This is a genomic window from Streptomyces sp. NPDC006435 (assembly GCF_040612315.1).
In the GTDB taxonomy this organism is placed as follows: domain Bacteria; phylum Actinomycetota; class Actinomycetes; order Streptomycetales; family Streptomycetaceae; genus Streptomyces.
In genome coordinates this window covers 398,686-456,356 of the sequence record NZ_JBEXPY010000001.1, presented here as the reverse complement: position 1 = coordinate 456,356, position 57,671 = coordinate 398,686, and the positions used below count along the sequence as shown (strand labels likewise).

The window sequence follows — 57,671 nt, the reverse complement described above, 5'->3', positions numbered from 1 at the left end:
GGCGACGCCGATCCGTCCTGGCTGGGCTTCTACTCGTACGACCGGTTCGCGGCCGACGCCGCGGAGTGCCACCTCGACCTGAAGGCGCCCCGGCAGGTGCGGCGCTTCACCGAGCAGGCGCTGTCCCGGCCCACCGAGGAGTTCGTCCGCTCGCACGGGCTGCGGCTCGTGGTGTCGGCGGTGGCCGAGCTGGAGTCGGGGAACCTGGACGCGGCCTGCGCGGCGGGCACCCGGGCGGTGGAGGTGGCGGGCCGGATCTCCTCGGCGCGGACCACCGAGTACGTGCGGGACCTGCTGCACCGGCTCGAACCGTACGGGCACGAGCCGCGCGTCGCCGAGCTGCGCGAGCGGGCCCGGCCGCTCCTGGTGGCACCCGCGTAACCCGCACAACCTGTACGGGAGGGGCGGACCGTCCTGTCGGCCCACCCCTCCCGCGCGCCCGGCCGACCCCTTTCGCACGCCCGGCCCGCCCCTCTCATACGCCTCTCGTACGCCCGGTCGGCACGGTGGCGGCCTCCATCGGGTTTGAGCACGTTGTCAGTGGGTCAGTGCACTATCGGGGTGGGAGGTGGCGTGATGATGACGCACGCGGCGTACGACTGCGACGTGCTGGTGATCGGCGGCGGGATCGTCGGCCTGTCGACGGCGTACGCGATCACGCGCGCCGCTCCGGGCACCCGGGTGACGGTGCTGGAGAAGGAGTGGGGCCCCGCCCGTCACCAGACCGGGCGCAACAGCGGGGTGATCCACAGCGGCATCTACTACCGCCCCGGCTCGCTCAAGGCCCGCTACGCGGTGCGGGGCGCCGCCGAGATGGTCGACTTCTGCGCCGAGCACGGCATCGCGCACTCGGTGACCGGCAAGCTCATCGTCGCCACCGACCGGTCCGAGCTGCCCCGGCTGCACGCCCTGGTCCAGCGCGGCAGACAGCACGGACTGCCGGTGCGCGAGCTGGGCCCCGTCCAGATCGCCGAGCACGAACCCCATGTGAGCGGCCTCGCCGCGATTCGGGTCGGGACGACCGGGGTGTGCGACTTCGGCGCGGTCGCCGCCCGGTTCGCCGCCGAGGTGAGCGGGGCCGGCGGAGTCATCCGGTACGGGGCGGAGGTCACCGCGATCGACCGGCGTCCCTGGGGCGCGGCGGTGCGCACGGCGGACGGCGTGGTGGTGCGGGCCCGGGTGCTGGTGAACTGCGCGGGGCTGCACTGCGACCGGGTGGCCCGGCTCGCGGGCGACGACCCGGGGGTGCGGATCGTGCCCTTCCGGGGGGAGTACTACGAGCTGGCGCGGCCCGAGCTGGTGCGCGGCCTGGTCTATCCGGTGCCCGATCCGGCGTTCCCGTTCCTCGGGGTCCACCTGACCCGGGGCCACGACGGCGGCGTCCACGTCGGGCCGAACGCGGTCCCGGCGCTGGCCCGCGAGGGGTACGGCTGGCCCGTCGTGCGCCCGCGCGAGCTGGCGGACACCCTGGCCTGGCCCGGCACCTGGCAGATCGCCCGCAGGCACTGGCGGTACGGGGCGGGCGAGGTGCGGCGTTCACTGTCGAAGCACGCGTTCGCCGAGGCCGTGCGGCGGCTGCTGCCCGAGGTGACGGAGGACGATCTGCGTCCCTCCCCGGCCGGGGTCAGGGCCCAGGCCGTGCTGCGCGACGGCACCCTGGTGGACGACTTCCTGATCCGCGAGGCCCCGCACACCGTCCACGTGCTGAACGCCCCGTCCCCCGCCGCGACCGCCTCGCTGCCCATCGGGCGGGAAGTGGCGCGCAGGGCGCTGCTCCGGGCACGGGAAACGGGATGGAGGCCGCCCGCCGTAGAATCAGGGCATTGTGTCTGAGCCCATGAACCCCTCCGAGAGCCCGGCCGGAAGCACCGCCGCGGACCTTCCCGCGAGCCCTTCCGCGAGCCGTGCCGCGAGTCCCGACGCCGGTTCCGCCGTGCCCGACGCAGGTTCCCCGGAGCCCGGCCCCGCCGGGATCCCGGACGAGCTGCGTGCCGCCGCCTTCGAGCGGCAGCGCAGGCTGCGCCAGGAGCCGCGCTTCCCCGGCGGGCCCGCCGTCGATCCGGCCGGTTCGCACCACGAGCGCCGGATCCGCAGCTTCCAGCCCCGCCGCAGCCGGGTCACGCCCGGCCAGGAGGACGCCCTGCTGAGGCTCTGGCCCAAGTGGGGCCTGGACATCGACGGGCAGCGCGTCCTGGACCTGCCCGAGCTGTTCGACGGGCTCCCGGTGGTGCTGGAGATCGGTTTCGGGATGGGTGAGGCCACCGCGCAGATGGCCGCCGACGACCCGGGCACGGGCATTCTCGCCGTCGACGTGCACACCCCGGGCCAGGGCAACCTCCTCGGCCTCGCGGACCGCAACGGCCTGTCCAACATCCGGGTGGCCAACGGCGACGCGATCATCCTGCTGCGCGAGATGCTCGAACCGGAGTCGCTGGACGGGCTGCGGGTGTACTTCCCCGACCCGTGGCCCAAGAAGCGCCACCACAAGCGACGGCTGATCCAGCCCGAGTTCCTGGACCTGGCGGCGCAGCGGCTGAAGCCGGGGGCCGTGATCCACTGCGCGACCGACTGGGAGCCGTACGCCGAGCAGATGCTGGACGTGCTGACCGCGCACCCCCGGTACGAGAACACCCGGGCGGACGGCGGCTACGCGCCCCGGCCCGCGCACCGGCCGCTGACCCGGTTCGAGGGGCAGGGGCTGGACAAGGGCCACGTCGTGCACGACCTGCTCTTCGCCCGCAGCTGAGTCCTGCCCACCGGGCTCCTGCCCGGTGAGTCCCGCCGCCGGGCCCTGTCCACTGACGTCCTGTCCGCCGGGCTCCTGCCCGTCGGTGGACCGGTGGGCCCGGGGGACGGCCGCTTCCTCGCCCCATGGCCAGTTGTCGGTGCTGCTCGTTAGGGTCGTCGGGTGGTGTTCGACGGGTCTGTCCAGCAGCAGTCGCAACCGGCCGTACCGCTCCTTGAGGAGAAGCGGGTCGGTGAGATCCTCGCTGCCGTTCCCGGGCGCGGGCACTGGCGCTACCGGCCGCGCCGCGTCGGCATGGTGTGGCGCAGCCGGGCGTTCCGCGTCACGGCCGTGTTCACCGTGCTCGCGCTCTGCGGGCTGGCGATCCTGGCCCTGGTCCGCGACCAGACGGGCACCGAGGGGTTCCTCGTCGGGCTGGGGCTCGCCGTGCTGCCCGTGCCGCTGCTGATGACGGCGTTCCGCTGGCTGGACCGGGTCGAACCGGCCCCCTGGCGGAATCTGTTGTTCGCCTTCGCCTGGGGCGCGTTCGCCGCCGCCCTGGTCGCGATCCTCGCGAACTCGTTCGCGACCCGCTGGATAGCCACGGCCACCGCCGACCCGGCGGACGCGGACACCCTGGGTGCCACGGTCATAGCACCGGTCGTCGAGGAGAGCGCCAAGGCCGCCGCGATACTGCTGGTCTTCCTGTTCCGGAGACGCGACTTCAACGGGATCGTCGACGGTGTCGTGACCGCCGGGTTCACCGCGAGCGGCTTCGCCTTCACCGAGAACATCCTCTACCTCGGCAACGCCTTCGGCGAGGACCAGCAGACGGGCATCGCCGGTGCCGTGTCGGTGACGGCCGCGACGTTCTTCGTACGGGTGGTGATGTCGCCGTTCGCGCACCCGCTCTTCACGGTGCTGACCGGCATCGGCTTCGGGATCGCCGCGACGGTCGCCCGGCGCCGGCGCGTCCTGCGGATCGTGCTGCCGCTGCTGGGCCTCGTCCTCGCCATGGGCATGCACGCGCTGTGGAACGGGTCGGCGACCTTCGGCCCGTACGGCTTCTACGCCGTGTACGGGCTGTTCATGGTCCCGGCCTTCGGGCTGGTGACCTGGCTGGCGATCTGGTCGCGCCAACGCGAGCTGCGCACGCTCTGCGCCGAGCTACCCGCCTACGCTGCGGCCGGCTGGCTGACCCCGGCGGAACCGCTCGCCCTCGCCTCGATGCGGGCCCGCGGCCTGGCCCGTGACGAGGCCCGCCGCCGACACGTCATCGCGGCGCGGGGGCCGGTCCCGTACGGGGCGGGGTGGCCGGGCCACGGGCCGGTCGCCGCTCCCGTCCCGACGGCCGGGGACCTGGCGCGGGCCACGGCCCACGGCAAGGCGGCCGCCCGGACCGTCGCCGAGTACGAGTCGTTCGCCACGTCGCTGGCCTCGCTGCGGCTGCGGGCCCGGCGCGGGGCGGCCGAACCGGACTTCGCGGCACGGGAGCTGGAGCTGCTGCACCACCTCTGGCAGCGCAGGGAGGTGGCCGTGCCCGCCCTCACGTACGCGGCGCAGGCCACGGGCCGGCTGCGCCCCCACCACCCGGCGCCGCCCCCGTACGCCGGACCGTTCCCCGCGCACACCTGGTACGGCGGTCACCACAACGGCCCCGGGCCCGGACCGAACCACAACCCCTACCTGCCCCCGCGGTAGGACCGCGACAGACCGCCCGCCCCGCCCACGGCTCGGGCGAACGGCCGTGGACGGAACGGGCGGGAGTCCTGCGTCGGACGACGTCCGCGTCAGACGTCCGCGTCGGGCGTCCGTGTCAGACGTCCGCGTCGGGCGTCCGCGTCAGACGTCCGTGTCGGGCGTCCTCGTCAGGCGGACGCCTCGGTGAGCTCGGCCAGGTCCTGCTCGGTCAGCGTGAGGTCCGCGACGGCCACCAGCGCGGGCAGCTGCTCGACCGTACGGGCCGAGGCGATCGGCGCGGCGACGGTCGGCCGGGAAGCGAGCCAGGCCAGCGCGACGGTCGCGATCTGCGCGTCGTGCTCCTGGGCGACCTTGTCCAGCGCGGCCAGGACCTTCTGCCCCCGCTCCGACTCCAGGTACTGACCGGCGCTCTGCGCCCGCGCGCTGTCCACCACGGCGCCCGGACGGTACTTGCCGGTGAGGAAGCCGGAGGCCAGGGCGTAGTACGGCACGGCGGCGAGCCCGGCGCGGGCGGCCGTGTCCTGGAGCTCGCCCTCGTAGGTGTCGCGGGAGACCAGGTTGTAGTGCGGCTGGAGGGCGACGTAGCGCGCCAGCCCCTCGCGCTCCGAGAAGTCCAGGGACGCCCGGAGCCGCTCGGCGCTGATGTTGGAGGCGGCGATCTCCCGGACCTTGCCCTCCTTCACCAGCTGGTCCAGGGCGGTGATGATCTCCTCGACCGGCACGGTCTCGTCGTCGAAGTGCGTGTAGTAGAGGTCGATGTGGTCGGTGCCGAGCCGGCGCAGCGACTCCTCGGCGGCGGCCTTGACGGTGGCGGAGGAGAGCCCCTTGTACTCGGGGTGGGCGCCGCCCTTCGTGGCGACGACGACGTCGGAACGGTTGCCGCGCGCGGCGAGCCACTTGCCGATGACGGTCTCGGACTCACCGCCCTCGTTGCCCGGGACCCAGGCCGAGTACACGTCGGCGGTGTCGATGAAGTTGCCCCCGGCCTCGACGTAGGCGTCCAGCACGGCGAACGACTGCGCCTCGTCGGCGGTCCAGCCGAAGACGTTGCCACCGAGTGCGAGCGGGAAGACCTGGAGGTCGGAGGAGCCCAGCTTACGAAGAGAAGTCATAAGTGGATCAACGAATTCCAACGGGCCCGCTATTCCGACGGGCTCGTTGTTTCCTGCGGGTTCGTCGTTCCCGACGGGTTCGTTCGGGTTCGCTGTCCCCGACAGCCCGTCGGCCCGTCGGCCCGTCGGCCCGGTCGGGACTGCCGTTCCGGGTTCCGGGTCCTGTGCCGCTCAAGACGAACCGGCAGCCCTGACGTCGGGGGGTGAGCGTCAGGACTGCCGGGGTTCATGGGCCGGTGGACCGGGTCGGGCCGGGTCGCCTCAGATGTTGAGGCCCTTGCCGCGGAGCCAGGCCATCGGGTCGACGCCCGTGCCGTCGGGGGTGTGGATCTCCAGGTGGAGGTGCGGTCCGGTCACGTTGCCGGTCGCACCGACCCGGCCGATGGTCTCGCCGGTGGTGACCTTCTGGCCGACGCCGACGCCGATCGAGGACTGGTGGCAGTACCAGATCTCCGTACCGTCCTCCAGCTCCAGCACCGTGCGGTAGCCGTACGAACCGGCCAGACCGGCCGACTTGATCGTGCCGCTGTGCACGGCCTTGATCGGGGTTCCGGTCGGGGCGGCGAAGTCGAGGCCGGTGTGGTGGCCGGAGGACCACATCGAACCGGCCTGCCCGAAGGTCGAGGTGATCGTGTACGAGAAGGTCGGAACGGCGTAGCTGGCGGCGAGCTTGGCGAGCCGCGCGGCCTCCGCCTTCTTCTTGGCCTCCTCCTCCGCCTTCTTCTTCTCGGCGGCGGCCTTGGCCTCGGCCTCGTCCTGCTGCTTCTTCGCCTCGGCGGCGGCCTTCTCGGCGGCCACCTTCTCCTCGGCGGCCTTGGCCTCGGCGACGGCCGCGTCCTGCTGCTGCTCGGCCTGCTGGAGGATGCGGACACGGAGCGCCTCGCCCGCGTCCGTCCTGCCCTGCTCGGCCTCGGCGACGGTGATGCCGGCGGAGGTCAGCGGGGCGGTGGCGGTGACGTCCTCGGACGCGTCCTTGTCCGAGTCGTCGGAGAACAGTGCGCCCACGCCGGGAAGTGACGCGGCGTCGGGGAGGTTCTCCGTGATGGAGTCGGGGACGGAGATGGAGACCGGCGGCTTGCTCTGCGCGGTGGCCATGCCGCCCGCACCGACCGCCGCGATGACGCCGACGCCCAGCACCGTCGAACTGCGGGCGAGTCCGCTGCGCTGCTTGGCGACGCGGTGCCGGCCGCGCACGGGGCGGACGGACTCCTCGGTGGGGTTCCACTCCTCCAGGCTGCGCGCGGGCTCGCCGCCGTTGCCCTCGGCGCGGAAGTCGCCGCCGAAGCCGTCGTTGAAGTCACCGCTGAACTCGGTGGTGAAGTCGCCGCCATGGCCGGTGCCGTAGTCGCTGCCGTACGCCGTCGTCACCGTCCCGGTGGCCGCCGCGTCGGAACCGAAGTCGGAGCCGCGCTGCGCGGGGAAGTCGGAGCCGAAGCCGTAGTCGGGGGTGAACCGGGACGGGACCTCGGGGGCAGGCTTGTTGGACGCCACGGGGGCGCACTCCTTTCCTTCCTTCTCGCCTACCGGGTTAGCTGACGGGTTCGGAGCAGGAAGGTCTCCTACGGGCTCCTCTGCCTCTCACGAGACACAGGCGTCCGATTCACCCCATATAGGTGGTTCCCCGGTTCCCTTGCGGAATTCGGCGCTCGCGCACGGTGCCGCCACTGGCGACGGCTGGGACGACCGCGCTGCGTTATCGAACGTTAATAGACACCGGGGCCGCATTCCAAGCTGTTCCCACTGATCGTTCACGTCTTTGGCCTGGACTTTACGGGACATAACTCAATGAAAACGTATGAGTTGACCGCACCTCAGTCATTATCCCGTTTCTGACGTTGCGTCAAACGTTATGCGGAGCGGCGCCTTTCGATTACGTACGGTGGCATCGCGAACGGAAGGAACGGAACCGGCCCCGCGCCCACCCCGCAACCATTCCCGCATCCTCCTCCCGCGCCTCCCCTCACGCCTCCCCTCACGCCTCCTCCAGGCCGACGATCCGCACGGTCCTGCGCCGGTCCGGCTGACCCTCCGCCGGACACATGACCGCGAGCAGCGCCATGTCGTCGGTCGTCTCGCCGCCCGTGTGCAGGCGCACGTCGTCGGTCAGCGCGGACAGCAGCTCCTCGGGCCCCGGGAAGATCCGCCCGCGCAGCCGGTCCGCCGGATCGTAGAAGACCCCTTCGACGTTCCGCGCCTCGGAGAGGCCGTCCGTGTACAGGAGCAGGGTCGTCCCGGCCGGCAGGTCCCACTCGTCCGTCCGCTGCGACCACGCGCCCAGGCCCATCCCGAGCGGCAGCGCGGGCTCGGTGGGCCTCAGCACCTCCAGCGCCCCGTCGGGATGCAGCAGGATCGGTTCGGGGTGGCCGCGGTTGACGACGCGCACCCGGGACAGCCCGGACGGGATCTCCGCCAGCACGGCGGTGATGAACCCCTCCAGCGCGTCGAGCCCGCCCCTCCTCGTCTCCTCCCGCGCCAGCGCCCGCTCCAGCCGCCACGCCACGCCCTCCAGCGAGCGCTCCTGCTCCGCCGCCTCGCGGAACGCCCCGATGACCACCGCCACCGTCCCCACGGCTTCGAGGCCCTTGCCCCGCACGTCCCCGACCACCAGGCGCACCCCGTACGGGGTGTCCGTCACGGCGAACAGGTCGCCGCCGACGAACTCGTCCGCCTGCGCCGCCACGTAACGCGCCGCCACGTGCAGTCCGCCGATCCGCTCGGACGGCTTCGGCAGCACCGCGCGCATGGCGGTCTCCGCGATGGCCCGCGCGGAGGCCAGCTGCTCGTTGCCGCGCCGCACCACCGTGTTGATCACGACCGCGAGGACCGAGACGGTGGCCAGGGTCAGCAGCTCGATCAGCGGCACCACTTCGGGCAGCGTGCTGCTGGACAGCCGCAGCGCGATGACGGCCAGCATCGAGGCGATACCGGTGCGGACGGTGCTGGACAGCGAGAAGAACGGGGCGGCGATCAGCGGCGCCGCGACGAACAGCGGGATGGCGGTGAAGGTCGGCGGCGTGAAGGCGTCGAAGACCAGCCCGCCGATGATCATCAGGGCGGGCATCGCCCGCACGAACCGCCGGGTGCCGACGCCGCCCTCGGCGTGCCCGCCGCGCCGCTGTTCCCGCTTCCACACCACCCGTTGGTCTCCTGCCCGGTACGTCCGCGGCTGCGGACGGAACCGCGCCCCGCCCCCAGACTCCCCGGAACGGAACGACGCGGCGACCGCTCATCGGCCAATGGAGGGATCTGGGCGGGAGAACGAAACGAGTCAGGCCCGGCACGCTGCATGCGTGCCGGGCCTGACTCTTCAGTAGCGGGGACAGGATTTGAACCTGCGACCTCTGGGTTATGAGCCCAGCGAGCTACCGAGCTGCTCCACCCCGCGTCGGTGAACACCACTCTACGCCATTCCCGGCGCTCCCATGACCACTCGGGTTCCCCGGGGCTTCACCCGGGCCGCATCCGGCACACGGACCGCACCGACGGGCGAGGGGTCGGACCCCTGCCCGGACCTGGCCCCGGACGGCGCGCGCTTGTCGATATGCGGTGATATGACTGTTTCATCGACCGGCTGACCGACGCGGCGGCATCGCACTGATCGGGAGCGAACCGTGGACGACTACTCGTTGCTCGACCTCTTCTGGACCATGCTCTGGTTCTTCCTCTGGGTCATGTGGCTGTTCCTGCTCTTCAAGGTCATCACGGACATCTTCCGCAGCCACGACCTCGGCGGCTGGGGCAAGGCGGGCTGGCTGGTCCTGACGCTGCTGCTGCCGTACATCGGGGTGCTGGTGTACGTGATCGTGCGCGGCAAGTCCATGAGCAGGCGGGACATCAAGGAGGCCCAGGACCGGGACGCGGCCTTCAAGGCGTACGTACGGGAGGCGGCGGGCACCCCGGGCGGGGACGGCCCGGGACGCAGCGGCCACGTCGACGACCTGGCGAAGCTCGCCGATCTCAGGGACCGGGGCGCCATCACGGACGAGGAGTACCAGCGCGCGAAGACGAAGCTCCTCGTCTGAGCCTGGACCCGTCCGAAGGGCCGGGGCTCCCCGGGCGCGCATGTCTCCCTCCGCCCGGCCCGGCGGGCTGGCGGGGTCGCGGGGCCGGGCGGAGGCTTGAGGCATCAGCCCACGGCGGCCTTCCCGTCCGCGGCCCCGGACACCGGGCCCCGGCCTCCCCCGCCGGGTGCCGGGCGGGGCGCGACCGCCATCCCGACCTCGACGCACGAGGGGTGGCCAGGCCATGAACGGCACCGCACCCGTACCCGTACCCCTGGACGCGATGCGGACCGCGTTGCGCGGCCCCGTCATCGGCCCGCAGGACCCGGAGTACCGCCCGGCCGGCACGATCTACAACGCCATGATCGACAGACGTCCCGCGGCGGTGGTCCGGTGTGCCGACACGGCGGACGTCATGGCCGCGGTCGACTTCGTCCGCGACGAGGGACTCGTGGCCGCCGTCCGCGGCGGCGGCCACAGCGGGGCGGGCCTCTGCCTGGTGGACGACGGCATCACCATCGACCTCTCGCCCATGCGCTGGGCGCACATCGACCCCGCGGCGCGCACGGCCACGGTCGGCGGCGGCAGCACCCTCGGCGACCTCGACCACGCGGCCCACGCCTTCGGGCTGGCCACCCCGTCCGGCATCCTCTCGACCACCGGCGTCGGCGGCCTCACCCTGGGCGGCGGCCACGGCCACCTCACCCGCAGGTACGGCCTGACGATCGACAACCTGCTGGCCGCGGAGGTCGTCCTGGCCGACGGGACCCCGGTGACGGCGAGCGGGACCTCCCACCCCGACCTGTTCTGGGCGCTGCGCGGCGGCGGCGGGAACTTCGGCGTCGTCACCTCCTTCACCTTCCGGATGCACCCGGTGGACACCGTGGGCGTCGCCGTCACGCTCTGGCCCGCCGACCGGATCCGCGACGTGCTGCGCTGGTACCGCGACTTCCTGCCCCGGGCCACCGAGGACCTCAACGGCTTCTTCGCCTCGCTCACCGTGCCGCCGGGGCCGCCGTTCCCGGAGGAGATCCACGGCCTGCGGATGTGCGCCGTCGTGTGGTGCTGGACGGGTGACCCCGAACTGCTGGAAACCACCCTCAAGCCCGTCGAGGACCCCGCGACGCCCGCCTTCCACTTCACGGCGCCGATGCCCTACCCCGCCCTGCAGTCCATGTTCGACGCGCTGCTTCCCCCCGGCCTGCAGTGGTACTGGCGCGGCAACTTCTTCGACCGGATCACCGACGAGGCCGTCGACGTGCACGCCGAGTACGCCGAGCGCCTCCCCACCGACCTGTCGACCATGCACCTGTACCCGGTCGACGGCGCCGCCCACCGGCCCGGCCCCGACGACACGGCCTGGGCCTACCGGGACGCGGTCTGGTCCGGCGTCATCGCGGGCATCGACCCCGATCCGGACAACGCCGGAAGGCTCCGGCAGTGGTGCGTGGACTACTGGGAGGCGCTGCACCCGCACTCCATGGGCGGCACGTACGTGAACTTCATCGGTGCGGGCGAGACCCCGGACCGGGTACGGGCCACCTACCGCGACCACTACGACCGCCTCGCGGCCGTCAAGCGGACCTATGATCCGCACAACTTCTTCCGCTCCAACCAGAACATCGAGCCGGCGGCCTGACCCGAGATCCGCAGAAGGCCCCGAGCCTCCCCGGGCCCGAGGCCCCAGCCTCCCCAGGCGTCCCAGGGCTCCCCGTGCCCCGAGCCCCCGCGCCTCGCGCCCGTCCGGGCCGCTCGGTGTCCCGCCCGGCTTCCTGTCCGGCTTCCTGTCCGGCACGGACACGGGATGACCTGCGGAAACGGCGTCGGCATCGTCCGATCGGCTGACCCGGACGTCGTCCGTCGGGGGCCGCGATGGAAGCCCGTAGGGCGACCGGTACGGGGCGGGTCCGGCTCGAGGATGGACATCGAAGCGGGAACGCAGAGATTCCCGAGCCCCTGGCCGAACCCGAGGAGTCGTTGACCATGAAGAAGCTGTCGCTGCGCACCCGCGTCCTGACCGGTACCGTCGCCGCCGCCGCCATCGCGGGCACGTTCGGAGTCGTCTCCGCCAACGCCGCGGCCCCGGCCGCCGCGCCCGCCGCCGCCGTCAAGGCCGACGCCGCCAACAAGAACCTCACGCGGTCCACGCACCTGACGATCGAGGCGGCGACGAAGGCCGCGCAGGCGACGCTGGACGCCGCGGAGAAGGAGAACCAGCGGGTCTCGGTCGCCGTCGTCGACCGCAACGGCAACACCGTCGTCACCCTGCGCGGCGACGGCGCCGGCCCGCAGTCCTACGAGTCGGCCGTGAAGAAGGCCTACACCGCCGTCTCCTGGAACGCCCCGACCTCCGAGCTGGTCAAGCGCCTGCAGAACGCCCCGACACTGAAGGACATCCCCGGCACCCTCTTCCTCGCCGGCGGCGCCCCCGTCACCGCGAAGGGCGCCCCGATCGCGGGCATCGGCGTCGCCGGCGCCCCGTCCGGCGACCTGGACGAGAAGTTCGCCCGGGCCGGCGTGGCCGCCCTCGGCCGATAACGGCTCCCCGAACTCCGGCGGCACCCGATCCCCCCGTACGGGTGCCGCCGGCCCCTCCGCGCACGTCGCCAGGGTCCACCGCCCGCCGTGCGGACCAGGCCGGGTCGGTCCCCGGCCTGGTCCGCACGGCGGGCACAGGCATGTCCGGACCCTTCGGCGGGGCTGCTTCGGGCACGCCCGAAACACCTTTCCGCCCCTGTTCCCCGCTCCCTAACGTCCTTCCCACGCCGCGACGTCGCGGCGTCGGAACGCGCCCACCGCTCACCGGGCGCAACCACGGGGGACAGTTCACATGATCAACCGCACACGCGTATCCATCGGCGTCGTCGCCCTCGCCCTGGCGGGGGGAACCCTGGGTGCCAACGCCGCCATGGCCGAGAGCGGCACGTCCACCGCCCCGGACACCCGGATCGCCGCGCAGAGCGCCGGGACCACCCGGGTCGGCGCGTCCGCCGCGCCCCGGCTCTTCCTGCCGTTCCCCTGCGGAACGAAGTGGCGGGTGTCCTCGGGCTCCTCCGCCCACGCCCCGGCCCTCGACATCGACAAGGGCAACGCGAAGGCGGAGGGCAAGACGGTGCAGGCCGCGGCCGACGGCGTGGTCGTCTTCTCCACCCGCTTCTCCAAGGGCTCGGGCAACACCATCCAGATCAAGCACAAGGGCGGCTACTACACCACCTACCTGCACCTGAAGTCGCGCAGCGTCAAGAAGGGCGACAAGGTCAAGCGCACCACGAAGATCGGCACCCTCGGCAAGGACGGCCCCACCGCCAACGGCCACCCGCACCTGCACTTCGAGGTCGCCAAGGGCAAGAAGAACGCGGACCGGTGGGGCGGGACGGACGGCGGGAAGCACCGGAGCACCGCCAAGCTCTACCCGAAGACGTACAAGGGCACCGGCAAGATCTGGAAGGACCAGGTCTCCCACTCCTGCTCGGCCCCGAAGCCGACCAAGTGGGCCCCGTTCAAGGTGGTCGAGCCGGTCTCCAAGCGCGCCTGGGCCGGCACCAAGTACAAGTCCTACGGCAAGCTGGAGAAGGGCAAGGTCGTCATGCTGGCCTGCAACCACACCCGCAGCCCGGGCGGAAAGCTCTACCGGCGCCTGGACAACGGCAGCGGTGCGGACGGCAGGGGCGCATGGGTGCGCTCGTCGAGCACGTACGTGAAGCAGCTCAAGGGCTGCACGAGGTAGGGCGGTACGGGGCGGGGCGGCCGACCGCCCCGCCCCTCCTTCCCCCTCTCCCTCTTCTTCCTCTCCCGGCCGGAGCGCCCGCGCAGGTGCCCCGGCCGGGAGATCCGTGCGTTCCGGCCCCGGTCTCAGCCCTCGCGGTACTCGACCAGCACCGGTTCCTCGCCGAAGCCGATCCGGTCCCCGGCCCGGAGGCGGACGCTCCGGCCGTCCATCCGGCGCAGCAGGTGCTCGCCCTCGGCCGCGGGCACCTCGACGCGCCCCTTCGTCGTCCAGCGGACGACGAAGGGTCTGCCGTCCCGTTCGAAGCGGCAGGTGTACGCGCCCTCGGGCAGGCCCAGTTGCCCGCCCTGCCCGCACGCGGCGATCCGGGCGCCGTCCAGCCACTGCAGCAGCCGCCCCATGCGCAGCCCGGCCGGTGTGGGCCGCCCGCCGACGGGCTGCACCACGAGCGGCACACCGGTGCTCCCCCAGGAGTAGAAGTACATCCGCTCCACCCCGTAGTGCCGGCTGTAGAGACCCGCCAGGTAGAAGCGCACCGCGTAGTCGCGGGCCCGGCGGGCGTCCAGCGGCGGGGTGACCGCGACGTTCCGGTCCGGCCCGGTGTTCCACACCGGGATCTGCCCCACCCCCTCCTCGTACAGGACGTCGTGCACGTTCCGGGCGAGGTCGATGATCTCCTCCGGCGGCGAATCGGCCCTGCGCGGCGGCAGTTTCAGCGCCGCCGCGTGGCAGTTCCCGTACGCGCCGGTGCGTGCGAACCGGCGCAGCAGTTCGCGGCCCCGCTCCTCCCGCAGCTCCCCGAAGGACGGGCAGGCCACCAGCGCCCCGGGATCGACGCGTTTGATGATCCGGGCCGCCCGCTCGACCATCCCCGCGAGGGTGGCGACGCTTCCGGAGTAGTGCAGCGGATGGCTGGGGTAGTCCCAGAGCTCGTATGCCTCGATGCGGCCCCGGTAGCGCGTGGCGACCTTCTCCACGAAGCGGTCCCAGTCCGCCGGATCGGCCGGGGGCGAGGCACTCGAATCGGCGTAGGCACCCCTGCGTCCGCCCGCCGCCGCCCACAGGGGCGTGCCGGAGAGGGTGAGCAGGACCGGCAGCCCGCGCCGTTCGGCGGAGTCGACCGACCGTTCCAGGACCGACCAGTCGTACCGGCCGCGCCGGGGCTCGATGGCGCCCCAGCGGGTTCCGCTCTCCCACAGCCGCACGGCCCCGGTGCGGAACCCGGGCATCTCCCCCGTGTCGGTGTTCATCGTCAGCCCGAAGAACTCCGGCGGCACCCGGCGCGGTGCGACCGACCAGAGCGGCCCGTCGAACCGCTGGGCGACGGAGGTGGTGCCCTCCTGTCCGGTGCCCGGGGTGGCGGGCGGTCTGCCGCCGCCGGGCCCGTCGCCGCCCGGCAGCTGCGTACTGGCGGCCGGGACGAGGAGGAGGACGAGGACCAGGGCCACCACCTGGAGCGGGAGGAGCACGCGGCGCAGCGGCGGCCGAGCCTCCCGGGGCCCCTCGCCGCCGCCGTCCCCGCTCCGTCCCGCCACCGCCGCCACCGCCGCCGCGGGTTCCCGGCCCGCCCCGGCGTCCGGGCGTCCGCCCGCCCCGTCCGGGTGCTCGCCGTGTTCACCCTGCTCGCCGTGCTCGCCGTGCTCGTCCGGGCGCCCTCCCGTGCCGTCCGGACCTGCCACGCCGTCACCCGGAACCGTCAGGTCACCGGCCGGAACCGCCATGCCGTCGGCCGGGTCCTGCGCGGTGGTCGTCCGCGACCAGACCCGGTACAGCCGGTCCAGCTCCGCCGGGCCCGCCCCGCAGACCCGCGCCACCCGTTCCACCGCCCCGAAGCTGCCGGGGACGGTCGTGCCCCGGCAGTAGCGGTGGAGCGTGGACCGGCTGAGGCCGGTGCGGTGGGCCAGCGCCGTGTAGCTGCGTCCGCTGCGCCGCTTCAGTTCCTCCAGCAACTCGGCCAGTTCGGCCGGTCCCTGCGCTTTCCCGTCGAACGTCATCGTCCTCCCGTTGTTCCGCTCTCCCCCGGGGAGACGGGACGCGTCCCACGCCGTCCCACTCGGCCCGAAAACGGCAGCCGAGACCCCCTCGGGCATCCCGTTGTCCCACCTTCCCCGTTCCTTCTTGCCTCAGCACACGCCGCTGTCACAAGGTCACAACACCGACGTCACCAGAACGTGGCGACGCCGGCGCCGCTCGGGGGGAGCGGTGAACGCGTCTCGCACCTGGGAACCACATGCTGCGCATCCATTTCTCGGCCGGGGACATGGCCCGTACCCGTGTCGCCGACCATCCCGACCCGCTCTGGGAATCCGTACTGAGCCTGCACCAGTTGCAGGAACGGCAGTCGGACCCCGCCATGCTTCATTGGCAGAAGCACGTCATCAGGAACGGCCGGGCCCCGCTGCGCCTGCTGCTGCCCCTGGTCCCGGCCCGGGGCTACTTCCCGGACTTCCTCACCCCGGTCGAGAGCGCCGAGGGGTTCGAGGCGGGACTCGACGCCCTGCTGTCGACACCACGGCCCCAACTGCACCTCCAACTCACCCGGTTGGCGAAGGACAGGCCGCCCGACCCCTGGCTCCGGGCGGTCGCGGAGGGCGGATCGCCGGTGCTCCACCGCCTCGGCGAGGCACTGCGCGCCTACCGGCACCACGCCCTGGGCGGGATGTGGCAGCGCATCCGCGACCGGATCGAGGCCGACCGCGCCTGGCGGTCGCGCACCCAGTGCCTCGGGGGCACCGACGCGATGCTGCGCACGTTCGGCCCCGCCCTGCGCTGGCGTCCGCCCGTCCTGGAGGCCGACTACCCGGTCGAGGCGGACATCTGCCTGGACGGCCGGGGGCTGCTCCTGATCCCGTCGTACTTCTGCCACCGGGCACCGGTCGCCCTGGCCGACCCGGCCCTGCCGCCGACCCTCGTCTATCCCGCGCGGGCCGTGGTCCCGGCCGCGACGCCCCCGCCCGAACCGGCGGGTCCGCATCTCGCCCGGCTCCTGGGCCACACCAGGGCCGCGGTCCTGGAATCCCTCGACGGCGAGTGCACCACGAGCGAACTGGCCCGGCGCGTCGGGATCTCCCTCTCCTCCGCCAGCGAGCACGCCGCCGTGCTGCGGAACGCCGGCCTGGTCTCCAGCAACCGGCTGCGCAACTCCGTGCGCCACAGCCTCACCCCGGTGGGCCTGGCCCTGCTCGGCACCGGTCCGCGGTGAGGGAGCCGTACACGACGAACGCCCCGACCGGACGGAACCGGTCGGGGCGTCGGAGCACGGGTGGGAGGGACGAACCGCTCCCCCGCCATCGGTAGGCCGTGTGGGACTCGAACCCACAACCAACGGATTAAAAGTCCGCTGCTCTGCCAATTGAGCTAACGGCCCTCGGCGAATCACCCCTGAGCATAGCCCGCCGGAACCCGGCCGCCGATCGGGTATCGGTTACCGGGCCCCGTCATGGCGGAAACCTGATGCTCCGAAGGGGCTCCCGGCACCCGGGGGCACGGCCGCCGGACGCCGGGAACCCCTCGCGTCAGAAGATCCCCTTGTAGCCCTGCCATCCGGTGGCGATCTTCGTGCGCGAGCCGAACGATCCCTTGCCGTTGCCGTTGTTGCGGAAGAGGTTGCCCGAGCTGTCCCGCTCGACGATGTCGGCCCTCCCGTCGCCGGTGATGTCCCCGACCCCGACGATGACGTCGTACGACCTTCCCCACGCGGCGAAGACCTTCACCCGCTCCTTCAGCCGGCCGCTCGCGGTGCCGTCGTAGCGGTAGAGCGTGCCGTCCTTCCTGTCGTGGGCGAGCACGTCTCCGTACCCGTCGCCGTCGAGGTCTCCGGCGCCCACGACCTTCGAGTAGCCGTTCCAGGCCGAGCGGATCTTCACGCCGGGCTTCAGCCTGCCGTTCCCGTCGTCGGCGAAGAGGTGGATGTCGCCGGTCGACGCCTTGCGCGCGAGCAGGTCGGGGCGTCCGTCACCGGTCAGGTCGCCGGGCACGGTCAGGACGTTGTACGCGTTCCAGCCGGTGCCCAGCGAGGTGTGGCCGCTGCCCGGCGTGTACGAGTCGCCGCACTTGCCGTTGTACCGGCGCAGTTCCCCGTTCGGCATCCGTACGAGCATCTCGGCGCACCGGTCGCTGCCCATGTCCCCGAACGGGACCGCGACCGTGCCCTTGGGCCAGCCGGCGCCGGAGCGCTTCCAGTCGAACTTCCCCTTGCCCTCGGTGTAGTGCAGGGTCAGTCCGCCGACGGAGTTGAGCGTGACCAGTTCGCCGAAGTCCCAGCCGCCCTGGTCGTGGTGGCCCTGGAGACCGCCGCCGACCGAGATCTTCCCGCTGGTGGTGTACGTGCCGCCGCCCTTGACGGCCCTGGCGGTCAGCGTCCAGGTGTGGAGCTCGTTGAAGGCGTGGGTGCCCTTGTCCGTCCGGCCGTCCCAGTCGACCTCGATCCCGGCGCCGGGGCCGCCGGAGATGGTGCGGACGGTACGTCCGCGCAGGTCCTTCACCACGAAGGTCCAGGTCGCGGGCGCGTTGAGCTGCCAGCTGCTCTCCCAGCGCCGGCCGCCCGAGGTGTTCTTGAGGTCGATGTACCCGGCGTTGACGTCCGACTCGATCTTCGCGAGCGGCTGCGTGGGCACCCCGCTCGGCACGATCCGGATCGCCTTGTCCGGGCCGACGTACGCGATGTCGCCGCCGAACTTGTCCACGGCCCAGGTCAGCCGTCGCTGGTCGGCGGTGCCGCCCGCGGGCAGGTCCGCAATCTCCCTGGGCGGTGCGACCGTCCCGGTGTGGAAGTCGGTGAGCAGCAGCTTCCCGGCGGTGCGGTCGTGCCGGACGAGGTAGCCGTCGCCGACGAGCGCGGCGCCGGACGGCACGGTGACGCTCTTCTTCGCCGTGCGGTCGTACACCCCGGCGGCGCCGTCCGGGCCGCAGTTCCAGTAGATCCAGCGGCCGACGGTCCGGAGTTCCTCGATCACGCACGGGGCGCCGGTGGCGACGGTCTGGACGACCTTCTTCTGTTCGAGGTCGGTCGCGGTGACCACCCCGGCGGTGGAGGCGGCCGTCCACAGCGCCGAACCCCAGATCGAGGCGGCGGTGATGGGCCGCGTCGTCCGCACGTCCGACCAGCGGACCCCGACGGCGTCGATGTACTGCTTGCCGGTCGACGCCGCCTCGTGGACGAAGTAGCGCCCGGTCGCGTCCACGAACCGGCCACCGGTCACCGCGGGTTCCTCGGAGCTGTGGAACGTGTTCGCCGTCGTCCAGACCTGGGCGCGTTCCTTGCCGCCGTCGACGAAGAAGCGGCCCAGGTGGCCGTTGCCGGTGGCGTACAGGGGCACGCAGGAACCGGCGTCGCACGGCACGCGCTTCGTGTGCGCGCCGGTCGCGTAGGCGTCCACGTACCCCATCGAGGTGGGGGCACCCACCGACGTCCCGCCCGGGGAGACCTGGCGGGCGAACGCGAACTGCGGTCCGCTCGGGGCGATTTCCACCGTGTTCAGTACTCCGCCGGCGAAGTCGATGCCCCAGACACCGCTCGTCGCGATGGGCGCCGGCGCGTCCGCGGCAACGGCGTTCGGCACCGTGCCGAGACCGGCCGCGGCCACGGTGAGGGCGGCCAGCGTCGCGATACGGCGCCGGGCGCCATGGCCGCGTGGAGAAGCAAGGCGAGCCAAAAGGGTCAGTCCTCCCCGAAATACCCGAGGGCATGAAGACACGAAGAAACGAAGGGCACAGGTGATCAACGGCGGCCCGCCGCAAAGGAGTCACACAGAGCTCGCAAAGCCCCCCGGCCCCGCCCCTGTGCAAGTCGCCGGATGCTAGCAGCGGTTACTTGTGTGAGGGAAGTGAAAAGAAAAGCGGGCCCGCTCGTGAAGAGCGGGCCCGCTTTCCGCAGACCGTTCAGCGGACCCTCAGCGGGTCCTCACGGTGTTCAGCCGTTGCGCTTCCAGCGCGGCTTGTCGTCGCGGCGGCCGAAGGAGCCGGTGCCGCCGCCGCGGTGGTCGTCACGGCGACCGGTCGGACGGTCGCTGCCGCCGGAGCGGAAGCCGCCGGAGGGACGGTCGTCGCGACGGTCGCGGTTGAACGGACGGTCGCTGCCGCCGGAGCGGAAGCCGCCCGACGGACGGTCGTCACGGCGGTCGCGGTTGAACGACGGACGGTCGTTGTCACGACGCTCGAAGGAGCGGCCACCGCGGTCGTCACGACGGTCGTAGGAGCGGAAGCCGCCCGACGGACGGTCGTCGCGACGGTCCCGGTTGAACGAGGGACGGTCGTTGTCGCGACGGTCGCGGTTGAACGACGGGCGGTCGTTGTCACGACGCTGGAAACCACGGTCGCCACCGCGGTCGTCACGACGGTCCCGGTTGAACGAAGGACGGTCGTTGTCGCGACGGTCGCGGTTGAACGACGGACGGTCGTTGTCACGACGCTCGAAGGAACGGCCACCACGGTCGTTGTCGCGACGGTCCCGGTTGAACGACGGACGGTCGTCGCGGCGGTCGTGCCCGCGGTTGTCCCGGCGCTCGAAGTTGCCGCGCTCGTCGCGACGGTCGTCGCGGGCGGGCTGCTCCGGCACGGAGACGGCGGCCTCGACAGCGGCCTCCGCCTCGGCGGTGGCCTCGGCCACCGCGGCCTCGGGGTCCTCGCCCCGCTCGCGCGCGGCACGGGCGACGAGGCGGTCGGCCTCCTCGCGCAGCTCACCGGCGCGGCGCTGGACGCGCTCAAGCTGCTTGGTCAGCTCGGCGACCTCGCGCTCGGCCTGCTTGGCGGCGTTGCTCGCGGAGTCGGCCTGCACCTCGGTCAGCGAACGGGCGCCGGTGATCTCGGCGACCTCCGGGTCGAAGGCGCCCGCGCCGCCGACGATGTGACGCGAGGCGTCGACGCCCGCGTCCTCCATCAGGCGGAAGATCTGACGGCGCTGGTGCGGCAGCGCCAGCGACACGACGACACCGGACTTGCCGGCCCGCGCGGTACGGCCCGAGCGGTGCAGGTAGTCCTTGTGGTCACCGGCCGGGTCCACGTTCAGGACCAGGTCGATGCCGTCGACGTGGATGCCGCGGGCGGCGACGTCGGTCGCGACGAGCGCGTTGACGTAGCCGTCCTTGAAGTCGGCGAGCACCCGGGTGCGGGCGCCCTGCGTCATGCCGCCGTGCAGCGCGTCCGCCTTGACGCCCGCCTCGACGAGCTGCTCGGCGATGCGGTCGGCGCCCAGCTGGGTGCGGACGAAGATGATGGTGCGGCCCTTGCGGGCGGCGATGGCGGAGGTGACCGGCGCCTTGTCCTTCGGCTTCACGACGAGGACGTGGTGCGTCATGGTCGTGACGTTGCCCTGGGCGCTGTCGACCTCGTGGCTCACCGGGTTGTCCAGGTAGCGCTTGACCAGCGTGCCGATCTCGTTCTCCATCGTGGCGGAGAAGAGCATGCGCTGGCCGCCGGCCGGGATCTGGTCGAGCAGCTCGGTGACCTCGGGCAGGAAGCCCAGGTCGGACATCTGGTCGGCCTCGTCGAGGACGGCGACCTGGATGTTCTCCAGGGAGCAGGCGCCCCGGTTGATGATGTCGCGCAGCCGGCCCGGGGTGGCGACGAGGATGTCGACGCCGCGCTCCAGGGCGTAGATCTGGTTGCCCATCGACGTACCGCCGCAGACGACCTTCATCTTCAGGCCGAGCACGTCGCCGTACGGCTGGAGGGCGTCCGCGACCTGCATCGCGAGCTCGCGGGTCGGGGTCAGGATGACCGCGCGGGGCTTCTTCTTCTCGGTGTGACCGCCGGCCAGCGCGGCCAGGGTCGGCAGACCGAAGGAGAGGGTCTTGCCGGAGCCGGTGCGGCCGCGGCCCAGGATGTCCTTGCCGGCCAGGGCGTCCGGGATGGTCGCGGCCTGGATCGGGAAGGGCTCCGTCACACCGTTCTGCGCGAGCTTGCGGACGATGCCCTCGGGCAGGCCCAGGTCGGCGAAGGTGATGGTCGGCTCGGCGTCCGCGTCGGCGGCGTCGGTGTCGGCCTGCTCGGCCAGGGGGGCGTCCGCCTCGACGGAGACGACGGACTCGGCGACGACGGCCTCCGCGGCCTCGACGAGCTCGTCGTTCTCGATGCTCTCGGGCATGACGGTGCGGTCAGAACTGGAAATTGACATGCGAAATGCGAAACCTTCCGGAGTCTCGGCACGCGCCCGTAACTCCGTGATTCGCAATTTCGACCGCCTCAATGCGGTCCAGCCACGGCAAGGGAGAGTACGCGCCACACGGCGCGCTTCTGTTTCGGCGCCGGGCAATGGGATCAAACGATCTACTACCATACGCACTCCCTCCCACATTGCGCAAACCGGCCTCCTCCGGCACCCCGCTACACCGGCCTCACCTGCGGCGACACCTCCGGGGTCCGCAGCACCGCCGGACCGTACGGCGCGGCCATCGCCTCGCCGCGGAACCGGGCGGCCGGCGAGGCGGACGGCGGCGACGGCGGCTCGGAGGGCTGCGGCTCGACGGGGGTCGGCGGCTCGGTGGTCGCGGGCGCGGACGGCGTCGGGGTGCCCGAGGGCTGCGGCACCCCGGGATCGGGGGACGAGGCCGGAGGCGCCGGCGTCCCGCCGCCCCGCGTCGGTTCCGGACCACCCGGCTCCGCTCCCGGGCGCCCGCCGCCGGGAGCGGCCGGGGACCCGCTGGAAGCGCCGGGCTCCGGCGACCCGGCGGCCTCCCGCTCGGAGTCGGAGTGCGCCTCGGCCCGGCCGCCCCCGGCCCGGATGCGGCCGGTGCCCGCCACGGTGCCGCCGTCCGGCCGCGCCGCGCTCCCCTCCGTCCCGGAGGACCGCGACGGCGAGGGGGCGGGCTTCGTGCCGCTCCCCTCGTCGTCACCGACGCTCATACAGCCTGCGGACGCGGCGACCGTCGCTGCGATGACGGTCGCCCATCGGACGGGGGCGGGGAACTGGCGCACGGGAGGCACCTCCGGGAGCACGAAGGGGGCGGAGCGGTACGGAAGGAGCGGGCGGGACTTCCGTGCCCAACTCCCCTTCCCCCGCCGGGGACACGCCCCCGCCCCGGCCCGCACACCGCCCCGTGTCCGAAAACACGCGGGTTTCCCGGAGTGGCCGTGCGCGAGGGGCCGTGCGCCGCCGCCCCGTCGGTGGCCCGTGCGCGGTCGGCCCCGGCCCACCCGTGGCCGACTCCGGCTCACCCGTAGCCGAGCGCGTGCAGCCTCTCGTCGTCGATGCCGAAGTGGTGGGCGATCTCGTGCACGACGGTGATCTCGGTCTCGGCGACGACGTCGTCGCGGGACTCGCACATCCGGAGCGTCGGCCCGCGGTAGATGGTGATCCGGTCCGGCAGCACCCCGGCGTACCACTCGCCGCGCTCGGTCAGCGGTGTGCCCTCGTACAGCCCGAGCAGCTCCGGATCACTCGGGTCCGGTTCGTCCTCGACGAACACCGCGACGTTGTCCATCAGCCGCGCCAGCTCCGGCGGGATCAGGTCCAGCGCCTCGGCGACCAGCTCTTCGAACTCTTCGCGCGTCATCTCCAGCACCCCGCCATTGTCCCGTACGCCCCGCCCGTGCGCCCCGGTCCGGAGCACCCCCGCCGCCCCGTCGGCCGCGGGCCCGCCGCGGGCGCGGGCGCGGATCGCCCCGGGGCGGCGACGGCCGAGGTCAGCCCCCGTACGCCGGTGGGGCACCCGTCCGGCGCACCCCTGTCACCTATTCGGTTTGGCTGACCCCGAAACGCCGTAGTACAGTCTCCGACGTGCCCAAGGGCGCCGGTCAGGACTCGACCGTCCCGAAACCCCCGGGTTGAAGGAAAAGCAGTTCTGCCCTCATCGTCTAGTGGCCCAGGACGCCGCCCTTTCAAGGCGGTAGCACGGGTTCGAATCCCGTTGGGGGCACGCACAACCTTGTGCGACACTTAGTCGCACAACAGCTTGGTCCTGTGGAGCAGTTTGGAGTGCTCGCCACCCTGTCAAGGTGGAGGCCGCGGGTTCAAATCCCGTCAGGACCGCTGCAGCCCTGTTGAGCTGCGTGGCTGGGTAGCTCAGTTGGTACGAGCGATCGCCTGAAAAGCGATAGGTCGCCGGTTCGATCCCGGCCCCAGCCACCATTCGAAGGCCCCGTCCAATGGACGGGGCCTTCGTCGTATCAGGCCTCTTCCCGGTCGGCCGAGTTCACGCCGGTACGGCCGCGCCACGCCCGTACCGCCAGGAACAGCAGCACCACCGCGACCACGGCGACCAGCGCCATGGCGTCCGGCACGCGCTCGCCCATCCGCTGGGCCCACTGCTCGACGGCGAACGAATCGTCCACGTCCAGCAGTCCGGGCAGCGCCGTCGTGCCGTCGAACACCAGGAACAGCACGCCGAGGCCGATGAAGAACAGCCCGGACAGCAAGCTCGTGGTGTGCGCCTCGAAACGGCCGATCCTGAAGGTGCGGCCGCGCAGCCAGGCACGGCGTCCCAGGTCGAAGCGTTCCCAGAGCAGGGCGAGCAGGAAGAGCGGGACCGCCATGCCCAGGGCGTACACGGCGAGCAGCAGCCCGCCGTAGACCGGGCTGCCGCTGACCGCCGCCACGGTGAGGACGCTGCCGAGGATCGGGCCCGCGCAGAATCCGGCCAGCCCGTAGACGGCGCCCAGCGCGTAGACGGACAGGGCGGTGGTGGGGCGGATCCGGCCGCTGAGGGCGGCGATCCGGCGCGAGGCGAAGCCCAGGCCCACGATCTGCGCGACACCGAGCGCGATGATCAGCCAGCCCGCACCGAGGACGAGCGCGTCGCGGTGACCGTAGAAGAGCCGCCCGGCGTACGAGCCCGCGGCGCCGAGCGGGACCAGGGTGGTGGCCAGACCGGCGTAGAAGATGCCGGTGCGGGCCAGGAGCCGCGAGGCCGAGTCGACGGAGTACGCGAAGAAGGCGGGCAGCAGCAGGGCGCTGCACGGGCTGACCAGGGCGAGCAGCCCGCCGAGGAAGGCGGCGAAGTAGCCGATGTCGGCCGTCACTTCGCGCGCTCCGCGCCGTCCTCGCCGCTCCCCGCGTCCTTGTCGTTCCCCGCGTCCTTGTCGCTCCCAGAACCCTTGGCGTCCTCGGTCCTGCGGGCCTGCTTCGCCGCCGCGTCGATGACCTCGGTGAAGGTCTCCAGGGGCTGGGCCCCGGCGATCGGGCGGCCGTTGATCAGGAACGACGGGGTGGAGGTCGCGCCGATCCCGTACCCCTGTTCCTGGTCCTTGCCCACCGCGGCCGAGGCGGCGGAGCTGTCCGCGTCGCGTGCGAACCGGGCGAGGTCCGCGACCCCGGCCTGCCGGGCGAGCTCCTTCAGCCGGTCCTCGCCGAAGCCCTTCTCCTTGGCCCCCTCCGCGTACGCGGCGGCGTGGAACTGCCAGAAACGGCCCTGCTGCCCGGCGGCCCACGCGGCGCGCGCGGCGGCCTCGGACTCGGCGCCGAAGATCGGGAAGTTGCGCCACTCGATGCGCAGGGTGCCGTTCTCGACGTACTTCTTCACCAGGGCGGGTTCGGTGTCGCGGGCGAACTTTCCGCAGTAGCCGCACTTGAAGTCGGCGTACTCGATGAGGACCACGGGGGCGTCCGCCCGGCCCTGCGCGAGCTTGTCGCCGGCGTCGCGCCGGGCCAGCTTCGCCAGCTCCGGATAGACACCGGCGTCCGGCTCGGCGGTGACGTCGGCGGCCGGGGAGGACGCGGTGGAACCCGTGGAGTCGGGGGCGGTGGCCCGGTAGGAGGCGTAGCCGAGCAGCGCGGCGGCCAGGACGACCCCGGCGCCGTAGAGCACCGGCTTCCTGGACCGCGACGGGCGGGCGGGCGTACGGGAGGGCGTGGACTTGGACATGCGGGACTCCGTGCTGAGCGGGTGGAAGGGAAAGGAGGGGAAGGGACCGCCGGGTGGGGCGGTCCTCTACACCCTCAGCACGGAGAGCTCGACGGGAGTGGGGGCGGCGGGCTCCGGTCCGCGCAGCCCGATCAGCGCGGGCGGGCGGACGGGCCCCTGCCCGATCGCCGCGGGCAGGCCCCACTCGGCGAGGCCGGGGGCCTGGTCGTACGAGGCGCGGGCCCGGCCCGGGAGGGAGGGCTCGCTGCCGTCGTGCTTCTTGCCCCTGCCGCACCCGGGCACCTGCTGCTGCCCGTCGGCGGACGCCACTGCCGGACCGGGATCGAGGTCGTGTCCGGCCGGCGCGACCGTCGGCACCCCCGCGGCGGTCACGGACGCGCCGCCGGAGCCGCCCGGGACGATCGCGACCGACCCGCAGAACAGCCCCAGCACGACCGCGACCACCGCCATCAGGCAGCACCACTGCGTACGGGACACGGCGACCGGCCTTTCCGGACGGGGACGACGGGCGGGAGCGACGGACAGGAGCAACGGGCGGGAACGACGGGACATGGGCCGGGTACTCGGCTGCCCGAAATGGTACGTGCTGCGTTTCCGCGTCTCCCCGCCGTGCCCCGGGCCCGCGGACGCGTCGGCACACGGATGCACCGATGCGGTGATCGCGGCGACGTGGTGACCGGGGCCGCACGAAATACGTTCGCCGTTCGTCGGGCCCGAGTGAGATCCTGGGGTCCGTATGTCTACTTCCTTCGCCGATCTCCAGTCCCAGCTCGGAGAGATCTCGCTCCGCGACGCGCACCGGCTCGGCCGCCGGCTCGAAGGTGCCCGCCGCATCCGCAAGCCCGAGGCCCGGCAGTCCGTGCTGGACGAGATCGCCGCCGAGGCCGCCAAGGCGGCCGAACGGCTCTCGCTGCGTGCCGCCCGGGTACCCGCCGTGTCCTACCCGGACCAGCTCCCGGTCAGCCAGAAGAAGGACGAGATCCTGGAGGCGATACGCGACCACCAGGTCGTGATCGTCGCCGGGGAGACCGGATCCGGCAAGACCACGCAGATCCCCAAGATCTGCATGGAGCTGGGGCGCGGTGTCCGGGGCATGATCGGGCACACCCAGCCGCGCCGGATCGCGGCCCGTACGGTCGCCGAGCGCGTCGCCGAGGAGCTGCGGACGCCGCTGGGCGAGGCGGTCGGCTGGAAGGTCCGCTTCACCGACCAGGTGAACCCCGACGCGACGTTCGTGAAGCTGATGACGGACGGCATCCTGCTCGCCGAGATCCAGACGGACCGCGAGCTGCGCGCCTACGACACGATCATCATCGACGAGGCCCACGAGCGGTCGCTGAACATCGACTTCCTGCTCGGCTACCTGGCCAGGCTGCTGCCCAGGCGCCCGGACCTGAAGGTCGTCATCACCTCCGCGACGATCGACCCCGAACGGTTCGCACGCCACTTCGGCGAGGCCCCGATCGTCGAGGTCAGCGGGCGCACGTACCCGGTCGAGGTGCGTTACCGCCCCCTCCTCGAAGAGGAAGGGGACGACTCCGACCGCGACCAGATCACCGCGATCTGCGACGCCGTCGACGAGCTGCAGACCGAGGGCCCCGGCGACATCCTGGTCTTCCTCTCCGGGGAGCGGGAGATCCGCGACACCGCGGACGCGCTGAACAAGCGCAACCTCCGCCACACCGAGGTGCTCCCCCTCTACGCCCGGCTCTCGCACGCCGAGCAGCACCGCGTGTTCCAGCGCCACACGGGCCGCCGCATCGTGCTCGCGACCAACGTCGCCGAGACCTCGCTGACCGTGCCCGGCATCAAGTACGTGATCGACCCGGGCAACGCCCGGATCTCCCGCTACAGCCACCGCACCAAGGTCCAGCGGCTGCCGATCGAACGGATCTCGCAGGCCAGCGCCAACCAGCGCAAGGGCCGCTGCGGCCGTACGTCGGACGGCATCTGCATCCGGCTGTACTCCGAGGACGACTTCCTGACCCGTCCCGAGTTCACCGACCCCGAGATCCTGCGCACCAACCTCGCCTCCGTCATCCTCCAGATGACCGCGGCCGGCCTCGGCGACATCGAGAAGTTCCCCTTCATCGACCCGCCGGACCACCGCAACATCCGCGACGGCATCCAGCTCCTCCAGGAGCTGGGCGCGCTGGATCTGGACGAGAAGTCCCCCCAGGAGGGGAAGAAGGGGCAGCGGCTCACCCAGCTCGGCCGGAAGCTCTCGCAGCTGCCCGTCGACCCGCGGCTGGCCCGCATGGTGATCGAGGCCGAGCGCAACGGCTGCACCCGCGAGGTCATGGTGATCGCGGCGGCACTCTCCATCCAGGACCCGCGCGAACGGCCCGCGGAGAAGCAGACCCAGGCCGATCAGCAGCACGCCCGGTTCAAGGACGAGACCTCCGACTTCCTGGCGTTCCTCAACCTGTGGCGGTACGTCCGCGAGCAGCAGAAGGAACGCGGCTCCTCCAGCTTCCGCCGGATGTGCAAGCAGGAGTACCTGAACTTCCTGCGCATCCGCGAATGGCAGGACATCTACACGCAGCTGCGCACCGTCGCCAAGCAGATGGGCATCAACCTCAACGAGGAGGACGCGCCGGAGCAGTCGGTGCACACCTCGCTGCTGGCCGGGCTGCTGTCGCACATCGGGCTGAAGGACACCGAGAAGAACGAGTACCTGGGCGCCCGCAGCGCCAAGTTCGCGATCTTCCCCGGTTCGGCGCTCTTCAAGAAGCAGCCGCGGTTCGTGATGTCGGCCGAGCTGGTCGAGACGTCCCGGCTGTGGGCCCGGGTCAACGCCAGGGTCGAGCCGGAGTGGATCGAACCGCTGGCCCAGCACCTGCTCAAGCGCACCTACAGCGAGCCGCACTGGGAGAAGGACCAGGCGGCGGTGATGGCGTACGAGCGGGTCACGCTCTACGGGGTGCCGATCGTCGCCCAGCGCAAGATCAATTTCGGCCGGATCGACGCCGAGACCTCGCGCGACCTGTTCATCCGCAACGCCCTGGTCGAGGGCGACTGGCGGACCCACCACCAGTTCTTCCACGACAACCGCAAGCTGCTCGGCGAGGTCGAGGAGCTGGAGCACCGCGCCCGGCGCCGCGACATCCTCGTGGACGACGAGACCCTCTTCGACTTCTACGACCGGCGCATCCCCGACCACGTGGTCTCCGGGGCGCACTTCGACTCCTGGTGGAAGCACAAGCGCCGGGACGAGCCGGACGCGCTGGACTTCGAGCGCTCGATGCTCATCAACGAGAAGGCCGGGGCCGTCACCAAGGACGACTACCCGGACTCCTGGCGGCAGGGGAAGCTCAAGTTCAAGGTCACGTACCAGTTCGAGCCGGGTACGGACGCCGACGGCGTGACCGTCCACGTCCCGCTCCAGGTGCTCAACCAGGTCACCTCCGAGGGCTTCGACTGGCAGATCCCCGGCCTGCGCGAGGAAGTGGTCACCGAGCTGATCCGCTCCCTTCCCAAGCCGATCCGCCGGCACTACGTCCCCGCGCCGAACTACGCGGGCAGGTTCCTCGACCGGGCCGTGCCCCTGCAGGAGCCGCTGACGGTCACGCTCGCCCGTGAGCTCCAGCAGATGGTCGGCGTCCCGGTCTCGGCCGACGACTTCGACCTGGGCCGGGTCCCGGACCACCTGAAGATCACTTTCCGGATCGTCGACGAGCGGCGCCGCAAGGTGGCCGAGGACAAGGACCTGGAGGCGCTGCGGCTCCGGCTGCGCCCCAAGGCCCGTCAGGCCCTCTCCAAGGCCGCCGCGGCCAGCGCGGGCCCCTCGGGCGAGTCCGTCGAGCGCTCGGGCCTCACCGACTGGACGATCGGCACGCTGAACCGCGTCTTCGAGACCCGGAGGGCCGGCCAGCCGGTGAAGGCGTACCCGGCCCTGGTGGACCAGGGCGACACGGTCGCCGTGCGGCTCTTCGACACCGAGGCCGAGCAGCAGCGGGCGATGCGGCTCGGCACCCGGAAGCTGATCATGCTGAACGTGCCGGTGAACCCGGCGAAGTTCGCCTCGGACCAGCTGACGAACCAGCAGAAGCTGGCCCTGTCCCGCAATCCGCACGGCTCCGTCCAGGCGCTCTTCGAGGACTGCGCGACGGCCGCCGCCGACCGGCTGATCGAGGCGCACGGCGGTCCGGCCTGGGACGAGGAGTCGTTCCGGAAGCTGTACGACAAGGTGCGCACCGACCTGGTGGCGCTGACCGAGCACGCGGTCAAGCAGGTCCAGCAGGTGCTGGCCGCCTGGCAGTCCTGCGAGCGGCGGCTGAAGGCGACCAACAGCCTGGTCCTGGTCGACAACGTCACCGACGTCCGCGACCAGCTCGCCGCCCTCGTGCCGCCGGGCTTCGTCACGAAGACCGGGCTGCGCAGGCTGCCCGACCTGATGCGCTACCTGGTCGCCGCGGACCGCAGGCTCCAGCAGATGCCGACGGCCGCCCAGCGCGACACCACGCGCATGGAGAAGATCCACGAGATGCAGGACGAGTACGCCTGGCTGCTGGAACAGCTGCCGCAGGGCAGGCCCGTCCCGCAGGAGGTCCTGGAGATCCGCTGGATGATCGAGGAGCTCCGGGTCAGCTACTTCGCCCATGCGCTGGGGACCGCCTACCCGGTCTCCGACAAGCGCATCGTGAAGGCGATCGACGCGGCGGCGCCGTGAGCGGGCCCGTCCGGACGGGCCTCTTCCACCGTGACGGAGCCACCACCATCGGTGAGTTCGACCTGACCCTCTGACCTGCTGTACAGTCTGTCTTCGCAGCCAGCCGCAAGGAAGGCAGCGAAAACCTGGTCCTGTGGAGCAGTTTGGAGTGCTCGCCACCCTGTCAAGGTGGAGGCCGCGGGTTCAAATCCCGTCAGGACCGCAGTGACGAAAGCCCGGATCCCCTGGATCCGGGCTTTCGCGCGTCCCGACCCCGGCGATCGCCGACGAGCAGTCAGGTGTCGGCAGCCGCCCCTTCTCCGGTGCGGGCGGCGATCCACCGGGGCCCGCATGGCGACGCACGCCCGCACGCCCGCCCGCACATCCCCCTCGGACTCCCGCCACCCCGCCCCGCGTCCGTACCGGACCGCCGCCCGCCGGCACTCCCGTACGGGGCCGTCGGCGGGCCGCCCTTCCCGGGCGCCCCGCCGCCTCCCGCCCGCACCCCGGCCGGCCACCCCGCGCCGCCGTCGACCCGGCACCGGCACCGGCAATCCATGGGCGGGCCCACACGGCCCGCCAGGGGGCTCCTGACGGCCTTTCGGGCCCGTTTCCCTCCCCGGATCACCCGTACCGCTCCCGAGGCGCCGGAGGCGCCCGGGAGGGCCGGGGCAAAAATCCCCGCGCATGGGAAAGCCGGGACGAAAGTCCCCCCGCCGGGCGACCAATGGCGAGGCGTTCCGCCTCCCGGCGGTGGCAGGCTCGTCAGCAGCAGGACTTGTGCGGTGTGACGCGAGTCACTCAAACAGTTTTGAGAAGGGGTGACCTTACACCTGTCCTACAACTGCCGAATTTAATATGTGCAATTGCACCACTCGGACGAGAGTCCCGTGGGACCGTCCGGGCCCACCCCCGTCCCGGCCTCCTCGGACGGTCCGGCCCGGTCGCGCGCGGACCCCGCGCGGGAACGCACCCGAACACACGGGTGCACACAGGTGCACCCGGGAACGCACGGGCGCGTACGCACAGGCGTACGCGGGAACGTACGGGCGCACACAGGAACACACGGGCGTGCGCGGGCACAAAAAGATCGCGCTGGACCCGGCGGAGTCCAGCGCGATCGAACGACGCACCCGCATTTCACAGGTATGGCGCCCGTTGGGGCGGGCGCCCGTCATTTGGAGCTATTGGGTGGGCTGTACGGATTGGGGGACCCGGAAGCCCGGTTGTTGCGCGACGCAGGGGGTGTGTCAGGCCTCGCTGCGCTGCTGCGGAATACCCGCAAGCAGTGCGCGGACCTCTGCCTCGCGGTACCGGCGGTGTCCACCGAGCGTACGGATGGACGTGAGCTTGCCGGCCTTTGCCCAGCGGGTAACCGTCTTCGGGTCCACGCGGAACATCGTGGCAACCTCAGCCGGGGTCAGCAGCGGCTCGGCATCAGGGGTGCGAGCAGTCATGAGCGGCCTCCTCGGGAGAACCGAACCATCTCGGTTCTTTCCTCTAAATTCTGCACCTTGACCCGCGTTGCCCGAAATGGCGGACGCGGGCCGAGTCGGTTATAGGACGAACGGCTTGTCCTCGGCACTACAACTACACCATCCGTCCAGCCACGTCGGCCAAACCGATGGAATTGCCCTCCCAGGTGTTCATCAGCGACGGAAGCCGATGGACCATGCCATAGCGGACAGTCACACCGCCGTGACGATCAGTCACAGAGCGATCAGGAGTCACCAGACCCCCCATAGCGTGCAATGCAGAGCAATCCGCCCTTAGTTGGGCGGAAGGAGCCCTCCCCGGACTCCTTGTCCTATTTTGGCACGAGGAGTAGGGAACGGCGCAAGGGCCCAGTTAGTGCTATCCATCACGCTTGAGGCAAAGGCCCGGTTCGGGACGTAGGTCCCGGACAAACTTCCGCCTCCACGTCCCCACGGGCCGCACGGGCCGCACGGGCCGCCGGTTCACATCGCACGGATACAAGATCTCGGACGCGGATCGCGCCCCGTCAGTTCGCGAACTGACGATCTTTTACCGCCCGCCAGCGCTCCGCCAGCCGTCCGTACGCCGCACTCGCCCCCTCGGTGTCGCCGGCCCGCAGCGCCTCGATGCCCTCGGCCACGTCGGCGGCCGACCGGTCCCCGGCGAGCTGCCCGGCCGGCAGGGCGTGCACCAGACCCGCGTAGTCCAGCTCGACCAGCGCACGCGGGTGGAACTCCTCCAGCCAGCGCCCCACGTCCACGAGCCCCTCGATCAGCGGACCCTCGTCCACCGCCTCCCGCATCGTCCGCAGCGCCCGCGCCAGCCGGCGCCGGGCCTGCACCATGGGCGTCCGGTACCGCAGCACGGGCACCGCGCCGTCGCCGCCCGCCGCGTACTCCCGCTCCTCGTCGGAGAAGAGCACGAACCAGCGCACCGGCACCTGCCACACCGAGGTGCGGATCCACGGCCTGGCGTCCGGATTCCGCTCCGCCCACCGCTCGTGGTCCGCGACCGCCTGCCCGCGCACCACCGGCGGCAGCACCGCGTCGAGCACGGGGGCGGGGAACATCTCCGCCAGCTCCTCCAGGGCCAGCCAGCCGCGCAGTCTGGTCCGCCACGGGCAGACGCACACCACCCCGTCCGTCTCGACGACGAACGCGTCCCCGCTCTCGTGCGCCGGCACCCCGACCGGCGGCGTGGCCGCCAAGTCGGCCAGCGAACGGCGCAGTTCGTCCTGGGCCGTGGGCCGCCCGGAGCGCTCCGCGTACCGGGCCCAGTGGCTCCGTTCGGGCTCCGGGAAGGCGGCCAGCGGCTCGTACACCCGGAGGTAGGACGCGTAGGGAACGAGCACCGAAGACACCACCGACATGCAGCAGATCGTGTCATGCCGGTACTCCGCCGGGGGGTGATCTCGGCACCGGAACAGATCTACGTGCGCGTAGGACTTACGCTCTTGCCGCGGACCTGCCGTGTCGGCCGGTCCGCGGCCCTCCCCACCTTCAGGAGGGTCCTCCGCCGCTTCGTACTTGGGAGTCACCACAGTGACCGATGTGACCGGCGCGCCTGCTGATGTACTGCACACCCTGTTCCACTCGGAGCAGGGGGGCCACGAGCAAGTCGTGCTCTGCCAGGACCGTGCCACCGGCCTCAAGGCCGTGATCGCCATCCACTCCACCGCCCTGGGCCCGGCCCTCGGCGGCACCCGCTTCTACCCGTACGCCTCCGAGGGCGAGGCCGTCGCGGACGCGCTGAACCTCGCGCGCGGCATGTCGTACAAGAACGCCATGGCCGGTCTCGACCACGGCGGCGGCAAGGCCGTCATCATCGGCGACCCGGAGAAGATCAAGACGGAGGAACTGCTGCTCGCCTACGGGCGGTTCGTGGCCTCGCTCGGCGGGCGCTACGTGACCGCCTGCGACGTCGGCACCTACGTCACCGACATGGACGTCGTCGCCCGCGAGTGCCGCTGGACCACCGGCCGCTCCCCCGAGAACGGCGGCGCCGGCGACTCCTCGGTGCTCACCTCCTTCGGCGTCTTCCAGGGCATGCGGGCCTCGGCCCAGCACCTCTGGGGCGACCCGACGCTGCGTGGCCGAAAAGTGGGGGTCGCCGGAGTCGGCAAGGTCGGCCACCACCTGGTCGAGCACCTGCTCTCGGACGGTGCGGAGGTCGTGATCACGGACGTCCGGGAGGAATCCGTGCGCCGGATCACCGAACGCCACCCCGAGGTCTCCGTCGCGGCGGACACCGACGCGCTGATCCGCACCGAGGGCCTCGACATCTACGCCCCGTGCGCACTCGGCGGCGCGCTGAACGACGAGACCGTCCCGGTGCTCACCGCCAAGGTCGTGTGCGGTGCGGCCAACAACCAGCTCGCGCACCCCGGCGTCGAGAAGGACCTGTCGGACCGCGCCATCCTGTACGCACCCGACTACGTGGTGAACGCGGGCGGTGTCATCCAGGTCGCCGACGAGCTGCACGGCTTCGACTTCGACCGGTGCAAGGCGAAGGCGACCAAGATCTTCGACACCACGCTGGCCATATTCGCACGTGCGAAGGCCGACGGCATTCCGCCGGCCGCGGCGGCCGACCGGATCGCCGAGCAGCGGATGGCCGAAGCACGCCGTAGCTGAGGGTCGTCGACCCGTCGCCGTACGCGTGCGGCGACGGGTCGGGCCGAGCGGCCGCCGACCGGCGAGACGAGACTCACGCCGGTCGGCGGGTCGCCCGCCAAGAAGAGGTTAAAATCGCAGTTGACCAGCGAGGACGGGGCTCCTCGCAGGTCTCCTTCCGGGGTGCGTGATGCGGGCGACGTACCGTACGGCCGCGGAAGCAGGTACCGTTGAAGCCCTACGGGCACGGTCTCTCCATGCGAGAGTCCGTCCTGAAACATGAACGCGTGTCAAGACTCTGGGGCCGTCGAGCCCCGTCACCGAGGGGGTCGAGCCATGGGGCGCGGCCGGGCAAAGGCCAAGCAGACCAAGGTCGCCCGCCAGCTGAAGTACAGCACCGGCGGGACTGACCTTTCGCGTCTGGCCAATGAGCTGGGCGCATCACCTTCGAGTCAGCCACCGAACGCGGAGCCGTTCGAGGACGACGAGGAGGATGACCCGTACGCACAGTACGCGGATCTGTACAACGACGACGAGGACGAGGACGAGGACGAAAAGTCCGGTCCGTCGTCACAGCGCCGCGGCGCTTGACCTCGCGCTGACACATCAACCCGGTCCGGGCCTGTCCCGGGCCGGGTTCTGTGCTGCCCCGGCCCGGTCCTCACCCGTGTGACCCGCGTACCGGATCCGGTGGCCACGGTGTGTTCCCCGACCGTCCGACCTGCCGGGATTCCGGTGGTCGAGGGGGTCGGGGACTTCGTGCACACCGGGCGGTCCCGGTGTGCACGTCCGTGTCGCACCAGGTCGTCCCGGTGTCCCATCGATGCCTAGCGGGCGTACTCGCCGACGAGCTCCGCACCCGAGGTGTGGGCCCCGCGCCCGATGATCTCGCCCGCGACCCAGGAGTCGACCCCGCGGTCGGCCAGCGTCGTCAGTGCCGCGTCCACGGACTCGGCCGGGACGATCGCGATCATTCCGACGCCCATGTTCAGCGTCTTCTCCAGCTCCAGCTGCTCGACCTGTCCGGTCCGGCCGACCACGTCGAAGACCGCGCCGGGCGTCCAGGTGGAACGGTCGACCCTGGCGTGCAGTCCGTCCGGGATGACCCGGGCCAGGTTGTTGGCCAGGCCGCCGCCGGTGACGTGGCTGAAGCCGTGGACCTCGGTCGTGCGGGTGAGGGCCAGGCAGTCCAGCGAGTAGATCCGGGTGGGCTCCAGGAGCTCCTCGCCGAGGGTCCGGCCGAACTCCTCGACCTGGCGGTCCAGCGACCAGCCGGCCCGGTCGAAGACGACGTGGCGGACGAGTGAGTACCCGTTGGAGTGAAGACCGGACGACGCCATGGCGATCACCACGTCGCCCTCGCGGATGCGGTCCGGGCCCAGCAGCCGGTCGGCCTCGACCACGCCCGTGCCGGCGCCGGCGACGTCGAAGTCGTCCGGTCCGAGGAGGCCCGGGTGCTCGGCCGTCTCGCCGCCGACCAGGGCGCAGCCCGCCAGGACACAGCCCTCGGCGATGCCCTTCACGATGGACGCGACCCGCTCGGGATGGACCTTGCCGACGCAGATGTAGTCGGTCATGAACAGCGGCTCGGCGCCGCAGACGACCAGGTCGTCGACGACCATGCCGACGAGGTCGTGGCCGATGGTGTCGTACACGCCCATCTTGCGGGCGAGGTCGACCTTCGTGCCGACGCCGTCGGTCGCGGAGGCCAGCAGCGGACGCTCGTAGCGCTTGAGGGCCGAGGCGTCGAAGAGGCCGGCGAAGCCGCCGAGGCCGCCGAGGCCCGCGACCTCGGGGCGCTGCGTCTTCTTCACCCACTCCTTCATCAGCTCGACGGCGCGGTCGCCGGCCTCGATGTCGACGCCCGCTGCCGCGTAGGAAGCACCTGTTGTCTCAGACATTGCCTGGGATCTTTCGTGTGGAGATACGGGGCTGGTGGCCGGAGGTGTACGGCCGGGCCGTCACGGGCGGCGCAGCGCGTCGGTCGCGGCGGTCGCCGCCGGGCCTGCCGCCAGCTCGGTCTCCAGCAGCTGCTTGCCGAGCAGCTCCGGGTCCGGGAGCTCCATGGGGTACTCGCCGTCGAAGCAGGCGCGGCACAGGTTCGGCTTGGCGATCGTGGTCGCCTCGACCATCGCGTCGAGCGAGATGTACGCGAGCGAGTCCGCGCCCATCGACGTGCCGATCTCCTCGACCGACATGCCGTTGGCGATCAGCTCGGCGCGGGTGGCGAAGTCGATGCCGAAGAAGCACGGCCACTTGACCGGCGGGGACGAGATCCGGATGTGGATCTCGGCGGCACCGGCCTCGCGGAGCATCCGGACCAGTGCGCGCTGGGTGTTGCCGCGGACGATCGAGTCGTCGACGACCACCAGGCGCTTGCCCTTGATGACTTCCTTGAGCGGGTTCAGCTTGAGCCGGATGCCGAGCTGCCGGATGGTCTGGGAGGGCTGGATGAAGGTCCGGCCGACGTAGGCGTTCTTCACCAGTCCGGCGCCGAACGGGATGCCGCTGGCCTCGGCGTAACCGATCGCGGCGGGGGTGCCGGACTCCGGTGTCGCTATGACCAGGTCGGCCTCGACCGGCGCCTCGGCGGCGAGCCTGCGGCCCATCTCCACCCGGGAGAGGTAGACGTTGCGCCCGGCGATGTCGGTGTCGGGGCGGGCCAGGTAGACGTACTCGAAGACACAGCCCTTGGGCTTCGCTTCCGCGAAGCGCGAGGTGCGCAGGCCGTTCTCGTCGATGGCGACGAGCTCGCCCGGCTCGATCTCGCGGACGAAGCTGGCGCCGCAGATGTCCAGGGCGGCGGTCTCGGAGGCCACCACCCAGCCGCGCTCCAGCCGGCCGAGGACCAGCGGGCGGATGCCCTGCGGGTCGCGGGCCGCGTAGAGGGTGTGCTCGTCCATGAAGACGAGGGAGAAGGCGCCCTTCACCCCGGGAAGCACCTTCGCGGCGGCCTCCTCGATGGTGAGCGGCTTGCCGTCGTCGTCGGTCTGGCCGGCGAGCAGGGCGGTCACCAGGTCGGTGTCGTTCGTCGCGGCGACCTGGGTGGCGCGGCCGTCCTTGCGGGGAAGGTCGGCGACCATCTCGGCGAGCTGGGCCGTATTGACCAGATTGCCGTTGTGACCCAGGGCGATCGAGCCGTGCGCGGTGGCACGGAACGTCGGCTGCGCGTTCTCCCACACCGAGGCACCGGTGGTGGAGTAGCGGGCATGACCGACCGCGATATGGCCCTGGAGGGATCCCAGGGACGTTTCGTCGAAGACCTGCGAGACCAGTCCCATGTCCTTGAAGACCAGGATCTGGGACCCGTTGCTCACTGCGATGCCCGCGGACTCCTGTCCACGGTGCTGCAGGGCATACAGTCCGAAATAGGTGAGCTTGGCGACCTCTTCGCCCGGAGCCCAGACACCGAAGACGCCGCAAGCGTCCTGGGGGCCCTTCTCTCCGGGGAGCAGGTCGTGGTTGAGTCGTCCATCACCACGAGGCACGCCACCGAGTGTAGGCGAGGTCGACCACTGGTCCGAATTCGGGACACCGCGCCGGACCACCGGGGAAGCGCTCCCGAGGGGGGTGCGGGACCCCTTCCGGGTGATCACTCAAAGTGACCGTCCATGGGTTCCGGCGGGCGCCGGGGACGGGGCGCGGACCGGCCACAGGGCGGCGGCTGCGCGGATCAGCGCCCCTGGGACCAGCGAGTTCCGGCCATTCGGCACGGGGGCGCGCCGGGCCCGATGGTGGCGCTCGGTGAACCGGCCGACGGGCCGTCGCGGAACCCGGCCGAACGTGCGTTTCGTGGCGAGCCTCACACCGAACTCCGCCCTACTCGCCGGTTCGCGGATCGTGTCGCCGGGTCCGCGGGCCGCGCCGCCGGGTCCGTGCGTCGTACGGTCCTGCCGGCTGCGGCCCGTGGACGGGATTCCGGGTGGCGCGTCCGGACCGTTCACCGGCGCGGGACCGCTCAGCCCATCAGGGGCAGAAGGGCTTCGAGGTCGGCCCGTTCGCCGCTCGCGGAGACCTTGGCGGCGTCGAGGGCCCGGGCCCACCGCGTACGGCCGGTGGCGAGCCCGATCCAGGTGAGCGGGTCGGTCTCGACGACGTTGGGCGGCGTGCCGCGCGTGTGCCTGGGGCCCTGCACGCACTGGACCACGGCGAACGGCGGGACGCGCACCTCGACCGCGCCGCCCGGCGCCTTCTCCGCGAGGGCGTCGGCGAGCAGCCGGGTGCAGGCGGCGAGCGCCTGCCGGTCGTACGGGACGTCCAGGCCGGTCGCCTCGTTCAGGTCGTCGGTGTGCACGACAAGCTCGACGGTACGGGTGACGAGGAAGTCGGCCAGTCGCATCGTCCCCGCCGGGACCGACAGCAGCCGGTCGTCGGGAACGTCCGGCACCAGCTCCTCGAACCGCCCGGTGACCTCCTCGTACAACGCGTCCAGGTCCGGGGTCGCCGCGGCGAGCTCCCTGGTGCCGTCGGCGATGGGGGCGGCCCGGTCCGCGGTCGAGGACGGCCAGTCGAGGAGTTCCAGATCGGGCCCGGCCGCGGCGGGCGGCGGCAGCTCCAGGTTCCGGGTGAGGTGCAAGAGCCCCATGGTCAGGTGCACGGCCAGTTCGCGCACGGTCCAGTCGCCGAGCCTGGTCGGCAGTGCGAGCTGCTCGGGCGTCAGGGTGCGGACGGCCCCGCGGACGTGGGCGAACTGTGCCAGGACCGCGCTGCGGGTCCGGGCCGGGTCGTAGCGGCGGGCGCGTTTCCGGGACGGCGGCATGCCCGGGAGCCTACGTCCTGCCCGGCGCCCCGGTCGGCGGTTGGCGACAGGTGGCCGGCCGTGAGCGGTCGGCCGTAAATGACCGGCCGCGAGCCGTCGGTTCAGTTCCGGATCGCGAAGTCGCCCAGTCCGCCGGCCAGGAGGCCGAAGCCGCGCTCGGCGAGCTCGGCGGCGTCCGGGGCGATCTCGTCGGCCCGGTCGCCCGCCAGCAGCCGCAGCTGGTTCGCCTGTATCAGCGAGTTGCGGGTGCCGATCAGCTGGGCCGCCGCGATCCGGGCGATCGGCGGCTCCTGCCCCTCCTCGACCAGGACCTCGGCGAGCAGCTCGAAGGAGCGCATGGCGAACGAATGGGCCCTGATCAACAGCGCCGGGGTCTCCTGGATCAGCCGACGCACCTCCAGCACCATCGGCAGGTCGCTCATCCCGACCGAGGGGTCGCGGCGCTCCATCGCGTCCAGGAACTGGGCGCGCACGGCGGCCAGCGCGGACTCTCCGGGCGCCCGGTCCCGTACCACCCGCGCGACGTCGCCGACGTGCTCCTCCATCGGCGAGAGGACCAGGTCCTCCTTGCTCGCGAAGTAGTTGAAGACCGTCATCTTCGAGACCTCGGCGGCCTCGGCGATCTCGGCGACCGAGACCTGGTCGAAGCCGCGCCCGGCGAAGAGTTCGGTGGCCGCGGCCAGCAGGCGGTGGCGCGTCCGGAGCTTCTTGCGCTCGCGCAGGCTCATCCCCTCGGTCATGGCATCACTGTACCAGGATGAAAGTTGAGCCCGGATTAATTCTTGACCGGATACATTTTCATGGGTCATGGTGATGCCGGACCACGGCGGCGCCGAGCCGCCCGGGAGGGGAGAGCCGCCATGACCACAGCCATGCCCACAGCCATGACCGACCGTCGGCGTCTGATCGGCTTCGTGCTCTGCATCGCCACGATCCTGCTGGCCGTGCTCGACACGAACATCGTTTCGTCGGCGACGGTGCCGATCGTCCGCGAGCTCGATCCGGCGCACGGCGTCGACAAGATCCCCTGGCTGATCGCCGCGTACCAGCTCGCCGCGACCGCGGCCCTGCCGCTGTACGGGAAGCTCTGCGACGTACTCGGCGCCAAGAAGGTCTTCATCGGGGCCGTCGCCGTCTTCCTCACCGGCTCGGTGCTGTGCGGGATGGCGGGGTCCATGGGCCGGCTGATCGCCGCCCGCGCGCTCCAGGGCATCGGCGGCGGCGGGCTGATGAGCGTCACCATGGTCGTGCTGCGCGAGCTCAAGGGCCCCGGGAAGGACGACGGCGGCAAGGGCGGCAGCATCGGCGGGATCGTCGCGGGCACCGGGATGGCGCTCGGGCCATGGCTCGGCGGACTGCTCGCCGACCACGCCGACTGGCGGTGGATCTTCTACATCAACCTGCCCGTCGGCCTCGCCGTGCTGGTCGCCGCGGTCTGCGTGCTCAGGCTGCCCGTGCGCACCGCCCGCCGCACGATCGACTTCCTGGGCGCCGGTCTCGCGGCCGCCCTCTCCACCGCGCTGCTGCTGGTCGCCCAGTGGGGCGGCAAGGACTACGCCTGGTCGTCCCCGCAGGTCGTGGGGCTGATCGCGGGCAGCGCCGTCCTGCTCGTCCTCTTCCTGCGCCGTCAGGCCACCGCGGCCGAACCGGTGCTCCCGCTCACCATGTTCAAGATCCGCGAACTCCGGTACGGCTTCGCCGTCCAGGGCCTGGTCGGCGCCGCCATGATGGGCTCGCTGATCTACGTGATGATCTATCTCCAGGTCGTACGGGGCGTCGGCGCCTCCTCCGCCGGGCTCTTCCTGGTCCCGATGGCGATCGGCATGACCGTCATCGGGCTGTTCTCCGGCAGGCTCGCCTCGGCGGGCTGGTCGCAGCGGACCTTCGTCATCAGCGGAAGCGCCTGTGCCTGTGCCGCCCTGGCCCTGCTCGCCACGCTCACCGCGGACACCGGCCTCTGGGCGGTCCGCGCCATGATGCTGCTGATGGGCGTCGGCTTCGGGCAGCTCGTCGGACAGCTGATCCAGCTGGTCCAGGACACCGCGCCGGCCGGTCAGCTGGGTGTGGCCACCACCGGTGTCCGGTTCTTCCAGACCCTCGGCGGCGCCCTGGGCGCGGCCGTCCTCGGCACCGTGCTCAGCCGGGTGTACGCGGCCCGCGGCCCCGGCGGCACGACCAGCACCATCGGCCGGCTGACCGGGCCCGCCCACCAGCAGGCGGTGGACGCCTTCGTCTCGTCGATGAACGTGGTCTTCTGGGCCGCGACCGGGCTGATGCTCCTGGCGACCGTCCTGGCCTTCCGGATCCCGGCCCGCCGGGAACCGGACCCGACGGACTCGTCCTCCCCCACCGACAGGCAGGCCGCGCCGACGCCCGCGTGACGCGTACCGCACATCCCCCGCGCACACGGGGACGGCCCCGCCCACGGATGGGCGGGGCCGTCCCCGTCACAGACGTACCGTCGTCACGCACGTACCGTCGTCGCGCACGGACCGTCGCCGTCAGGCGAGCAGACCCGGAATGGTCTCCTCGTGCGCGGTGCGCAGCTCGCTCAGCGGGATGCCGAACTCGCCCTGGACCTCGATCTCCTCGCCGTCCACGACACCGATCCGGGCGACGGGCAGACCCCGGGCACCGCACATGTCGTTGAAGCGGAGCTCCTCGCTCCGGGGGACGGAGACGACCGCGCGCCCCGCCGACTCGGAGAAGAGGAAGGTGAACGCGTCCAGTCCGTCCGGCACGACCAGCCGGGCACCCTTCCCGCCGCGCAGGCAGGACTCGGTGACCGCCTGGATCAGGCCGCCGTCGGAGAGGTCGTGCGCCGCGTCGATCATGCCGTCGCGGGAGGCCGAGATCAGGATCTCGGCGAGCAGCTTCTCGCGGCCCAGGTCCACCTTCGGAGGCATGCCGCCCAGGTGGCCGTGGACGACCTCGGACCAGGCCGAGCCGCCGAACTCCTCGTGCGTGTCGCCCAGCAGGTAGAGGAGCTGGCCCTCTTCCGCGAAGGCGACCGGCGTGCGCCGGGTGACGTCGTCGATCACGCCGAGCACGGCCACGACCGGCGTCGGGTGGATCGCCGTCTCGCCGGTCTGGTTGTACAGCGAGACGTTGCCGCCGGTGACCGGGGTGCCCAGCTCCAGGCAGCCGTCCGCCAGGCCGCGGGTGGCCTCGGCGAACTGCCACATGACGTCCGGGTCCTCGGGCGAGCCGAAGTTCAGGCAGTCCGAGATCGCGAGCGGCTTGGCACCAGAGGCGGCGACGTTGCGGTACGACTCCGCCAGCGCGAGCTGCGCGCCGGTGTACGGGTCGAGCTTGGCGTACCGGCCGTTGCCGTCGGTCGCCATGGCCACGCCCAGGTTCGACTTCTCGTCGATCCGGACCATGCCGGCGTCCTCGGGCATCGCGAGCACGGTGTTGCCCTGCACGAACCGGTCGTACTGGTCCGTGATCCAGGACTTCGACGCCTGGTTCGGCGAGGAGACCAGCTTGAGGACCTGCTCGCGCAGCTCCGCGCCGTTCGCCGGACGGGCCAGCCTGCCGGCGTCGTCCGCCTGGAGCGCGTCCTGCCACGACGGGCGGGCGAACGGGCGGTGGTACGTCGGGCCCTCGTGGGCGACGGACCGCGGCGGCACGTCCACGATCTGCTCGCCGTGCCAGAAGATCTCCAGCTGCGAGCCCTCGGTCACCTCACCGATGACGGTGGCGATGACGTCCCACTTCTCGCAGATCTCCAGGAAGCGGTCCACGTGCTGCGGCTCGACGATCGCGCACATGCGCTCCTGCGACTCGCTCATGAGGATTTCCTCGGGCGAGAGGGAGGAGTCGCGCAGCGGCACGGTGTCCAGCTCGACGCGCATGCCGCCGGAACCGGCGGAGGCCAGCTCGGACGTGGCGCAGGAGAGCCCGGCGCCGCCGAGGTCCTGGATGCCCGCGACGAGCTTCTCCTTGAAGATCTCCAGGGTGCACTCGATGAGGAGCTTCTCCTGGAACGGGTCGCCGACCTGGACGGCCGGGCGCTTGGCCGGGCCGGTCGACTCGAAGGTCTCCGAGGCCAGCACGGAGACGCCGCCGATGCCGTCGCCGCCGGTGCGGGCACCGTAGAGGATCACCTTGTTGCCGGGGCCGGAGGCCTTGGCCAGGTGGATGTCCTCGTGCTTCATCACGCCGATGCAGCCGGCGTTGACCAGCGGGTTGCCCTGGTAGCAGGCGTCGAAGACGACCTCGCCGCCGATGTTCGGCAGGCCCAGGCAGTTGCCGTAGCCGCCGATGCCCGCGACGACGCCCGGCAGGACGCGCTTGGTGTCGGGGTGGTCGGCCGCGCCGAAGCGCAGCGGGTCGACGACGGCGACCGGGCGGGCGCCCATGGCGAGGATGTCGCGGACGATGCCGCCGACGCCGGTGGCCGCGCCCTGGTAGGGCTCGATGTACGAGGGGTGGTTGTGCGACTCGACCTTGAAGGTGACCGCGTACCCCTGGCCGACGTCGACCACACCGGCGTTCTCACCGATGCCGACGAGCATCGCGTCGTTGGCGGGGACCTTCTCGCCGAACTGCTTGAGGTGGACCTTGCTGCTCTTGTACGAGCAGTGCTCGGACCACATCACGGAGTACATGGCGAGCTCGGCGCCGGTGGGACGGCGGCCCAGGATCTCGCGGATCCGGGCGTACTCGTCCTCCTTGAGGCCGAGCTCCTTCCAGGGCTGCGCGGTGTCCGGGGTTTCGGCCGCGTGCTTGACCGTGTCCAGGCTCATGCGTTGACCAGCTTCTTGATGATCGAGGTGAAGAAACCGAGGCCGTCGGTGCGGCCGGTTCCGATCAGCGGCTCGACGGCGTGCTCCGGGTGCGGCATCAGGCCGACGACATTGCCCGCGGCGTTGGTGATGCCGGCGATGTCGCGCAGCGAGCCGTTGGGGTTCATGTCCAGGTAACGGAAGGCGACCCGGCCCTCCGCCTCCAGCTCGTCGAGCACCCGCTCGTCGGCGACGTAACGCCCGTCCATGTTCTTGAGCGGTACGGAGATCTCCTGGCCCGCGGAGTAGTCCGAGGTCCAGGCGGTCTCCGCGTTCTCGACGCGCAGCTTCTGGTCGCGGCAGATGAAGTGCAGGTGGTTGTTGCGCAGCATCGCGCCGGGCAGCAGGTGCGCCTCGGTCAGGATCTGGAAGCCGTTGCAGATGCCGAGGACCGGCATCCCCGCCTTCGCCTGATCGATGACGGTCTCCATGACCGGCGAGAAGCGGGAGATGGCACCGGCCCGCAGATAGTCGCCGTAGGAGAAGCCGCCCGCCAGAATGACCGCGTCGACCTGGTGCAGGTCCTTGTCGCGGTGCCACAGCGATACGGGTTCGGCGCCCGCGACCCGTACGGCCCTCAGGCTGTCCTGGTCGTCGAGCGTGCCGGGAAAGGTGACGACTCCGATACGAGCAGTCACTTCGACTCCTCGGCCTTCTCCACCTTCACGGTGAAGTCCTCGATGACGGTGTTGGCGAGGAAAGTCTCGGCCATCTCGTGAATGCGGCCGAGGGCGGCTTCGTCGACCGGCCCCTCGACCTCGAGCTCGAAACGCTTTCCCTGACGTACGTCCGCGATTCCCTCGAAGCCGAGACGGGGCAGTGCGCGCTGCACCGCCTGTCCCTGCGGGTCGAGGATCTCGGGCTTGAGCATGACGTCGACTACGACGCGTGCCACTGGCACTCCCGGTTTGGTGTGGTGCGGCTGTTTCTCCGGGGGGCTCCCCAGACCCCCGCAGGTCCCCTCAGCGTACCTGGCCGGAAATTCTACGCGAGTAGATATCACAGCTCCCGGATCACGTCGAGATATCGGCGACAACGGATGGGGAAAGTCCTGCAAAAAAAATCCTCACCATCAGCACACATAGAAGGCTGACACGCGGATTCAATTGGGTGGGCTTCACAATGCGGCACCCACCGCTGTACAAATGATTACCGGGGAATGCAGCGTTGCCCCTAAACGGCCGACAACCGTCGGCCCCGTATCCGCCTATCCACCGGACAGGCCCTGGCAGCCAGTAGGCCGGCATCGGTTCGCATCAGAAGCGCCGGTGCCGCAGGAAAGGACCGATATCCGTGGCTCAACGCGTAGTGGTCACGCTCTTCGACGACATCGACGGGGGAGCAGCGGCGGAAACGGTCACGTTCGCCCTGGACGGGAAGTCGTACGAGATCGACCTCAATCCGTCCAATGCCAAGAAACTGCGCAAGGCCCTCGCGCCGTACATGGCGGCGGGCCGGAAGCAGACCGGCGGCGGCAGGCACGGCAAGAAGCCCGTGTCGTACCGGCACACGTCGCTCGCCCCCGACCCGGCGGCCGTACGGGCCTGGGCCCGCTCCCACCGGATGGACGTGCCGGCCCGCGGCCGCATCCCGAAGAAGGTCTACGAGGCGTTCCGCGAGGCGAGTTGAGCCGGGGCGCCCGCCGCTCCGGCCCGGCACCGCTCCCGGGGCGACGGGGCGCCGCACTCCGGGCCGGGCGGCGGCCGGTCGTCGCCCGCCCGGTCGCACCACCCGCCCGGACCGGCCCGAACGTCCTCCCGGGGCCGTCCGGAGCACCCCGCGACGGCACCGTGCGGGCACCGACTTGCGCTACACCCCTGCAGGTCGGCTAAAGTCTGGAGCACGCCGAGGGGCAAGGCCGAAAAGCCGAACCCCAAGCAGCGTGCGGGTGTAGTTCAGTAGTAGAACATCCCCCTTCCAGGGGGAAGGCGCAGTGTGCAATTCCTGTCACCCGCTCTGCATCGCTCTTAACGGCCACTCCGGTGGATCGGGTAGAGTGTTGCTCGCACCGCACGGAGAACTCCTTCCGGAGTACAATGAGCGGCAGCAATGCGGACGTGGCTCAGTTGGTAGAGCATCACCTTGCCAAGGTGAGGGTCGCGAGTTCGAATCTCGTCGTCCGCTCTTGATCGGATTGTTGAAGGCCCTGGTCGATTTCGACCGGGGCCTTCGCCGTATTCTCCCGGCCTCCGCCCCTTCCGCTCCTCGCCGTTCCCCGCGGTCACGGCTGTGATGCGCGTTACCTCCGGGGGCCGCCCATGACGTTTGTCATGTGCAGTGGTGACAGCCCGCACTGAGAGCGGCGCCGATCCGGCGGGAGTCTGGGGACATGACCAGCGACGAGATTCCCAGCGACCGCGCGGGCGGCACCGCAGCCGACCCCGTGACCGATTCCACGACCGGTCCCGTGGCCGGCTCCCCCGCCGTTCCCGTGGCCGATCCCGTCATCGAGGTCGACGGCGTGCACCGCAGCTACACCGGCGGTTTCGAGGCCGTGGCCGGTGTCTCCTTCTCCGTGGGGCGCGGCGAGCTCTTCGCCCTGCTCGGCACGAACGGCGCCGGGAAGACCTCCACCGTCGAACTGCTGGAGGGCCTGGCCGCGCCCGACGCCGGCGCGATCCGGGTGCTGGGCCACGACCCGTTCCGCGAGCGCGCCCTCGTCCGGCCGCGGATCGGGGTGATGCTCCAGGAGGGCGGCTTCCCCTCCGACCTGACGGTCACCGAGACCGTACGGATGTGGGCGGGGTGCACCAGCGGTGCCCGGCCGACCGGCGAGGCGCTGGAACTGGTCGGGCTCTCCCACCGGGCCCGGGTGCGGGTCAAGCAGCTCTCCGGCGGCGAGCGGCGCCGCCTCGACCTGGCGCTGGCCCTGCTCGGCCGGCCCGAGGTGCTGTTCCTGGACGAGCCGACCACCGGGCTCGACGCCGAGGGGCGGCGCGAGACCTGGAAGCTGGTGCGCGAGCTGCGCGACGGCGGCACCACCGTCCTGCTCACCACGCACTACCTGGAGGAGGCGGAGACGCTCGCCGACCGGCTGGCGATCATGCACCGGGGGCGGATCGTGACGGCGGGCACCACCGCCGACGTGACGGCCGCCCGCCCCTCCCACATCCGGTTCACCCTGCCCGAAGGGGTCCCGGCGGCACGGATTCCGCTGACGCTGCAGGCCGCGGCCGAGGGGGACCGGGTCGAGATCCGCACCCACCGACTGCAGGAGTCCCTGGACGAACTGCTGACCTGGGCGAGGCAGTCGGACGTCCGGCTGATCGGACTCGACGCCCGGTCGGCCTCCCTCGAAGAAGCATTCCTCGACATCGCGCAGAGCGCGACGGAGAACGGAAAGGCGGCCGTGCGATGACGACCACGACGACCGGCGACACCACCGGGACGAAGACCGGCACCACCGCGGCGGGCGCCCCGTCGCCGGCGGGGCGGACCATGACCACCACGGTCCGGGACCGGCTGACCGCCCTCGGGCGCGCCGAGGTCACCCTGCTCGCCCGCAACCGGACGGCCGTCTTCGTGGCGCTGCTGATGCCCGCCGCCATGGTCCTGGCGATGAAGTCGACGCTCAAGCCGTCCATCCTCGACGGGAGCGGGCTGAGCCTCGCCGGAGCGGCGCTCACCGGCGGCATCGGCATCGTGCTGATCCAGGCCGTCTACATGAACATGGTCTCGTCGTACGTGGCCCGGCGTGAGGACCTGGTCCTCAAGCGGCTGCGCACCGGCGAGGTCACCGACCGGGAGATCCTCGTCGGGACCGCGCTGCCGTCGGCCGCGCTGGCGCTGGCCCAGATCGTGGTGATCGTCGTGGCCGGGACGGTCTTCTTCGACCTCGACGCACCGAAGCGGCCCGATCTGCTCCTGGCGGGGCTGCTGCTGGGCGTGGTGCTGCTGACGGCGCTGGCCGGGGCCACCTCGGCGATCACCCGTACCGTGCAGACCTCTCAGCTCACCACCCTCCCGCTGTTCCTCGTCTCGATGATGGGCTCGGGGCTCTTCGTACCGGTGGAGGTCATGCCCGACCGGGTGGCGGCCGTGTGCGAACTCCTGCCGGTGACCGGGCCGATGACGCTCGTCCGGGCGGGCTGGCTGGGCGGGGCCGAGGGCTCCGACCTGCTCGTGGCCGCTCTGACGGGGCTGGCCTGGACCGCGTTCGCCGTGTTTGCTGTGCAGCGTTGGTTCCGCTGGGAACCGCGACGCTGAGGGGGGACGTGCCGTGTCGGTGCTCGTGCGGGGCTGGCGCCGCGACTGGCAGCAGCGCAGCAAGCTGGAGCGGATCGACCTGTACTCGCGGATGACCGTTTCGGTGATGCCCTGGTTCTTCACCCTGGCGTGGCAGGTGGCCCCCTTCGGGTCGGACATCCGCCACGAGCCGCTGCCGCTGGCGCTGGGCCTGGCCCTGCTGACCGTGAGCCTCGCGCAGTGCCTGCTGAGCAACCGCAACATACGGCTGTCGTACGGGCACTACCTCGGCAAGGACGTCTTCCCCCGGCGTCGGCAACTGCCGCCCCTGGTACTGGTACTGGTGAGCCTGGGGCTGCTGGCGGCGCTGGCCGGGGTGGACGGGGTGAGCGACGCGGGGCTGCTCCTCATGGTCATCAACATGCCGGCGGCGTTCGCGACGACACATACCCTGCTGGTCCCGGTCCGCACCTTCCTGCTCCAGTCGCTCGCCCTCGCCGCGCTGAGCGTCGGCGTCCTCGCCGCGGTCGGGGTGCGCGGCGGGCTGCTGGGCGGGGTGGCGCTGACGGCGCTCTTCGGCTGCGCGATCATCCTGATCTCCGTACGGCCCAGCGCCTGGAGCCTGAGCGTGATGTGGCAGGCCGAGGAGGCCCGGGACCTGCAGGCCCGGCTCGCGGTCGCCGAGGAGCGGCTGCGGTTCGGCCGGGACATGCACGACGTGCTGGGCCGCAATCTCGCCGTGATCGCGCTGAAGAGCGAACTGGCCGCGGAACTGGCTCAGCGCGGCAGGCCGGAGGCGGTGGACCAGATGGTCGAGGTGCAGCGGATAGCCCGTACCTCCCAGCAGGAGGTGCGCGATGTCGTACGGGGCTACCGGGAGGCCGATCTGAGCACGGAACTGGCCGGGGCCCGCGGGGTGTTGAGCGCGGCCGGGATCGAGTGCGAGGTGCGGGGGGCCACCGGCGGGGAACTGCCAGCGCCCGTGCAGGCGGCGCTCGGCTGGGTCGTGCGGGAGGCGGCGACCAATGTGCTGCGGCACGGCGATCCGCGCCGCTGCACGATCCGGATCGGGTCCTCTGCGGACGAGGTGGTGCTCCAGGTGGAGAACGACGGGGTGGCGGCGGCACCGGGCGGGGCGGCCGGGGCGGCCGACGGCTCCGGGACCGGGGGTTCCGGACTGGCCGGACTGCGGGAGCGGCTCCGCGCGCTGGAGGGTTCACTGGACGCCGGCCCGGCGGGCAACGGCCTGTTCCGGCTCACGGCGACGGTCCCGCTGTCCGGCGCGGAGACCGGGACGCCGTCCCGAGCGAAGCCGGGAGCGGGAGCAGGAGCGACAGGCACAGGACTGGCAGGGGAAGCAGTGCCGGGAACGGCGTCGGAAGAAGCACGGGTGGTTCCGGGGGTCGCGGCACCCACCACCCTCCAGGAGGAACGACGATGACGGCCGTGCGGGTGCTGCTCGCCGACGACGAACACCTGATCCGGGGTGCGCTGGCCGCGCTGCTGGCCCTGGAGGACGACCTCGTGGTCGTCGCGGAGGCGGCGACCGGGCCGGAGGCGCTGGCCATGGCACGGGCCCACCGGCCCGATGTGGCGGTCCTCGACCTGGAGATGCCCGGTGCCGACGGTGTGAGTGTCGCCACATCCCTGCGGACCGAACTGCCCGACTGCCGGACGATGATCGTGACGAGTCACGGCCGGCCCGGACACCTCAAGCGGGCACTGGCGGCAGGCGTGCGGGCCTTCGTCCCGAAGACCGCCAGCGCCCGTCAGCTCGCCGGGATCATCCGCACCGTGCATGCCGGAAACCGTTACGTGGACCCGGAGTTGGCGGCCGACGCGATCTCCTCCGGGGACTCGCCGCTGACCGCCCGGGAGACCGAGGTGCTGGAACTCGCGGCGGACGGAGCGCCCGTCGCGGAGATCGCGGAGCGGGCCTCGCTGTCGCAGGGGACCGTCCGGAACTACCTGTCGGCGGCCGTCTCGAAGCTCGGGGTGGAGAACCGGCATGCCGCGGTGCGTCTCGCACGGGAGCGGGGATGGGTATAGTGGGTCTCGCGCTTCGGCGCTTGCGGACGTAGCTCAGTTGGTAGAGCGCAACCTTGCCAAGGTTGAGGTCGCCAGTTCGAACCTGGTCGTCCGCTCTGTTCGGCAAGAAGCCCCCGACCTTCCGGTCGGGGGCTTCTTCGTGTTCCTCGGCGGTCCTACTGCCAGGGCGTGCCGGTGAGGAGTTCGTACGCCTCCAGGTACTTCGCCCGGGTCGCGTCCACGATCTCCTGGGGCAGGGCCGGGGGCGGCTGCTCGCTCCTGCGGTCCCAGCCGGAGGCCGGCGAGGTCAGCCAGTCGCGCACGAACTGCTTGTCGTAGCTGGGCTGGGCCCGGCCCGGCTCCCAGCCGGACACCGGCCAGAAGCGCGAGGAGTCGGGGGTCAGCACCTCGTCCGCGATGATCAGTTCCTCGGTGCCGTCGGCCGCGGGCGCGAAGCCGAACTCGAACTTCGTGTCGGCGAGGATGATCCCGCGCTCGCGCGCAATGTCACGGGCCCTGCCGTACACGTCCAGCGTGGTGCGGCGCAGCCGGTCGGCGGTCTCCTCGCCGACCTGGCGGGCCACCTCCTCGTAGCTCACGTTCTCGTCGTGGTCGCCGACGGCCGCCTTGGTGGCGGGGGTGAAGATCGGCTCCGGGAGTTCCGAGCCGTCGACCAGCCCCTCGGGCAGCGGGAGGCCGCAGACCGTGCGGGACTCCTTGTACTCGACGAGGCCGGAGCCGGTGAGGTAGCCGCGGGCGACGCACTCGACCGGGACCATCCGCAGCGACTTGCAGATCAGGGTGCGGCCGGCCCAGTCGGCGGGGGCCCCGGCGGGGAGCTCCGTGGACAGGACGTGGTTCGGCACGAGGTCGGCGAGCTGGTCGAACCACCACAGCGAGAGACGGGTGAGCACCCGGCCCTTGTCCGGGATCTCGGTCGGCAGGACCCAGTCGTACGCGGACATGCGGTCGCTGGCGACCATGACGAGGTCGCCCGCCTCGTTCCGGTACAGGTCGCGCACCTTGCCCGTGTGCAGGTGGGTGAGCCCCGGGACCTGTACTGGTTCGGGCTTTTCTACAAATCCGGACACGCTGCCTCCGCGTAGGTTGATCCAGGAGTCGTACCGATTCTCCCGTATCGGGTGCGGTGGAGTGGAGCGGGGGCGTCCGCGGCGCCGACCGCCGCGTCCCGGGTCTCGCGCGTCTCGTACATCTCGTACGTCTCGCAGGTCTCGTGCGTCTCGCCGGCGCGCGAGGGGGAGCGGCTCAGTCGCGTTTGCAGATGCGGTCGAGGAGATTGGCCGTGGCCCGCTGGATGCGGGGATCGACGTGGCCGGGGCGGTCCAGGGCCGGGGACCAGGCGAAGGTGCCCGAGGCGAAGACGATGGCGCCGGACGGGGCGCGGTACACGGACGTCTCCTGGTGGCGTCTGACTCCCTCGCTGTCCAGGTACGGGGAGTGGGCGAGCAGGATGCGGCTCTCGTGCTCGGGGAGCGCGACGCGCGGGAAGTAGCGGTCGGCCTCGCCCGCGACCAGCCCGTCGAGTTCGTCGCCCTCCCGGGCACCCGTCGCCTCCCACAGCCAGTGCTCGGCGTTCCGTACGACCATGGGGTGCGGATCGGGCACCCGGCCCGCGTACTGGATGCCCAGGACCTGCTGCTCGGGGCGGTCGATCTCGCGCCAGAGGGCGGGTTTCCCCGGGCCGCGGCGTTTTCGGCAGGTGAGCAGGCGGTCCGGGACGCCGGACGGCGACGGGGAGAGGCTGACCTGCCAGTACATGGTGTTCGCGGAGAGGAACACCAGTGAGGTGCCGCCGTCGCGGGCGCTCTCGACGGTACGGCGCATGGGCACCGACCAGTACTCGTCGTGGCCGGGGAAGACCAGGCCCCGGTACCGGCTCGGGTCGACGCGGCCGGCGTGCAGGTCGCGGGTGTCCGCGTACGCGATGTCGTAGCCGTACCGCTCGGCCCAGCGGATGAAGTCGTAGGCGTGTCCGACGTGCAGCGGCAGTCCCGCGCCCGCGTAGGGGCGGTCGAAGGAGACCGTGACCGCGGCGTCCTCCTCGCCCAGGAGACGGCCCTGCTCGTCCCAGGCGTGGTAGAGGCTGGCGCCGGTGCGGCCGTCCTCCGGGTAGAGGTTGTACGCCTGCCAGGTGATGTCCGGCAGCACCAGCAGCAGATCGGCCGGGTGTTCGTCGCGGACCGTGAACGGGATGTGGGAGCGGTACCCGTCGACCGTGGTGAGCACGGCCACGTACGCGCCGATCGACCAGTAGCTCGGGATCTGCAGGCGCCAGGACTGCCACCAGTGGTGGCAGGAGACCGTGCGGTCGGCGGCGAGCGGGGCGGGCTGCACGATGCCGGAGATCCGGGGACTCGTGGTGATCTTGGCGGCGCCGTCGCCGCCGTAGTGACCGATGCGGTAGATGTCCACGGAGAACTGCCGGGGCGGGTTCACGGTGATGTGGAAGTCGACCGCCTCGCCGGGGGCGGCGGCGCCCGTGGAGATGAACCCCTTGATCTGCCGGTGCACGTCGTCGGCGGTACGGGTGCCGCCGTCGGTGGAACCGCGGGTCAGGGCCGGATCGGCGTACCAGGGGACGACGTGCCCGGTGTCGTCGAAGTAGTTCTCGCTGCCGCGCAGCCAGGGCAGGGGGCCCTGGCCGAAGGGGTCGGAGACGGCGTGCGCGAGGGCACCCGACTCCCAACGTCGAATCTGCTCCGCCCCCATACCCGTCCCCTCCCTCAGCTCCCCCGCAACAACAGTCGAGCCACCCGCGGCCATGCGTCATCGGTGCGCCGACAGTGCTGTGTCGAATGTCAGCGTCGATCCCCAGCACATCACATAACGCATGCACTCCGTCACCGTTCGTCGCGAATTGACGTGAACGGAACGCACTCTTCCGGGTGTTGAGGTGTGACGGAACGGACCCGTGTTTCAGACGAGGCGTACGGGCTTGTCGGTACGGACGCCGACCGAGGCGAGCCAGGACCGCAGCGGTTCCGCGTCCCCGTCCTCGACCAGGCTGAGGACGGGACCGCCCAGGTCCGCCCGGCGCTCGCCGTCGACGAGCAGGGCGGGGCCGTCGAGCCAGTCGAGGCCGGGCGCCGCGCCCGCCGTGTCCACCGCGGCGCAGCAGACCATCGCCACCACGTGGTCGGCGAGCAACTCCGTACCCGTACGGGGCGGCTGGAGCGGAAGGAACGGGAGGGGGTCGGGGCCCCAGGGGTCCGGGGCGGGGCCGGTCCCCGCGGAGGTGCCCGGCGCGCTGCCGGACGGGGCCTGCCGGGCCGCAGCGGCCTCCTCCCGGGCCAGCGCGGCGCTGATCCCGGCGGCGAGCGCCTCACCGCTCCCGGTCCGGCCGGCCAGGTGACCGACCACCCGGGCCAGCGTGGGCACCCCCGCGTCGACGGAGCAGTCGGTACGGAGCGGACGGCCCCCGGCGCCGGGGGCGGCGGAACCGGTGGGGGCGGGGGCAGGAGCGGGGGTGAGGGCGGCGTCCGGCACGCCCATCGAGTCGAGGACCCGGTGCAGGCGCGCGGCCTCGGTGCGCCACTTCCGGTCCACCACCTCTTCCGGGTACTGCTGCCAGTCGACCGGTGACCAGTCCGCCCCCGTCCGGGCGGGGCCGCCGTGGAACAGCCGGGCCGCCAGCAGCGACGCGGCCTCGTCGGCGGCACCCGGCTCCTCCAGCAGGTCACAGGCCGGACGTTCGCCGAGCCTCGCGGCGAACCCGTCGGCGAGCCGGTCCCGCCGGGAGAGCTCGGTCAGGGCGGAGACGACACCGGCGTCCAGCCGGGAGGGCCAGCGGCCCATCCGCCAGGCGGGCAGCGCGACACGGGTGAGCAGCCGGTCCCAGCCCGCGTAGGCGAGGCCGACCTGTTCCTGGGCGACGATCCGCAGCCCGTGGTCCACGTCCTGGGCGCGGATCGACGCGGCGGCGGCAACGCTCCGCTCCATCTCCGCCGCGTGATTGCGACAGCCGCGCAGCAGCAGCCTGGCGATCCGGCCGACGAAGGCGCGGGGCACCCCGCGCACCCCGGCCAGCGGCCCCGGCACGGGCACGGCCGCGTCGGCGACCACTCCGTCCAGTCCCCGTACGAAACGGCGGGCCGCGGCTATGTCGGGATGCGCGGAGGGGCCCGTGCCCGCGACGACCGGGGCGAGCACCGCCCGCAGCTCCGCGACTCTCATCCACCACAGGAACGGCGAGCCGATGACCAGCACCGGAGCCGCCTGGGCCCGACGGCGGCGGCCGGGACGCCTCGCCAAGGCCGTGGCGGGCGGGACGGCGGCACGGGGCGACGCCGACGCTGTCGCGGATGCGGTCGCGGTCACGGAGGGGCTCGTAGAGTCCGGCGCGGAAGGAATCGCGGCAGTGGCCCCGGCCGACTGCGCCGAGGGGTGCGTACGGTCCTCCAGCCAGCTGTCGCAGTCGGGCGTCAGGGCTATCGCGGAGGGCGCTGGAACCCCCAGCCGGTCGGCGAGGTCCCTGACCAGGCGGTAGAGGTCGGGGGCGGCCTCCTCGGCGAGCGGGACGGTCGGGCTGACCGCCGGCTTCGCCCGTACGATCGCCGTTCCCACGGCGACGGCGAGCAGGAGCACGACGACCGCACAGGCCGTCACGACCCAGCGGGCCGTGTCCCAACCGCCGCCCACGGCATGACCCTGGGCACCCGCCACGAACAGGACCACGGCCACCGCCGCCGGCAGGATCGCCGCGGCCGTCGCCCAGCCGCGGATCCTCAGCAGGGCAAGAGCTCGTGCGCGCGCACCCGGCGCACCCGCCTCCTCATTCATACCGATACCGGACATGGCCGGACGTCACCCCCTCTGTCCCCGCGGCGGTGTTCTTCACTCCCCCACTGTGACACCCGTCACTGACATCGCAATGCCAGTGGGCCAAGTGCCGGAATGCTTGCGCCGCACCCTAGTTGGGGCCCCGGCAGGCGTCATCCGGATGGCGCAGTCGTCACTCGATGGAATGGCTTTGGGTAAAGGTGCTGACGCGCCGCCGCCCTTGGGGCATCGGCGCGTTCCGGCACGGGACGGCGCGACGCACGGCGCCGTGCGCGGTGCGTCGGTGCGGCGCGGGGCGGTGCGCCTTGCGCGCGGGGCACGGCGCGCGTGTGTGCGTCGATGAGATGTGCCGACGAGTGGTGGGCCGGTGGGCCGGGCGGGGACGACGCGATGCGGGGCAGGCCGGTGGGCCTGCCCCGCATCGGGATCCCGCCGCCCTCCGGGCGGCCGGTCTCAGGCTCCCGCGGCCTTGCGGGCGATGTCGGTGCGGAGCTGCGAACCGTCGAGCCGGATCCGGCCCGCGGCCGTGTAGGCGCGCTCACGGGCCTCGGCGAGGTCCTTGCCGGTCGCGGTCACGGACAGCACCCGGCCGCCCGCGCTGACGATCGCGTCGCCGTCCTTCTTCGTACCGGCGTGCAGGACGTACGCGTACGGGGCATCCTGTGCCGCCACGTCGTCGAGCCCCTCGATCGGGTCCCCCGTGCGCGGCGTGCCCGGGTAGTTGTGCGAGGCGATGACCACGGTGACGGCGGCCTCGTCGCGCCACGTGAGCGGGGGCAGTTCGTCGAGGGTGCCGTCGGCGGAGCCCAGCAGGACACCGGCCAGCGGGGTCTGCAGACGGGCCAGGACCACCTGGGTCTCGGGGTCGCCGAAACGGGCGTTGAACTCGATCACCCGGACGCCGCGCGAGGTGATCGCGAGGCCCGCGTACAGCAGTCCGGAGAACGGGGTGCCGCGACGGCGGAGTTCGTCGACGGTCGGCTGGAGCACCGTCTCCATGACCTCGTCGACCAGCTCGGGATCGGCCCACGGCAGGGGGGAGTACGCACCCATGCCGCCGGTGTTCGGGCCCTCGTCGCCGTCCAGGGCGCGCTTGAAGTCCTGCGCGGGCTGGAGCGGCAGCACGGTGGTGCCGTCCGTGATCGCGAAGAGGCTCACCTCGGGGCCGTCGAGGAACTCCTCGATGACCACGCGGTCGCAGGCCAGGGCGTGGGCGCGGGCCGCCTCGACGTCGTCGGTGACGACGACGCCCTTGCCCGCGGCGAGCCCGTCGTCCTTGACGACGTACGGGGCGCCGAAGGCGTCGAGGGCGGTGTCGATCTCCGCAGGGGTGGTGCAGACGTAGCTGCGGGCGGTCGGGACGCCGGCCCCGGCCATCACGTCCTTGGCGAACGCCTTGGAGCCCTCCAGCCGGGCCGCTTCCCGGGAGGGGCCGAAGCAGGGGATGCCCGCGGCGCGCACGGCGTCGGCGACCCCGGCGACGAGCGGCGCCTCCGGGCCGACGACCACCAGTCCGGCGCCCAGGTCGGTGGCGAGGCGCGCGACGGCGTCGCCGTCGAGGGCGTCGACCGGGTGCAGTTCGGCCACCTCCGCGATGCCGGCGTTGCCGGGAGCGCAGTACAGAGCGGTGACGTCGGGGTCGAGGGACAGAGAGCGGCACAGGGCGTGTTCGCGGGCGCCGCCGCCGATGACGAGGACCTTCACGGGGTGCAGCCTAACCGCCGGGGCGCGGCCCCCTCGACGTGCGCCGCCCCGCGGACACCCGGACGAACCGGCCGCTCACCCGGACCCGGGCGAACCGGCCGCTCACCCGGACCCGCACCCGGGCGGCACCGCGGGCCCCAGGTCGCAGGCCGCAGGTAGCAAGCCGTCGGCCTCGGACCTCGTCCTCCCGCGCCCCGCCCGCCCCTACTCGTTGGTGAACTCCTCGACGACCGTGGCCCCCAGTTCACGAACGATCAGCTCGTGCCCGGAGAGCGCCGAGTCGACGAGATCCGGGTCGTCGGCCTCGGGGGTGTCGTCCTCGGGGGCGACCGCGCGCGGCGCCTCGGGGGCGGAGTACGGCTGGGGCGCGGACTGCGCGGCGGGCGGGGCCGCTGGAGCGGGGGCGGGAGCCGGGGCCGACCGGGACTCGTAGCTCTGCTGGGGCGCGGGGGCCGGACGCTGCGCCATCGGCGGGACGGCGGAGGGACGTCCTCCGCCGACCTGCGGCGGGGCGCCGGCGCCTCCCGACGGGTCGACGATCGCCTCGATCTTCCACTGCGCGTTGAACCGCTCGGCGAGTGCCTGCTTCAGCACCTCCTCGCTGCCGCTGCCCGCGAAGTTGTCGCGCGCGCCCGCGTTGAGGAAGCCGATCTGCAGGGTGCTGCCGTCGAAGCCGGTGACCTGGGCGTTCTGGCTGAGCAGGATCCAGGTGAACCGGCGGCGGTTCTTCACGGCCTCCAGGATGTCCGGCCACATGTTCCGTACCTGGGCGGCGCCCTGGGCCATTCCCGGGCTCGGCTCGGCGGCGGCGTGCGCCGGTGCCGCGGGCACGGCGGCCGGGACCGGCGCGGCCTGCGGGGCGGGCGACTGGCCGGGGGCGGAGGCGGTCGGCCAGCCACCGGGGCGGCGCCCCGACTCCGGCGCGGCCGCGGTGGGCCAGGCCCCGGGGCGCTGACCGCCCGCGGGAGCCGGGACCCCGCCCGGAGGCTGCTGGGCGACCGGGGCCATGGGCTGCGCGGGAGCGGCCGGTACGGCGGCGGGCGGCGCCATCGGAGCGGGGGCAGGTGCGGGGGCGGGGGTGGGTGTGGGTGCGGGTGCGGGGGTGGGTGCGGGGGCCTCGCCCCGTACCGCGGCACGCGCGGCGGCGGGCCCACCGCCGGGCGGCACGGGCGGGGCGGCGGGGGCCGGCGCGTGGGCCAGGGCCTCGGGCCCGGGCACGTACCCCATGGCGGGGCCCGGACCCGCGGTCGCGAAGGAGGCGCCGCGCTCCAGCCGGTCGAGCCGGGCCTGGAGCGAACGCTCGTCGTCGAAGGCGGCGGGAAGCATCACCCGGGCGCAGATCAGCTCGACCTGGAGCCGCGGCGAGGTCGCCCCGCGCATCTCCGTGAGCCCCGTGTTGACCAGGTCGGCGGCGCGGCTCAGCTCCGCGGCGCCGAAGACGGACGCCTGGGCCTGCATCCGCTCGACGACATCGGCGGGGGCGTCGATCAGCCCCTTCTCCCCCGCGTCCGGCACGGCGGCCAGGATCACCAGGTCGCGCAGCCGCTCCAGGAGATCGGCGACGAAGCGGCGCGGGTCGTTGCCGCCCTCGATCACCCGGTC

43 protein-coding genes, 9 tRNA genes and 1 riboswitch (2 of these 53 only partly in view) are annotated in these 57,671 nt (G+C 72.1%); of the genes, 25 read left to right on the top strand and 27 right to left on the bottom strand.

The genetic code is table 11. The annotated features are described in order from the left end of the window. The 4 genes from ABZZ04_RS02055 to ABZZ04_RS02040 form a co-directional block, all read left to right on the top strand. Positions 1-381: the 3' portion of a sporulation protein gene (locus ABZZ04_RS02055; RefSeq protein WP_356930227.1), read on the top strand. Its footprint begins 1,434 nt before the window's first position; the window shows 381 of its 1,815 coding nt (coding positions 1,435-1,815); the start codon falls outside the window, past its left edge; its stop codon occupies positions 379-381. Between the two features lie 195 nt (positions 382-576). Beyond that, positions 577-1,833: an L-2-hydroxyglutarate oxidase gene (lhgO, locus tag ABZZ04_RS02050; protein ID WP_356930226.1), complete on the top strand. Its 1,257-nt coding sequence runs from the start codon at positions 577-579 to the stop codon at positions 1,831-1,833. Between the two features lie 4 nt (positions 1,834-1,837). Beyond that, entirely contained in the window at positions 1,838-2,746 is a 909-nt protein-coding gene (gene trmB / locus ABZZ04_RS02045; protein ID WP_356930260.1) for a tRNA (guanosine(46)-N7)-methyltransferase TrmB, read from the top strand. Positions 2,747-2,911: 165 nt separating this feature from the next. Next, complete coding sequence (locus tag ABZZ04_RS02040) at positions 2,912-4,426, top strand: PrsW family intramembrane metalloprotease (RefSeq protein WP_356930225.1); 1,515 nt, start codon at positions 2,912-2,914, stop codon at positions 4,424-4,426. 167 nt (positions 4,427-4,593) lie between these two features. Here the strand turns inward: ABZZ04_RS02040 and ABZZ04_RS02035 are convergent, their stop codons facing one another. The 4 genes from ABZZ04_RS02035 to ABZZ04_RS02020 all read right to left on the bottom strand — a co-directional run bounded on the left by ABZZ04_RS02035 (position 4,594) and on the right by ABZZ04_RS02020 (position 8,923). Beyond that, positions 4,594-5,538, bottom strand: coding sequence for an aldo/keto reductase (locus ABZZ04_RS02035; RefSeq protein ID WP_356930224.1), 945 nt, complete (start codon positions 5,536-5,538; stop codon positions 4,594-4,596). A 261-nt stretch (positions 5,539-5,799) separates the two neighbouring features. Continuing rightward, positions 5,800-7,029, bottom strand: a complete 1,230-nt coding sequence (locus ABZZ04_RS02030) for a M23 family metallopeptidase (protein ID WP_356930223.1) — start codon at positions 7,027-7,029, stop codon at positions 5,800-5,802. 11 nt (positions 7,030-7,040) lie between these two features. Then, positions 7,041-7,193: riboswitch (cyclic di-AMP (ydaO/yuaA leader) on the bottom strand. A gap of 317 nt (positions 7,194-7,510) precedes the next feature. Next, complete coding sequence (locus ABZZ04_RS02025) at positions 7,511-8,671, bottom strand: PP2C family protein-serine/threonine phosphatase (protein ID WP_356930259.1); 1,161 nt, start codon at positions 8,669-8,671, stop codon at positions 7,511-7,513. Positions 8,672-8,849: 178 nt separating this feature from the next. Then, positions 8,850-8,923 (bottom strand) — tRNA-Met (locus ABZZ04_RS02020). 226 nt (positions 8,924-9,149) lie between these two features. Between ABZZ04_RS02020 and ABZZ04_RS02015 the strand changes: the two genes are divergently transcribed. The 4 genes from ABZZ04_RS02015 (at position 9,150) to ABZZ04_RS02000 (ending at position 13,266) form a co-directional block, all read left to right on the top strand. After that, positions 9,150-9,560 (top strand): SHOCT domain-containing protein, encoded by a 411-nt coding sequence (locus ABZZ04_RS02015; RefSeq protein WP_356930222.1) that lies wholly within the window; start codon positions 9,150-9,152, stop codon positions 9,558-9,560. 223 nt (positions 9,561-9,783) lie between these two features. Then, the gene (locus tag ABZZ04_RS02010; RefSeq protein WP_356930221.1) at positions 9,784-11,178 is read left to right on the top strand and encodes an FAD-binding oxidoreductase; all 1,395 of its coding nucleotides are present in this window, start codon (positions 9,784-9,786) and stop codon (positions 11,176-11,178) included. Positions 11,179-11,522: 344 nt separating this feature from the next. Then, the gene (locus ABZZ04_RS02005) at positions 11,523-12,077 is read left to right on the top strand and encodes a heme-binding protein (RefSeq protein WP_356930220.1); all 555 of its coding nucleotides are present in this window, start codon (positions 11,523-11,525) and stop codon (positions 12,075-12,077) included. A gap of 292 nt (positions 12,078-12,369) precedes the next feature. After that, positions 12,370-13,266, top strand: a complete 897-nt coding sequence (locus ABZZ04_RS02000) for a M23 family metallopeptidase (protein ID WP_356930219.1) — start codon at positions 12,370-12,372, stop codon at positions 13,264-13,266. A 125-nt stretch (positions 13,267-13,391) separates the two neighbouring features. Here the strand turns inward: ABZZ04_RS02000 and ABZZ04_RS01995 are convergent, their stop codons facing one another. Next, positions 13,392-15,260, bottom strand: a complete 1,869-nt coding sequence (locus ABZZ04_RS01995; protein WP_356930218.1) for a helix-turn-helix domain-containing protein — start codon at positions 15,258-15,260, stop codon at positions 13,392-13,394. Between the two features lie 236 nt (positions 15,261-15,496). On the opposite strand from ABZZ04_RS01995, the gene ABZZ04_RS01990 reads away from it, so the two are divergent. After that, the gene (locus tag ABZZ04_RS01990; protein ID WP_356930217.1) at positions 15,497-16,468 is read left to right on the top strand and encodes a winged helix-turn-helix domain-containing protein; all 972 of its coding nucleotides are present in this window, start codon (positions 15,497-15,499) and stop codon (positions 16,466-16,468) included. A 92-nt stretch (positions 16,469-16,560) separates the two neighbouring features. Here the strand turns inward: ABZZ04_RS01990 and ABZZ04_RS01985 are convergent. The 5 genes from ABZZ04_RS01985 to ABZZ04_RS01965 form a co-directional block, all read right to left on the bottom strand. After that, positions 16,561-16,633, bottom strand: a tRNA-Lys gene (locus tag ABZZ04_RS01985). A gap of 148 nt (positions 16,634-16,781) precedes the next feature. Then, on the bottom strand, positions 16,782-18,920 hold the full coding sequence (locus tag ABZZ04_RS01980; RefSeq protein ID WP_356930216.1) for a VCBS repeat-containing protein: 2,139 nt from the start codon (positions 18,918-18,920) through the stop codon (positions 16,782-16,784). Positions 18,921-19,177: 257 nt separating this feature from the next. Next, entirely contained in the window at positions 19,178-21,349 is a 2,172-nt protein-coding gene (locus ABZZ04_RS01975) for a DEAD/DEAH box helicase (RefSeq protein WP_356930215.1), read from the bottom strand. A gap of 239 nt (positions 21,350-21,588) precedes the next feature. Further along, entirely contained in the window at positions 21,589-22,179 is a 591-nt protein-coding gene (locus ABZZ04_RS01970; protein WP_356930214.1) for a hypothetical protein, read from the bottom strand. 236 nt (positions 22,180-22,415) lie between these two features. After that, complete coding sequence (locus ABZZ04_RS01965; RefSeq protein ID WP_187438680.1) at positions 22,416-22,766, bottom strand: metallopeptidase family protein; 351 nt, start codon at positions 22,764-22,766, stop codon at positions 22,416-22,418. 281 nt (positions 22,767-23,047) lie between these two features. Between ABZZ04_RS01965 and ABZZ04_RS01960 the strand changes: the two genes are divergently transcribed. From ABZZ04_RS01960 to ABZZ04_RS01950, 3 genes are all read left to right on the top strand, one after another. After that, positions 23,048-23,120, top strand: a tRNA-Glu gene (locus tag ABZZ04_RS01960). Positions 23,121-23,158: 38 nt separating this feature from the next. Next, positions 23,159-23,233, top strand: a tRNA-Asp gene (locus ABZZ04_RS01955). Positions 23,234-23,255: 22 nt separating this feature from the next. After that, positions 23,256-23,332: transfer RNA gene (locus tag ABZZ04_RS01950), tRNA-Phe, on the top strand. A 38-nt stretch (positions 23,333-23,370) separates the two neighbouring features. Here the strand turns inward: ABZZ04_RS01950 and ABZZ04_RS01945 are convergent. The 3 genes from ABZZ04_RS01945 to ABZZ04_RS01935 all read right to left on the bottom strand — a co-directional run bounded on the left by ABZZ04_RS01945 (position 23,371) and on the right by ABZZ04_RS01935 (position 25,541). After that, positions 23,371-24,222 (bottom strand): cytochrome c biogenesis CcdA family protein, encoded by an 852-nt coding sequence (locus ABZZ04_RS01945; RefSeq protein WP_356930213.1) that lies wholly within the window; start codon positions 24,220-24,222, stop codon positions 23,371-23,373. Further along, positions 24,219-25,064: a DsbA family protein gene (locus ABZZ04_RS01940; RefSeq protein WP_356930212.1), complete on the bottom strand. Its 846-nt coding sequence runs from the start codon at positions 25,062-25,064 to the stop codon at positions 24,219-24,221. The genes ABZZ04_RS01945 and ABZZ04_RS01940 overlap by 4 nt, the downstream gene beginning before the upstream one ends. A gap of 66 nt (positions 25,065-25,130) precedes the next feature. Further along, on the bottom strand, positions 25,131-25,541 hold the full coding sequence (locus ABZZ04_RS01935) for a hypothetical protein (RefSeq protein ID WP_356930211.1): 411 nt from the start codon (positions 25,539-25,541) through the stop codon (positions 25,131-25,133). 259 nt (positions 25,542-25,800) lie between these two features. Here ABZZ04_RS01935 and hrpA point away from each other — a divergent pair, with 259 nt between their 5' ends. Next, the gene (gene hrpA / locus ABZZ04_RS01930; RefSeq protein WP_356930210.1) at positions 25,801-29,736 is read left to right on the top strand and encodes an ATP-dependent RNA helicase HrpA; all 3,936 of its coding nucleotides are present in this window, start codon (positions 25,801-25,803) and stop codon (positions 29,734-29,736) included. Between the two features lie 127 nt (positions 29,737-29,863). Then, positions 29,864-29,938: transfer RNA gene (locus ABZZ04_RS01925), tRNA-Asp, on the top strand. Positions 29,939-30,965: 1,027 nt separating this feature from the next. Here ABZZ04_RS01925 and bldC read toward each other — a convergent pair. After that, complete coding sequence (gene bldC, locus ABZZ04_RS01920) at positions 30,966-31,172, bottom strand: developmental transcriptional regulator BldC (RefSeq protein ID WP_003949541.1); 207 nt, start codon at positions 31,170-31,172, stop codon at positions 30,966-30,968. 545 nt (positions 31,173-31,717) lie between these two features. Continuing rightward, positions 31,718-32,560 carry a hypothetical protein gene (locus ABZZ04_RS01915; RefSeq protein ID WP_356930209.1) on the bottom strand — a complete coding sequence of 281 codons (843 nt, stop codon included), beginning with the start codon at positions 32,558-32,560 and terminating at the stop codon, positions 31,718-31,720. Positions 32,561-32,732: 172 nt separating this feature from the next. On the opposite strand from ABZZ04_RS01915, the gene ABZZ04_RS01910 reads away from it, so the two are divergent. Further along, positions 32,733-33,824, top strand: a complete 1,092-nt coding sequence (locus ABZZ04_RS01910) for a Glu/Leu/Phe/Val dehydrogenase dimerization domain-containing protein (RefSeq protein ID WP_356930208.1) — start codon at positions 32,733-32,735, stop codon at positions 33,822-33,824. A gap of 315 nt (positions 33,825-34,139) precedes the next feature. Next, a complete protein-coding gene (locus ABZZ04_RS01905) occupies positions 34,140-34,394 on the top strand; it encodes a DUF3073 domain-containing protein (RefSeq protein WP_356930207.1) in 255 nt (84 codons plus the stop codon). A 236-nt stretch (positions 34,395-34,630) separates the two neighbouring features. Here ABZZ04_RS01905 and purM read toward each other — a convergent pair whose 3' ends face one another. From purM to ABZZ04_RS01885, 4 genes are all read right to left on the bottom strand, one after another. Continuing rightward, on the bottom strand, positions 34,631-35,704 hold the full coding sequence (gene purM / locus ABZZ04_RS01900; RefSeq protein ID WP_356930206.1) for a phosphoribosylformylglycinamidine cyclo-ligase: 1,074 nt from the start codon (positions 35,702-35,704) through the stop codon (positions 34,631-34,633). 60 nt (positions 35,705-35,764) lie between these two features. Beyond that, entirely contained in the window at positions 35,765-37,291 is a 1,527-nt protein-coding gene (purF, locus tag ABZZ04_RS01895) for an amidophosphoribosyltransferase (RefSeq protein WP_356930205.1), read from the bottom strand. A 470-nt stretch (positions 37,292-37,761) separates the two neighbouring features. Continuing rightward, positions 37,762-38,562, bottom strand: coding sequence for a sterol carrier family protein (locus ABZZ04_RS01890; RefSeq protein ID WP_356930204.1), 801 nt, complete (start codon positions 38,560-38,562; stop codon positions 37,762-37,764). Positions 38,563-38,663: 101 nt separating this feature from the next. Then, a complete protein-coding gene (locus ABZZ04_RS01885; RefSeq protein WP_356930203.1) occupies positions 38,664-39,302 on the bottom strand; it encodes a helix-turn-helix domain-containing protein in 639 nt (212 codons plus the stop codon). A gap of 120 nt (positions 39,303-39,422) precedes the next feature. Between ABZZ04_RS01885 and ABZZ04_RS01880 the strand changes: the two genes are divergently transcribed. Beyond that, positions 39,423-40,943, top strand: a complete 1,521-nt coding sequence (locus tag ABZZ04_RS01880) for an MFS transporter (RefSeq protein ID WP_356930202.1) — start codon at positions 39,423-39,425, stop codon at positions 40,941-40,943. Between the two features lie 120 nt (positions 40,944-41,063). Here ABZZ04_RS01880 and purL read toward each other — a convergent pair whose 3' ends face one another. The 3 genes from purL to purS are packed head-to-tail and all read right to left on the bottom strand — an operon-like array spanning position 41,064 to position 44,253. Further along, entirely contained in the window at positions 41,064-43,313 is a 2,250-nt protein-coding gene (gene purL / locus ABZZ04_RS01875; RefSeq protein ID WP_356930201.1) for a phosphoribosylformylglycinamidine synthase subunit PurL, read from the bottom strand. After that, complete coding sequence (purQ, locus tag ABZZ04_RS01870) at positions 43,310-43,990, bottom strand: phosphoribosylformylglycinamidine synthase subunit PurQ (protein WP_356930200.1); 681 nt, start codon at positions 43,988-43,990, stop codon at positions 43,310-43,312. Before purQ ends, purL begins: the two co-directional genes overlap by 4 nt. After that, entirely contained in the window at positions 43,987-44,253 is a 267-nt protein-coding gene (gene purS / locus ABZZ04_RS01865; RefSeq protein ID WP_283852935.1) for a phosphoribosylformylglycinamidine synthase subunit PurS, read from the bottom strand. Before purS ends, purQ begins: the two co-directional genes overlap by 4 nt. A gap of 392 nt (positions 44,254-44,645) precedes the next feature. Between purS and ABZZ04_RS01860 the strand changes: the two genes are divergently transcribed. From ABZZ04_RS01860 to ABZZ04_RS01825, 8 genes are all read left to right on the top strand, one after another. Continuing rightward, the gene (locus ABZZ04_RS01860; RefSeq protein ID WP_356930199.1) at positions 44,646-44,981 is read left to right on the top strand and encodes an Lsr2 family protein; all 336 of its coding nucleotides are present in this window, start codon (positions 44,646-44,648) and stop codon (positions 44,979-44,981) included. 255 nt (positions 44,982-45,236) lie between these two features. Then, positions 45,237-45,308, top strand: a tRNA-Gly gene (locus ABZZ04_RS01855). Positions 45,309-45,403: 95 nt separating this feature from the next. Beyond that, a tRNA-Gly gene (locus ABZZ04_RS01850) sits at positions 45,404-45,476 on the top strand. A gap of 205 nt (positions 45,477-45,681) precedes the next feature. After that, positions 45,682-46,710 carry an ABC transporter ATP-binding protein gene (locus ABZZ04_RS01845; RefSeq protein WP_356930197.1) on the top strand — a complete coding sequence of 343 codons (1,029 nt, stop codon included), beginning with the start codon at positions 45,682-45,684 and terminating at the stop codon, positions 46,708-46,710. 80 nt (positions 46,711-46,790) lie between these two features. Next, on the top strand, positions 46,791-47,558 hold the full coding sequence (locus ABZZ04_RS01840) for an ABC transporter permease (protein ID WP_356930258.1): 768 nt from the start codon (positions 46,791-46,793) through the stop codon (positions 47,556-47,558). A 19-nt stretch (positions 47,559-47,577) separates the two neighbouring features. Beyond that, the gene (locus tag ABZZ04_RS01835; protein ID WP_356930257.1) at positions 47,578-48,978 is read left to right on the top strand and encodes a histidine kinase; all 1,401 of its coding nucleotides are present in this window, start codon (positions 47,578-47,580) and stop codon (positions 48,976-48,978) included. Further along, the gene (locus ABZZ04_RS01830) at positions 48,975-49,586 is read left to right on the top strand and encodes a response regulator transcription factor (RefSeq protein ID WP_356930196.1); all 612 of its coding nucleotides are present in this window, start codon (positions 48,975-48,977) and stop codon (positions 49,584-49,586) included. Before ABZZ04_RS01835 ends, ABZZ04_RS01830 begins: the two co-directional genes overlap by 4 nt. A gap of 22 nt (positions 49,587-49,608) precedes the next feature. Continuing rightward, positions 49,609-49,681, top strand: a tRNA-Gly gene (locus tag ABZZ04_RS01825). 60 nt (positions 49,682-49,741) lie between these two features. On the opposite strand, the gene ABZZ04_RS01820 is transcribed toward ABZZ04_RS01825, so the two are convergent. The 5 genes from ABZZ04_RS01820 to ABZZ04_RS01800 form a co-directional block, all read right to left on the bottom strand. Continuing rightward, positions 49,742-50,656, bottom strand: coding sequence for a phosphoribosylaminoimidazolesuccinocarboxamide synthase (locus ABZZ04_RS01820; RefSeq protein WP_356930195.1), 915 nt, complete (start codon positions 50,654-50,656; stop codon positions 49,742-49,744). Between the two features lie 175 nt (positions 50,657-50,831). Next, positions 50,832-52,295: a N,N-dimethylformamidase beta subunit family domain-containing protein gene (locus tag ABZZ04_RS01815; RefSeq protein ID WP_356930194.1), complete on the bottom strand. Its 1,464-nt coding sequence runs from the start codon at positions 52,293-52,295 to the stop codon at positions 50,832-50,834. 207 nt (positions 52,296-52,502) lie between these two features. Next, entirely contained in the window at positions 52,503-54,380 is a 1,878-nt protein-coding gene (locus ABZZ04_RS01810) for a hypothetical protein (RefSeq protein ID WP_356930193.1), read from the bottom strand. A gap of 438 nt (positions 54,381-54,818) precedes the next feature. Further along, entirely contained in the window at positions 54,819-56,069 is a 1,251-nt protein-coding gene (gene purD / locus ABZZ04_RS01805) for a phosphoribosylamine--glycine ligase (protein ID WP_356930192.1), read from the bottom strand. Positions 56,070-56,273: 204 nt separating this feature from the next. Beyond that, on the bottom strand, positions 56,274-57,671 hold the 3' portion of the coding sequence (locus ABZZ04_RS01800) for a DNA polymerase III subunit gamma and tau (RefSeq protein WP_356930191.1). 813 nt of this gene lie beyond the right edge of the window; the window shows 1,398 of its 2,211 coding nt (coding positions 814-2,211); the start codon falls outside the window, past its right edge — the gene reads right to left on this strand; its stop codon occupies positions 56,274-56,276.

Excerpts from the sequence above, each read along its gene's own strand:
- hrpA (WP_356930210.1), top strand. The coding sequence starts at position 25,801 with ATGTCTACTTCCTTCGCCGATCTCCAGTCCCAGCTCGGAGAGATCTCG.
- bldC (WP_003949541.1), bottom strand. The coding sequence starts at position 31,172 with ATGACTGCTCGCACCCCTGATGCCGAGCCGCTGCTGACCCCGGCTGAG.
- purM (WP_356930206.1), bottom strand. The coding sequence starts at position 35,704 with ATGTCTGAGACAACAGGTGCTTCCTACGCGGCAGCGGGCGTCGACATC.
- ABZZ04_RS01810 (WP_356930193.1), bottom strand. The coding sequence starts at position 54,380 with ATGTCCGGTATCGGTATGAATGAGGAGGCGGGTGCGCCGGGTGCGCGC.
- ABZZ04_RS02035 (WP_356930224.1), bottom strand. The coding sequence starts at position 5,538 with ATGACTTCTCTTCGTAAGCTGGGCTCCTCCGACCTCCAGGTCTTCCCG.
- ABZZ04_RS02010 (WP_356930221.1), top strand. The coding sequence starts at position 9,784 with ATGAACGGCACCGCACCCGTACCCGTACCCCTGGACGCGATGCGGACC.
- ABZZ04_RS01830 (WP_356930196.1), top strand. The coding sequence starts at position 48,975 with ATGACGGCCGTGCGGGTGCTGCTCGCCGACGACGAACACCTGATCCGG.
- ABZZ04_RS01990 (WP_356930217.1), top strand. The coding sequence starts at position 15,497 with ATGCTGCGCATCCATTTCTCGGCCGGGGACATGGCCCGTACCCGTGTC.
- ABZZ04_RS01845 (WP_356930197.1), top strand. The coding sequence starts at position 45,682 with ATGACCAGCGACGAGATTCCCAGCGACCGCGCGGGCGGCACCGCAGCC.
- ABZZ04_RS02000 (WP_356930219.1), top strand. The coding sequence starts at position 12,370 with ATGATCAACCGCACACGCGTATCCATCGGCGTCGTCGCCCTCGCCCTG.
- ABZZ04_RS01840 (WP_356930258.1), top strand. The coding sequence starts at position 46,791 with ATGACCACCACGGTCCGGGACCGGCTGACCGCCCTCGGGCGCGCCGAG.
- ABZZ04_RS01940 (WP_356930212.1), bottom strand. The coding sequence starts at position 25,064 with ATGTCCAAGTCCACGCCCTCCCGTACGCCCGCCCGCCCGTCGCGGTCC.
- lhgO (WP_356930226.1), top strand. The coding sequence starts at position 577 with ATGATGACGCACGCGGCGTACGACTGCGACGTGCTGGTGATCGGCGGC.
- ABZZ04_RS02005 (WP_356930220.1), top strand. The coding sequence starts at position 11,523 with ATGAAGAAGCTGTCGCTGCGCACCCGCGTCCTGACCGGTACCGTCGCC.
- ABZZ04_RS01815 (WP_356930194.1), bottom strand. The coding sequence starts at position 52,295 with ATGGGGGCGGAGCAGATTCGACGTTGGGAGTCGGGTGCCCTCGCGCAC.
- trmB (WP_356930260.1), top strand. The coding sequence starts at position 1,838 with ATGAACCCCTCCGAGAGCCCGGCCGGAAGCACCGCCGCGGACCTTCCC.
- ABZZ04_RS01915 (WP_356930209.1), bottom strand. The coding sequence starts at position 32,560 with ATGTCGGTGGTGTCTTCGGTGCTCGTTCCCTACGCGTCCTACCTCCGG.
- purL (WP_356930201.1), bottom strand. The coding sequence starts at position 43,313 with ATGAGCCTGGACACGGTCAAGCACGCGGCCGAAACCCCGGACACCGCG.
- ABZZ04_RS01905 (WP_356930207.1), top strand. The coding sequence starts at position 34,140 with ATGGGGCGCGGCCGGGCAAAGGCCAAGCAGACCAAGGTCGCCCGCCAG.
- ABZZ04_RS01975 (WP_356930215.1), bottom strand. The coding sequence starts at position 21,349 with ATGCCCGAGAGCATCGAGAACGACGAGCTCGTCGAGGCCGCGGAGGCC.
- ABZZ04_RS01890 (WP_356930204.1), bottom strand. The coding sequence starts at position 38,562 with ATGCCGCCGTCCCGGAAACGCGCCCGCCGCTACGACCCGGCCCGGACC.
- ABZZ04_RS01885 (WP_356930203.1), bottom strand. The coding sequence starts at position 39,302 with ATGACCGAGGGGATGAGCCTGCGCGAGCGCAAGAAGCTCCGGACGCGC.
- ABZZ04_RS01880 (WP_356930202.1), top strand. The coding sequence starts at position 39,423 with ATGACCACAGCCATGCCCACAGCCATGACCGACCGTCGGCGTCTGATC.
- ABZZ04_RS01995 (WP_356930218.1), bottom strand. The coding sequence starts at position 15,260 with ATGACGTTCGACGGGAAAGCGCAGGGACCGGCCGAACTGGCCGAGTTG.